Origin of the sequence: Vibrio sp. CJQ_6, assembly GCF_043106745.1 — a bacterium.
GTDB classification, from domain to species: Bacteria; Pseudomonadota; Gammaproteobacteria; order Enterobacterales; family Vibrionaceae; genus Vibrio; species Vibrio furnissii.
This window is the reverse complement of sequence record NZ_JBICMV010000036.1, coordinates 226994-284664: the sequence shown is the minus strand read 5'-3', so window position 1 is coordinate 284664 and position 57671 is coordinate 226994. Positions and strand designations below refer to the sequence as shown.

Below are 57671 nucleotides of genomic sequence, written 5' to 3'. Positions count from 1 at the left end.
CGACCCTGGTGGATAAACTACTCCAGCAATCAGGCACGTTAGAGTCGCGCGGTGATGTTGAAGAGCGAGTCATGGACTCGAACGACATTGAAAAAGAGCGCGGCATTACCATCCTAGCGAAAAACACTGCGATTAACTGGCATGACTACCGTATCAACATCGTAGACACCCCAGGACACGCGGACTTCGGTGGTGAAGTTGAACGTATCATGTCAATGGTTGACTGCGTATGTCTAATCGTTGATGCCGTTGACGGCCCAATGCCACAAACTCGTTTCGTGACTCAAAAAGCGTTTGCTCACGGTCTGAAACCAATCGTTGTGATCAACAAAATCGACCGCCCTGGCGCGCGTCCTGACTGGGTTATGGATCAGGTTTTTGACCTGTTCGACAACCTGGGTGCAACGGATGAACAGCTGGACTTCCAAGTGGTTTACGCATCAGCGCTGAACGGCTGGGCAACGCTGGAAGAAGGCGAAACGGGCGAGAACATGGAACCGCTGTTCCAAGCGATCGTGGATAACGTTGAACCACCTCAAGTTGACCTTGAAGGTCCGCTGCAAATGCAAATTTCTCAGCTGGACTACAGCTCATACGTTGGTGTTATCGGTGTTGGCCGCGTAACTCGCGGTACGGTAAAACCGAACCAGCAAGTGACTGTCGTGAGCGCTGATGGTAAAAAACGTAACGGCAAAGTGGGTACTGTTCTGGGTTACCTGGGTCTGCAACGTTCTGAAACTGAACAAGCAACTGCGGGTGACATCGTTGCGATCACGGGTCTTGGCGAACTGAAAATTTCAGACACCATCTGTGACGTGAACTGCATCGAAGCGCTGCCACCGCTGAGCGTTGACGAACCAACCGTTACCATGACTTTCCAGGTCAACACTTCTCCGTTCGCGGGTAAAGAAGGTAAGTTTGTAACCTCACGTAACATCCTTGAGCGTCTGGAAAAAGAACTGGTTCACAACGTTGCACTGCGTGTTGAGCAAACTGACGATCCAGATAAATTCCGCGTATCAGGCCGTGGTGAACTTCACCTGTCTATCCTGATCGAAAACATGCGCCGTGAAGGGTTCGAACTGGCAGTATCTCGTCCAGAAGTAATCCTGAAAGAAGAAAACGGCCAACTGATGGAACCGTTTGAAACCGTGACCATCGACGTGTTGGAAGAGCACCAAGGTGGCATCATGGAGAAAATCGGTTTGCGTAAAGGCGAACTGAAAGATATGTCTCCAGATGGCAAAGGTCGTGTACGTCTAGACTTCGTGATGCCATCACGTGGCCTGATCGGCTTCCAAACTGAGTTCATGACACTGACTTCAGGTTCTGGTCTGCTGTACCATACATTCGACCACTACGGTCCACACAAAGGCGGCAACATCGGCCAACGTGTGAACGGCGTACTGATTTCGAACGCAACTGGTAAAGCACTGACTTACGCACTGTTTAACCTGCAAGAACGTGGCCGTCTGTTCACTGAACACGCGGACGAAGTTTACGAAGGTCAAATCGTGGGTATTCACAACCGTTCGAACGACCTGACTGTCAACTGTCTGAAAGGCAAACAGCTGACCAACGTACGTGCTTCTGGTACGGACGAAGCTCAAGTTCTGACTCCAGCAATCAAATACACGCTAGAGCAAGCGCTTGAGTTTATCGATGACGATGAACTGGTTGAAGTAACACCACAAAGCATCCGTATTCGTAAACGTCACCTGACTGAAAACGATCGTAAACGCGCTGCTCGCGACGCAAAATAATCGTTGAATGAATCGTGTGAAGCCCTCAGCATCTGCTGGGGGCTTTTTTTCGCCCTGAGAAAAGGAGTGAGAGTGAAACCGATCATCATCACCGGCGGTCCGGGCGCCGGAAAAACCACCTTGATAGAGGCGTTCGCGCAAGCAGGTATGGCAACGTTTCCCGAGGTGTCGAGAGGCTTGATTGAGCAGGAGCGTGCCAAGCCTCAGGGCATTTTGCCTTGGCACGATCTGCCGGGATTTGCTCAGTTGTGTTTGGTGGCAATGCGCGAGCAAAAGCGCTGTGCGGAAAACGAACCTTTGGCGTTTTTGGACCGTGCGATTCCGGACATTTGTGGTTATCTGCATGAAGCGGGGATTGCGCCGAACGCTGAGCTGCAAGCCGAAAGCCAAGGGTATTTCCCTTTGGTCTTTGTCTGTCGGCCTCATGCGGCGATTTATGTGCAAGATGAGGTGCGACCGTATCCGTTTGCACAAGCGCTAGCCATTCATGAGCAGTTGCTCACTACATACACCCAATTGGGCTATCACTGTGTGGATGTCCCATTTGGCCCGGTGGCGGCGCGGGTTGAATTTGTGCTGCGTACGCTAGAGCGTGAGCACGCAGCACGATAAGGCATTACTGTTTCAACTGATTGAGGAATTGATTTGATTCTTCAATTGCCGCGTTCATTTGCGTGATCGCGGTGCGAATATCTTGTTCCAGCGTCGCAAATTCACCTTGCAGCGATCCTACCGCACTGGCATTGAGGTTATGCTTCAAGAAGAGCGTATTGTCTCGCAGCGTGTTGAGCACCGGCGTCATTTTTTGCTCGGCGCGCTTCATCGCTTTGAGCATCGTCTGATATGACGCTTTGGTGGTGTTGAGTTTTTGTTCGCTGGCGCGGCGCAGTTTGCTGCTGGTGTAGAGTTTCAGTTCGCCTTGCCATTCATCAAAGAGCGCCTCGGCAACGTCTTCAATCGCGGCAATGCGCTCACGAACGTCAGCGGCGGCGTCTTCACTGTGTTGATACTGGTCGTTGATACGCTCGTAAGCGCTTTCGAGTTCGCCGCCATCAAACTGCGTGAATGCCGACAAGGCGTCTAACGCGCTGGTCAGTTCTTGTTGTGCGTCTTTCTGGGCGTCCTGAGCGGCCTCGACGCGGTCAACCATGATGTCACGTTTGTGGACGCCGACTTTTTCCATCGCCGAGTAGTAGGCGCTTTGACAGCCCGTTAGAGTAAAGATCGATAAGAAGATGGCCAACAGGTAAGGCATCATGCGCTCCTTTCAATTAAAATGAAGGCGTTAGCATGGCTTAGTCGCATGGGAGAGACAAGTTGAAAATCCAAACTTTGGTAAAGCAGAGCGTATTATTTGGTCGTTACTTATTGAGTCGAATGGTGCACGACCGAGTGAACGTTAACGCCGGGTATCTGGCGTACATCACGCTGTTGTCGTTAGTGCCCATGCTGACCGTGTTGTTGTCGATCCTCTCGTCGTTCTCGATTTTTGAAAATGTCGGTGACGTGGTACAAGACTATGTGATTACCCACTTCGTCCCTGCGGCTGGCGATGCGGTGCGCCATGCTTTGAGCGAGTTTGTGACCAATACGGGCAAGATGACGGCGGTCGGCGGGATGTTCCTGTTTGTCGCCGCGTTAACATTGATCTCAAATATCGATAAAAACCTCAACTACATCTGGCGGGTACGCAAAAAACGTCGCATGGTGTTTTCGTTTTCGATGTATTGGATGATTCTGACGCTCGGCCCGATTTTGGTGGGGGCCAGCATTGCGCTGACGTCCTATATCACGTCGCTCAAGCTGCTCGACAGTGAAGCGCTCACGGGAGCCTTCAACTTCTTCCTACGTCGTCTGCCGCTGCTGTTGTCATTCTTTGCGTTTGCGGGTTTATACCTGCTGGTGCCGAATAAAAAAGTCCACTTTTTGCATGCCATTGCTGGCGCGTTTGTCGCGGCATTGTTATTTGAACTGAGTAAAAAGGCCTTTGCCGCCTACATCACTCAGTTCCCTTCTTATCAGTTGATATACGGGGCACTCGCCGCGATTCCTATTTTGTTTGTTTGGGTGTATTTGTGTTGGTTGATTGTGTTGATTGGGGCCGAAGTTACGGCGGCGCTCGGTGAGCGTGAAGACTGGAGTGAGTCCCCAGACGTGATACACTCATTGCCTCAAACTCAGCACAAACAAGAAGGAAACCAAAGTGATAGCCTTGATTCAACGGGTGAGTGAAGCGGCCGTTCGTGTCGACGGTGAGACCATCGGTGAAATCAACCGGGGTCTGTTGGTGCTGTTGGGGGTAGAACGCGACGACGATGAAGCCAAAGCCAAACGCTTGGTGGAGCGTGTCACCACCTATCGTGTGTTTGAAGACGACGCCGGTAAAATGAATCTCAGCGTCAAAGACGTTGGGGGCAGTGTGCTGGTGGTCTCGCAGTTTACCTTGCCAGCCGACACCAAAAAGGGCACGCGCGCTGGGTTTTCACGCGGTGCACACCCGCAAGAGGCCGAGCGCCTTTACGATTATTTTTCTGATGTGTGTGCCGAGGTGTTGCCGACAGAACGTGGACGTTTTGCGGCCGACATGAAAGTATCACTCGTCAACGATGGCCCAGTAACCTTCTGGTTGCAGGTATAAATTTCGGCTCCTCGTGAGCCTTCGGGAACGGACGCTATGTTTAAACTTATTACGCCGAAAACGGATAATCAGCTCAATAAGTATTACCACTTTCGTTGGCAATTGCTGCGCGAGCCGTGGCGAATGCCGATTGGTTCGGAGCGCGACGAATACGACGCCATGAGCCATCACCGCATGATTGTCGACGGACGAGGACGCCCGATCGCCATCGGCCGGTTGTACATTACACCGGACAGCGAAGGCCAGATTCGCTTTATGGCGGTCAAATCCACACGGCGAGCCAAAGGGATGGGATCGCTGGTGCTGGTGGCTCTGGAGTCTCTGGCGCGCCAGGAAGGGGCCAAGCGTCTGGTGTGCAATGCTCGAGAAGATGCGATTAAGTTCTACGAGAAAAACGGATTTGAACGCCGTGGTGAGTTGACCGATGAACGCGGCCCTGTGCGCCACCAACAGATGGTGAAACCGCTCGACCCGATGGCCAATGTGCTACGTAAACCGGAGTGGTGTACTGAGCTTCAGGAGCGCTGGGCGGCGCACATTCCGATCAGCGAGAAAATGGGCATCAAAGTACTGCAGTACACGGGCTATCAATTTCAATGTGGCGCGCAGCTCAATCCCAACCTCAACCCGCACAATACGCTGTTTGCTGGCTCGGCCTTTACCTTGGCGACCTTAACCGGCTGGGGCATGGCGTGGCTGCTGATGCGTGAGCGCAATTTGGATGGAGACATTGTGCTGGTCGACAGTCGCATTCGTTATCGTCATCCGGTGGTGCACAACCCGGTGGCGTCGACGTCTCTGGATGGTATCAGCGGCGATTTGGATCGCCTCGAATCTGGGCGCAAAGCGCGTATTGTGGTCAATGTGAACATTGCCAGTGGTGACGTCGATGCCGTGACGTTTATTGGCACCTACATGCTGATTCCGAATTATCAAGCCATCTTGGAAAGTGCGCGCGACTAAGGGGTTGGCGCGCACATCATCTCAGGATTTGCCTCAGTGCGCTGTTGATTGCGCAGCAGATCAAAATGCTGCGTTGTGCAGCGCTGCTTCACCTTCAATTCCAGCACGCCCTGCTTGGGCTCGACCAGATCGATTGCGCCATGCACGTGCGCATTCAGCGTTGGGCCAGACAGCGGCGTCGCGTCCACGGACAAGCGCCCACGATCGGCGCTGAGTGTGAGCCCATCGAGGGCGAAAGGTTGCACCACCAAAGCATCTGCCGATTGGGTGACCATCACCCCATCGCGCAGGTTGAGGTTGAGTGTGCCACTGAGTGAATGCGCCAGCATCGGATAATCGCCCGCAAGGCCGTCGGCGGTGACATCCAGTTCAGCCAATGCGTCGACTTTCAGCGGGAGCGGCCACCATGTGTGCATCGGCGCCAGTGGGATACCATCCCCATGCAGATTCACGCGCCACGGCGCGCTCGGTGCGTTAAACGCCCAATCGGCAGTGGCATCCACATAACCGTTCTCAAGGGGCAGGAACGCGCGCTCAAGCTGCCAATGGCCCTCTTTGCTGCTCATGTCCACCACGCCTTGCATGCTGAGTAGGGAATCGATACTGGCGCTGTTGGCACTGATATGGAGTTGACCATTCCACAGCCCCCAGCGACCCGCGCGATTGAGCTCGGTATTGCGTCCTTCGACATTGACCCCAGAGAGCTGCCAGAATGGTTTGTGTGTCAGTTGGATCAATTGCAAGTTGTGGAGATCCCAACGATCGATGGTCAGATTGTTCAGCTCGGGAAGATCGCCCTCCAACCAAGCCCAATCGTGTGGCTGCTCAGCAAACCATTTGATGCCACTGGCGCTGAGTTGCTGCAGATGGATGCCTGAAGGTTGAAGGTCACCACGAAGCTGAATGCTGCCTTGCAGCAGTTCGGTGGCAAAGTCGCTGATGGTGATGCGGCCGGGACGCAGTGCCAGCTTCAGCGTCGGGTCTATCCATTGCAAACCGTGCCAGTCGACCGACTCGGCATTGAGCGACACATACCCGTCCTCTTGTTGCCACAGTGAGTGATCTAACGTCAGGTTTTCCAGCGACAGCGCAACGTTGGTTAGCCGAGTACCAGCCAGTTGTAGATTGCTGTTGAGCACATCCAGGCTGTTGATGTGATGAAGATAAGGCTTGGCCAGTTGCCACCACGGCGCGCTCAGCGTCGACAGATCGTCTTTTAGGTCGAGCTTGCTCAAGGTGACGTTAACCAACGACCAGCCCGCCGGATACTGCTCTGCCTGACCCGAAAACTCGCCGCCGCGCCACTGAAATGAGGCGCCAAAGATGGTGCTGTCTTGCGCTTGGTAGTTGGCATCAATCAACACGTTATTGAGCGCTTCGCCTTGCCAGTAAAATTGCTCAGCAGAGAGTTGTAGTTCGCCATAAGGCAGCCATTGTTGGGCGTGGGTCCAGACGGGATTTTTGACTTGCATGTTGACGCCACGAGCGATCAAGCCGTGGTCGGCGAAATCAATGTTGTGTAGCGCCAGTTGATGGAGTTGCAGCTGAGCGATAAAGTCGTTGCTTGGCAGGCCGTCGGCAAAATTGGCGCCATCAAGCAGCACGCTGTCGATCACCCATTTGTCGTCTTGGAACAGTTGTGGACTGAGCCAAACATCCACCTGTTGAAAACTCAGTGGGGTTGCGTTGGTTTCTAGTGTCACATTGTGCAGGCGAAAATGGAGTGGATATTCGTAATAGAGGGCGCTAAACGTCAGTTTTTCAGGCCACAGATGGTCGGTCAGCCACTGCGCAGACGGGGTGAGATAACGGGTGTGCATGATGCCAAATGCGACCAGCATGAGTGCCAGCAGCAGCGCAATCAAACCAACTCCCAGAGCAAGCAGCTTTTTCATAATTCCCTGATGCGATGATCGTCCTGAAAGCTCACAGCTTGGAGTAAATTGGCGTCGGCTTCAACTAAAAAAGCCCCTCAAAAGAGGGGCTTGCTACTGAGTTATCAGTTTTAGTCTAGCTGTGGACCTGCCGCAACCAACGCTTTACCTTCCGCGTTGTCGGTGTACTTATCAAAGTTATTGATAAAGCGAGACGCTAAATCTTTGGCTTTGCTTTCCCATTGTAGTGGGTCAGTGTATGTGTCACGTGGGTCCAAGATGGCTGAATCAACGCCTGGCAGCGCGACTGGCACTTCGAGGTTGAAGATCGGAATGTGTTTGGTTTCCGCTTGTTCAATCGAGCCATCCAGAATCGCATCAATGATGCCACGGGTATCTTTGATCGAGATACGTTTGCCAGTGCCGTTCCAGCCCGTGTTCACGAGGTACGCTTCCGCACCTGCAGCTTCCATGCGTTTCACCAGCACTTCAGCGTATTTGGTTGGGTGAAGCGTGAGGAATGCTGCACCGAAACACGCGGAGAAGGTTGGCGTTGGCTCGGTAATACCACGCTCAGTACCCGCCAGTTTGGCCGTAAAGCCTGACAGGAAGTGGTACTTGGTTTGTTCTGGCGTCAGTTTAGACACCGGAGGCAGCACGCCGAATGCATCAGCAGACAGGAAAATCACTTTGTTTGCGTGACCGCCTTTGGAGACCGGTTTCACGATGTTGTCGATGTGGTAAATCGGGTACGACACACGGGTGTTTTCGGTTTTTGAACCGTCATCGAAATCGATCGAGCCATCCGCACGAACCGTCACGTTTTCCAGCAGCGCATCACGACGAATCGCGTTGTAGATGTCTGGTTCCGCTTCTTTTGAGAGCTTGATGGTTTTCGCGTAACAACCGCCTTCGAAGTTGAACACGCCATCGTCATCCCAGCCGTGCTCGTCGTCGCCAATCAGTGCGCGTTTTGGATCGGTCGACAGGGTTGTTTTACCAGTACCAGACAGACCAAAGAAGATCGCAACGTCGCCATCTTTGCTCATGTTGGCACTACAGTGCATGGATGCGATGCCTTGCAGCGGCAGGAAGTAGTTCATCATCGCGAACATACCTTTTTTCATCTCGCCGCCGTACCACGTCCCGCCAATCAGTTGCATTTTTTCGGTCAGGTTGAAGACCGTGAAGTTTTCTGAGTTCAGGCCGTGTTCTTGCCATTTGTCGTTGGTGCATTTGGCGCCATTCATGACCACGAAATCAGGCTTAAAGGTTGCCAGTTCTTCGTCTGATGGACGGATAAACATGTTTTTCACGAAGTGCGCTTGCCATGCCACTTCAGTAATAAAGCGCACGCACAGACGGGTATCGGCGTTCGCGCCGCAGTATCCGTCCACCACAAACAGACGCTTGCCAGACAATTGCTTGCCGACCAGCGCTTTCAAATCGTTCCAAACCGCTTGGTTAATGGGTTTGTTGTCGTTTTTCGCCTGTTCAGAGGTCCACCACATGTTCTCTTCGGTGGTGGCGTCTTTGACGATGAATTTATCTTTTGGTGAGCGGCCAGTGAAGATGCCGGTGTCCACGGCAACTGCACCCAGTTCAGTGACGACGCCTTTTTCGTAGCCTTCCAGATCTGAGCGAGTTTCTTCTTCGAATAACAATTCGTAACTTGGGTTGCGCACCACTTCAGTTACATCGGTTATTCCGTATTGGGTAAGATCTAATTGTGCAGCCTTCGTATGTTCCATAACGGTCATAGGTGCTCCTTATGAGGATTTTGTAGGGATTTTTAAAAGTTTGTAATTGTTATCTGCTCACCATGCTAGCAACGGGAGGGGGAAAAAACAGGGAGATAGTTCAAAAATTACCCACGCATTCCCTGTGGTTTTAGGTGACCCGTCACATATTGTGGCTTGGGTATTTTATCGTGCGCGCAAACCATTGCGCCAGATCAAAAGGATTATTATTCCAAAGAAATTAAGTACGGCGTACGGTGAGTGTAACTATTGATTTTATTGGGTTTTGATCACAAAAAAAGCCAGCATAATGCTGGCTGTAGCGGTAAATCTTCGTGCTTGTTAAGCCCGATGAATTAATGCAGGGTTTTGTTCTCGCCCGCTTGATGTGCGAACAATTCAGCCACTTGCGCCGAATCGAACGAGTAGGTGGTGCCGCAGTAGTCACAATGCAGTGCCACAAATCCCTCTTCAGCAAGGATTTCGTTGATGTCGTCGCGAGCCAGGGTGATGATCGCCGCTGCGCTGCGTTCTCGTGAGCAGCCACATTGGAATGCCACCGGTTGCGGTTCGAACACGTTCACTTTTTCTTGGTTGTACAGGCGGTACAGCAGCTCATTGGCTTCCAACGTAAACAGTTCTTCATCTTTCACGGTATTGGTCAGCTGTTCAAGGTGCTCGAAATCTTCCGGCGTGCCTGTGCCATCAGGCATCACTTGCAGCAGCATACCTGCGGCGTGCGGTTTGCCTTCGTGTTCACCCACGCGAATCCATAGGCGCGTTTTGAGCTGCTCTGAACGCAGGAAGTAGCCTTCCAGCACGTCAGCCAAGTTATCCCCTTCCAGGCCCACCACGCCTTGGTAGCGTTCGCCCTGCTTCGGTTCAATGGTGATCACCAGGTAGCCTTTGCCCATCATGTCATGCAGATTGGCGTTGTCGGCGATATCGCCGTCCCAACGTGCCACACCGCGGACTTGTTGATTGTTGTCGCCGTTAATGACGGCCAGGGAAACCGGGCCGTCCCCTTGCAGTTGCAGGGTAATTGAGCCTTCGAATTTTAGCGTCGCGGTCAACAGTGACGTCGCGACCAATAGCTCACCTAACAGCGTCTGAATCGGCGCGGGGTATTCCTTGCTGGTAATGATGTGCTGGTACGTTTCATCCAGTTGTACCAACTCGCCACGTACTGAAAGGTCTTCAAATAGGTAGCGGTTTAATGTGTTGTTTGACACTGAACGTGTAGTCATAAGGAATAGTCCGGCTCGTTATTGATGTTTAAATTTTAGAAGATCGCGACGCTGTTTTTTATCTGGGCGGCGATCTGGGGCTGGGTTGATGGCGTTGAGTTTACGTGCCAGCGCCATGCGCTCGCGTTTTTCGACGCTTTCAGCCGTTTCTGAATACAGGGTCTGAGCTTCCGGTGCGCCACGTCTCTGCTGCGACACGTGTTCGATGACCACGGTTTTCTCTTCGTTGCCTTGGCGCAGGGTAATGATCGCACCGATTTCGACCAGCTTACTTGGCTTTGTTCGCTGGCCATTATAGTGAACTTTGCCACCATCGACCATATTCCGCGCCAGCGAGCGAGTTTTATAGAATCTTGCGGCCCATAACCATTTATCGAGTCGAACCGCTTCAGAATGGGAACTCATGCTGGCAAATTACCTCTAATGTGATGATTTAGCGTTTTGCTTACCGCTTACAATGGTGATTGATCGCCGATAATTCAACTCATCACAAACGTTAACTTTATGTGTAAGAACACCGTAAAGCTTGTGATATATTGCTATATTTTGTATAAGGCCCTGAATTAAAAAGGCTCCTACTGAGAAAAAACACGACGTTAGCGGAAGAATTAGGAATAAAGGACACAAAGTGGAGCGTATCAATTTTCAGCAGTTGACATCCGGCGATTGGATGCAACACCTCGCACGTTGGCAAAAACCAATGAGTGTGTGGGTGGCTTTGATTTGTATCGCGTGGTCTGCCTGGATTGTCGGTCAGATGGTGTGGATGCTGCCGGCAGAGCAAACGGCGGTTGGCGGTTGGGTTGCCAGCACCACGACGCAAACGCAGACACAAAGCGGCATGGACATCAGCGGATTGCAACAAGGCGATCTGTTTGGGCAGTACAACGAGCAAGCGCCGGCAGTGGTGAAAACGGTCAAAGTGGATGCACCGAAAACGCGCTTGAACTTAGAGCTGGTGGGCGTAGTTGCGAGTTCTGAACCGCGTTTGAGCTTGGCGGTGATCGCAAACCGGGGCTCGCAAGCGACGTATGGTCTCAACGAAGTGATTGAAGGCACGCGGGTCAAACTCAAAGCCGTGCTGCCGGATCGCGTCATCATCGATAACTCTGGCCGGGATGAAACCCTGATGCTGGAAGGGATCGACTACTCAAAAATGAGCGCTCAGCCTGCGCCAGCCCCTTCACGTACCGCTCAGTCAGCCTCTGTGGATGACAAACTGGATGCCATTCGCGCCGCCGTGGCGAAAAATCCGCGCGAAATTTTCCAATATGTCACGCTCTCCCAGTTGAAGCAGGATGACAAAATTCTGGGCTATCGTGTCAGCCCGGGCAAAGATTCAGCGTTGTTTGAATCGGTTGGCTTACAAAACGGCGACATCGCCACACAATTAAATGGTTTGGATCTGACCGATCCAGACGTGATGAGTAAAGTCTTTGAGTCGATCAGCGATCTGACCGAGATCAATCTCACCGTAGAACGAGATGGACAGCAACATGACATCTATATTCAGTTTTAACCGCAAAATGTCAGCAAAGTTTGAGGGAGTATTCTGTGAAGCATTGGCTTAAAAAAAGTGCATGGCTGTTGGCCGGAAGTTTATTGGCGACGCCGTTAGCACTGGCGAATGAATTCAGCGCCAGCTTTAAAGGCACGGATATTCAGGAATTCATCAACATTGTTGGCCGCAACCTCGAGAAAACCATTATTGTTGACCCTTCTGTTCGAGGCAAAGTGGATGTGCGCAGCTACGACACGCTGAACGAAAAGCAGTACTACAGCTTTTTCCTCAATGTGCTGGAAGTGTACGGCTTTGCGGTGGTTGAGATGGACAACGGCGTGCTGAAAGTCATCAAAGCCAAAGACGCCAAAACCTCAGCCATTCCAGTGTTGGGCGATCATGACCGTGCCAACGGCGACAATGTGATCACCCAAGTGGTGGCGGTGAAAAATGTTTCTGTGCGCGAACTGTCGCCGCTGCTGCGCCAACTGATTGATAACGCGGGCGCGGGCAACGTGGTGCATTACGACCCGGCAAACATCATTTTGATCACGGGCCGTGCGGCGGTGGTCAACCGTTTGGCAGATATCATTCGTCGCGTCGACCAAGCGGGCAATAAAGACATCGAAGTGGTGGAGCTGAAAAATGCCTCCGCTTCGGAAATGGTGCGTATCGTGGAAGCTTTGAACAAAGCTAATGATGCCAAGAATACCCCTGAATTCCTGCAGCCGAAGTTTGTCGCCGATGAGCGCACCAATTCGATTCTGATTTCTGGTGACCCGAAAGTGCGTGAACGCCTCAAACGCTTGATCAGACAGCTTGACGTGGAGATGGCGACCAAAGGCAATAACCGTGTGGTGTACCTCAAATACGCCAAAGCCGAAGATTTGGTCGACGTGCTCAAAGGGGTGTCGGACAACTTGCAAGCGGACAAGCAAACGGGTCAGAAAAGCTCGAGCGGTGCAGCGCAGCGCAACGAGGTGATGATTGCCGCGCACGCCGATACCAACTCGCTGGTGATCACCGCGCCACAAGACATCATGAACGCGATTTTGGATGTGGTTGCGCAGTTGGATATTCGCCGTGCGCAGGTGTTGATTGAAGCGTTGATTGTTGAAATGTCGGAAGCTGACGGGATCAACCTTGGCGTGCAATGGGGCTCGCTAGAGAGTGGCTCCGTGATTCAGTACAGCAACAGCGGCGCATCGATTGGCAGCGTGATGGTGGGACTGGAAGAAGCCAAAGACCAGACCACGACCGAATACTACTACGACTCGAGCGGTAACCGACGCCCATACACCAGCACCGAATCGGGCGACTATTCAAGCTTGGCCTCCGCCCTGTCGGGCATCAACGGCGCGGCCGTAAGCGTTTTGATGGGCGACTGGACGGCGCTGATCAGCGCGGTATCCAGCAACTCCAATACCAATATTCTCTCCTCACCGAGCATTACCGTGATGGATAACGGCGAAGCGTCGTTCATCGTCGGTGAAGAAGTGCCGGTGATTACCGGTTCGACCTCTAGCTCCAACAACGACAACCCGTTCCAAACGGTGGATCGCAAAGAGGTGGGTATCAAACTCAAAGTGGTCCCGCAAATCAACGAAGGGGATTCGGTGCAACTGGCGATTGAGCAAGAAGTGTCGAACGTGTTGGGGGCCAATGGTGCCGTCGACGTGCGCTTTGCCAAACGTCAGCTCAACACCTCGGTGATGGTGCAAGACGGTCAGATGCTGGTACTTGGGGGCTTGATTGATGAACGCACGGCAGAGAGTGAATCGAAAGTGCCGCTGCTGGGGGACATTCCGATCATCGGGCATCTGTTCTCATCAACCAGTACGCAGGTTGAGAAGAAAAACCTGATGGTGTTCATCAAGCCGACCATCATTCGCAATGGCGTGACCGCCGATGGGATTACGCAGCGTAAGTACAACTACATTCGCGCGGAGCAGTTATTCAAAGCCGATAAAGGCCTGAAATTGATGGAAGACAGCAACATTCCGGTGTTGCCGAAATACGGTCAAGATCGTCTTCATCCACCAGAAATTCAAGCCTTTCTCGATCAAATGGAAGAGAAGTAATGACGGACGTAGTGGCAGCGCAGGCGGTTCGCAATTTAGTCCGCCGATTGCCGTTCAGTTTTGCCAATCGCTATAAACTGGTGCTCGAGTGGCAGGATGCAGAGGCCGCGCCAACGGTGTATTACGTGGCGCCGATGTCGGTGACCTCCTTGGCGGAAGTGCGCCGCGTGGTCAAAGGAAGCCTGAATCTGATTGAACTGCAGCCGAATGAGTTTGAAAGCAAGCTCACCCAAGTGTATCAGCGTGACTCCTCGGAAGCGCGTCAACTGATGGAAGACATCGGCGCTGACAGCGACGATTTCTTCTCGATTGTAGAAGAGTTGCCACAAAATGAGGACTTGCTCGAATCGGAAGACGACGCGCCCATCATCAAATTGATCAACGCCATGCTCGGCGAAGCGATCAAAGAAGGCGCGTCTGACATTCATATTGAGACGTTTGAGAAAGTGCTGTCGATTCGTTTTCGCGTTGATGGCGTGTTGCGTGAAGTGCTGTCGCCAAGTCGGAAGCTGTCCCCGCTGTTGGTGTCGCGGGTTAAAGTGATGGCTAAGCTCGACATTGCAGAAAAACGCGTGCCGCAGGATGGCCGCATTTCGCTGCGTATCGGAGGACGTTCGGTGGATGTGCGGGTGTCGACCATGCCATCGTCGCATGGGGAGCGCGTGGTGATGCGTCTGCTCGATAAAAACGCCACGCGATTGGATCTGCACAGCTTGGGCATGACGGCGCACAACCACGATAACTTCCGCCATTTGATTGAGCGTCCGCACGGCATTTTGCTGGTCACCGGACCGACTGGTTCGGGGAAATCGACCACGCTGTATGCGGGCCTGCAAGAACTCAATAGCAACGAACGCAATATTCTGACCGTTGAAGATCCGATCGAATTTGATATCGATGGTATCGGTCAAACGCAAGTGAACCCCAAAGTCGACATGACCTTTGCCCGTGGCCTGCGCGCGATTTTGCGTCAGGATCCAGATGTGGTGATGGTGGGTGAGATTCGTGACTTAGAAACCGCGCAGATTGCGGTTCAGGCCTCGTTGACCGGTCACTTGGTGATGTCGACGCTGCACACCAACACGGCGATTGGTGCGGTGACGCGCCTGCGTGATATGGGCATTGAACCCTTTTTGATCTCCTCGTCGCTGCTGGGCGTGCTGGCGCAGCGTTTGGTGCGGACCTTGTGTCCGGACTGCAAAGAACCTTACGAAGCCGACAAAGAGCAACGCAAGCTGTTTGATGTGAAGAAAAAGGACCCACTGACGCTGTACAAGGCGCATGGTTGTGAGAAATGTAACTTTAAAGGCTATCGCGGCCGAACCGGGATTCATGAGTTGGTGCTGGTGACAGAAGAAGTACAAGCATTGATCCACGCCGAAGCCGGTGAGCAGGCGATGGAAAAAGCGGTGCGTGAAACCACGCCAAGCATTCGCGATGACGGGCTGGAAAAAGTGCGCCAAGGCTTGACGTCGCTTGAAGAAGTGATGCGTGTGACCAAGGAGTCCTGATGGCAGCGTTTGAATATAAGGCGCTGGATGCCCGTGGCAAACAGAAAAAAGGTGTGCTGGAAAGCGATAACGCGCGGCAGGCACGTCTGCGTCTTAAAGAACAAGGCTTGGTACCGATTGAAGTGGTGGAAACCAAAGTCAAAGCGGCCAAAGACCAAAGCCGCAGCTTGGGGTTATCACGTCGTGGTATCAGCACGCCGGACTTGGCGCTCCTGACGCGCCAATTGTCGACGCTGGTACAATCGGGCATGCCACTGGAAGAGTGTTTGCGCGCGGTGTCCGAGCAATCGGAAAAGCCGCGCATTCGAAACATGCTGGCGGCCGTGCGCTCCAAAGTCACGGAAGGGTACACCCTGTCAGACAGTATGGCAGATTACCCGCAGGTGTTTGATGAACTCTTTCGTTCCATGGTGGCGGCAGGTGAAAAGTCAGGTCACCTCGATGCGGTGTTGGAGCGGTTGGCGGATTACGCGGAAAACCGCCAGAAAATGCGCTCTAAATTGTTGCAAGCGATGCTCTATCCGATCGTACTGGTGGTGTTTGCCGTTGCGATTGTCGCGTTTTTGCTCGCGGCAGTGGTGCCTAAAATCGTCGGTCAGTTTGTACAAATGGGGCAGGAATTGCCGAAATCGACGCAGTTTTTGCTGTCATCCAGCGATTTCATTCAACACTGGGGCATTCAATTGCTGCTCGCGCTGCTGGTGATCATCTACGTGTGCCGCTGGTTACTGCGTAAACCGGATGTGCGTCTGAACTGGGATCGCCGCGTGATTCATATGCCGATGATTGGCAAAATCGCGCGCGGCCTCAATACCTCACGTTTTGCGCGCACCTTATCGATCTGTACCTCCAGTGCCATTCCGATCCTCGATGGTATGCGAGTCGCTGTCGATGTCATGACCAACCAATATGTGAAACAACAAGTGTTGGCGGCGGCAGAAAATGTGCGTGAAGGCTCCAGCCTGCGTAAAGCGCTCGACCAAACCAAGCTGTTTCCACCGATGATGCTACACATGATCGCCAGTGGCGAGCAGAGTGGCGAGTTGGAAAGCATGCTCACGCGCGCAGCCGATAACCAAGACACCAGTTTTGAATCGACCGTGAATATTGCGCTGGGTATTTTTACACCCGCCTTGATCGCGTTGATGGCCGGGCTGGTGCTGTTTATCGTGATGGCGACCCTGATGCCCATCCTCGAAATGAATAACTTAATGAGTCGTTAATTCGGCTCAATTTCGCCTTGTTTAACATGGAGTCTCTATGAACAAAAAAGTAAACAAACAGTCTGGTTTTACCCTGCTGGAAGTGATGGTCGTGGTGGTCATTCTGGGTATTCTGGCCAGTTTTGTTGTGCCTAACTTGCTGGGTAACAAAGAAAAAGCCGATCAACAAAAAGCGATTACCGATATCGTCGCGCTGGAAAATGCGCTCGATATGTACAAATTAGACAACAATGTTTACCCAACCACCGACCAAGGCTTGGATGCGCTGGTCAGCAAACCGTCTAGCCCTGAGCCGCGCAACTACCGCACTGGGGGCTACATTAAGCGTCTGCCTAAAGACCCTTGGGGCAATGACTACCAATACCTGAGCCCAGGCGATAAAGGCACCATTGATGTGTTTACCTTGGGGGCAGATGGTCAAGAAGGCGGCGAAGGCACCAGTACCGACATCGGCAACTGGAACCTGCAGGACTTCCAATAAGGTGGATTGGGCGGTGAGACCGCCCATGATTTGAGATGAGTTGCGGCGAAGTCATGAAGTACAAACGCGGGTTTACCCTGCTGGAAATTCTGTTGGTGCTGGTGTTGTTGTCGATGAGTGCGGTGGCGGTGATTGCCACCTTACCGGATCGACCCAATGACGAGGCCAACCGCTTTGCCGAAAGCCTATATCAGCGTTTGCAACTGATCAACGAAGAAGCGATTTTGAGCGGGATGGATTACGGGTTGCGTGTGGATGAAAAAACGCGCCGCGCTACATTTCTTCGCCTCAATGAAACTGGCTGGCAACGGCTGAATAAGCCGGGGTTTAGCGCGCAGTTACAGGCCGAAGAAGGGCTGGTGCTGCAATTTCGGGCCGGCGGCGATGTGTGGCAAGACAAGGATCGATTGTTCAAGCCGGGCAGCTTGTTTGATGACGAGATGTTTGCCGAGCAAGATGACGCCAAGAAAACGCGTCCGCCGCAAGTGTTTATTTTATCCAGTGGCGAGCTGACGCCATTTACGCTCGACGTCTACGTTAAATCGGAGACGCCGGAGCATGGCTGGCAAGTCAACGTGCAAGAGAACGGGGCGATCCAACTGCTCGCTCCGGGAGAACGTCATGCGCAGCGCTAAACATGGGTTTACCTTGTTGGAAGTGCTGGTGGCACTGGCAATTTTTGCCACCGCGGCCATCAGTGTGATGCGCGCGGTGAGCCAGCACATCAACACCATCAGCTATTTGGAAGAGAAAACCTTTGCCGCACTGGTGGTGGATAACCAGATGGCCAGCGTGATGCTCAATCCGCAGGGACTCAGCGCGCGGCAAGGGACGCAGACAATGGCGGGTCGCACGTGGTATTGGAAAGTGACGCCGGTGAAAACCGGTAACGATATTCTGGCGGCGTTTGATGTCAGTGTCGCGATAGAGAAAAAAGCCGCTCCGGTGGTGACGGTGAGAAGTTATGTGGCGAAATAACGCTGGGCGTCAGCGCCGCACACGCGGTTTCACCCTGATCGAAGTGCTGGTGGCGATGGCCATTTTTGCCAGCTTAAGCTTGGCGGCTTATCAGGTGCTCAATCAAGTACAACGCAGCAACAGTTTGTCGGCTGAACGGGAAGCGCGCCTGAGTGAACTGCAACGCGCCATCGTGATCATGGATGCTGATTTTCGCCAAATGGCGCTGCGTCGTTTTCGCACCAATGGCGAAGAGCCGGGCGACACGATGCTGCTGTGGCGCGATTACTTGCTTGATTCTGATAGCAAAGGCGTGCTGTTTGTGCGTTTGGGCTGGCACAACCCGCAGCAACAGTTCCCGCGTGGCGAAGTGGCGAAGGTTGGCTATCGTTTAAAAGATGACGTGCTAGAGCGCGTGTGGTGGCGCTATGCTGATACGCCGGTGGCTCAAGCGCCAGTGGTGATGCCACTGCTGACGCAAGTCACATCGTGGTCGATGAAGTTCTATTTTCAAGGCCAGTGGCTGGACGAGTGGACGTCGAAACAGTCGCTGCCACAGGCCGTATCGGTGACGCTGACCTTGAAAGATTACGGTGAGGTTGAACGTATTTATTTGACCTCAGGCGGCACGCTGGGAGACAGCAATGATTCGTAACCAGCGACAGCGCGGTGTGGCGTTGATCATTGTTTTGCTGCTGCTGGCGATCATGGTGTCGATTGCGGCCACGATGTCGCAGCGCATGTTTACTCAGTTTCAGCGCGCTAGCCATCAACTCAATTACCAACAAGCGTATTGGTACAGTTTGGGGGTGGAAGCCTTAGCGAAAGCGGCGATTGAGCAGAGTTACAAAGACAACGATGTGATCAGCTTGAATCAGCCTTGGTCACAGAAAGATCGCAGCTATCCGCTCGATTATGGTCAGGTGACCGGCAGCATCATCGACCGACAGGCGTGTTTTAATCTCAATGTGTTTGCCAATGTGCCAGCGACCAGCACAGGCACCACGCAAGCTTACGTATACCGCGTTTGGCGAGCGTTGCTCGATGATCTCGACATCGACAATTACCAAGCGGAAAGCATTGCTGGGGCGACGTGGGATTACATCGACAGCAATGACAGTGTGAACTCGGTCGGTGGGGTTGAAGACAGTTACTACGAGTCGATGTCGCCGGCCTATTTGGCGGCCAATACGCTGCTCGCTGACAGCAGCGAACTGCGCGCCGTCAATCAGGTGAGTGGCGAGGTGATGCAAAAACTCGCGCCTTACGTGTGCGCACTGCCGATGGATGACTGGCGACTCAATATTAATACGTTGGCACCGGAGCAAGCCAAGTTGCTGGCGGCAATGTTTACGCCCGCACTCAGTGAAGCCAACGCCAAAACGGTGCTGGAAAATCGCCCGTTTGATGGTTGGAGCAGCGTGAATAATTTTATGGCAGAAGCTCAGATCGCCGAGCTGGATAGCACCTTACGCGATGATGCGCGTGGCTATTTGTCGGTCGACAGCCAATATTTTGAACTGGACGCACAGGTGAAAGTGGATGAATCCCGCGTGCGCGTTCGGAGTCTGTTTTTTAGTAGCAATAAAGAAACTGCAACGGTGATACGCCGTCGCTTTGGAGGAATCAGTGAGCGAGTTTCTGACCGTTCGGCTGAGTAGTCAACAAAATGCCGCCATTCCTTGGCTGGTGTGGTCGCCGCAACAGCAGGCGGTGATCGCCAGTGGTGAAGTGGCCGGAATCGAGCAGCTGGATGAGCTGGCGCCGTATGCTGCGCAGCGGTCAACGCTGGTGCTGCTGGCCGCCAGTGATGTGGTGCTGACGCAGGTCGAGATTCCTTCTGGTGCCAGTCGCCAGTTGGAGAGCATGCTGCCATATTTGGTGGAAGATGAAATTGCGCAAGATGTCGAAGAGCTGCATTTTAGCGTGTTGAGCAAAAGCGGCGGTGTGGCGCACGTGGCCGGCGTGGATCGCCAATGGTTGCAATCGTGCTTGGATACGCTCAAAGCATTGCAGTTCGACGTCAAACGCGTGCTGCCCGATGTCCTGGCTGTACCGCAAGCCGATGGCCTCGCGGCATTGCAATTGGGCGACGAATGGTTGGTGCGCAAAGGGGACTTGGCGGGCTTAAGCGTCGAAACGCAGTGGCTGCCGCTATTTAGCCAATCCGATTGGGTACGAGAGGGTGAGGCTTGGTTACCGCTCACAGCTTACACGCCGCTGCCTGAACTGGCATTGGCTGAAGGGCAGGTGTGGCACACCGAAGCGGCAGATCTGGTGATGCAACAGCTGACCCAAGAGGCGTTGCGCAGCAAAATCACGCTACTGACCGGTGAATTTGCGCCGAAATCCTCGTGGTCCAAACATTGGGGCGTGTGGCGTAAGGCGGCAATCGCAGCCGGTTTGTTGCTGGTGGTCGCGATGGGATACCGCTTTGTGGAAGCTTATCAATACGAAACTCAGGCGCAGCGGTATCGCGCGGAGAGTGAACGCATTTTTCGAACCATTTTTCCTGATAAGCAGCGCATTCCGACCGTCAGTTATCTCAAACGTCAGATGAGTGATGAATTGGCGGTGTTGTCGGGTGGCGGCAGTGGAGAGCATGTCCTGGGCTGGCTGAGCAAGTTGCCCGACACTCTGCGTAGCGTGCGCGCACTGCAAGTGCAGAGCCTGCGATTTGATGGCAACCGCGGCGAAGTGCGTTTGGAAGCGAGCAGCAAAGATTTTCAAACCTTTGAGCAAGCGCGCGTCAAACTTGAAGCGCACTTTACGGTTGAGCAGGGCCAGTTAAGCAAAAATGGTGATTTGGTGGTGGGGTCGTATGTCCTCAAACGCAAATAAGGGCAGAACATGAAGAATTTACTCGGCCCACTTCAAGCGTCGCTGCAGACTTGGTGGAGTGGCATCAGCCAACGCGAACAGCGTTTGGTGCTGATGTGTGGCGGCCTGCTATTCCTAGGGGTTTTATACTGGGGCATTCTCCAGCCGCTACAACAGCGCAGTGACGCGGCCAAAGCACGCATCGTGTCTGAGCAGCAGTTACTGCAATGGGTTCAATCCACGGCGGATGACATCGTGGCGTTGCGGGGTCAAGGCGGTGTGGCGCGCACGTCGCAAACACTCAATCAGGTGATCACTAACTCCACGCGTCAGTTCAACATTGAGTTGATTCGAGTTCAGCCTCGCGGTGACATGATGCAAGTGTGGGTTCAGCCGCTGCCGTTTTCTCAATTGGTGGCGTGGATTGCGTACCTCAAAGAGAAACAGGGTGTGGATGTTGAATATATGGATCTCGACCGTGGCAAAGTGTCCGGTGTGGTTGAGGTTAAACGGCTGCAATTAAAACGGGGCACGTCATGAAACAAGGATTAAGCTTTGTCGCCCTATTTGTGGTGGTCTTTGTGGTGAGTGCCATTGTGCATTTGCCAGCCGCGGTGGTGATCAAAGCGGTTCCCCTGCCTGCAGGGCTGGAACTGCAAGGTGTGCAGGGCCGTTGGTGGCAGGGCAGCGCGACTCAGGTGCGTTGGCAACGCAATCAGCTTGGTGCGTTGAGCTGGCAGTTGCAGTGGTCGTCATTGCTGAGCGCGAAAGCGAAGGTGGCGGTGCGTTTTGGTCGCGGAAGCGATTTGGATGTGCGCGGCAAAGGCGTGATCGGTTACGGCATGTCTGGGCCGTTTGCCGAGGATGTGGTGCTCTCGGCCCCGGCGACAACCCTCATGCAGACGCTTGCGCTGCCGCTGCCAATCAGCGCGCAGGGCCAAGTGGAACTGACCGTGCGTGATTACCAATACGCGGCGCCGTGGTGCGGTGCGGCCAACGGCACATTGGTATGGGCGCAAAGCATGATGGGGTCACCGTTGGGGGATCTCAGCATGGGGCCGGTGATGGCCGATGTCACGTGTGACAATAACGTGGTGACAGTGAAAGGGGGCCAGCAGAGCGCGCAGGTCAGTAGCGAATTCAGCGCAGAGTTGAATGCCAAACGCCGATTTAATGCGCAAGCTTGGTTTAAGCCGGGGGCCGAGTTCCCCGCCGCGATGGCGGAGCAGTTGAAGTACCTGCCGCGTCCCGATGGTCAAGGCCGCTTTCAATTTTCCCGCCAAGGGCAGTTATAACCGTGCAAACAATATAACCGTACAAACAAAAGGGCGAGTTCATCTCGCCCTTTTTGCTCGTTAATCTTTCACCTTGAGAATCTGATCCCACGGTAAGTTGGCATCGCCCAGTACAATAAAGTTCGGATTTTCCAGCGTATCCCGCTCATTGTAGGACAACGGTTCTAACTGCGTGCTGAGAATGCGCCCGCCCGCTTCTTCGACGATGCACTGTGTCGCTGCGGTGTCCCATTCTCCCGTTGGCCCTAGGCGCAAGTAGCAGTCCACGGCGCCTTCGGCGACCAGACACGCTTTGAGCGCTGCCGAGCCTAGTGGCACCAACTCATAGTTCCATTGGCTGCTTAAACGACTGGTGATGCGGTTGATGTCCTGACGGCGGCTGATGGCAATTGCAATCGACTGCCCCGGCAGCTCATGCGTGTGGGTTTCAATACGCAGGCTTTCCGACATGTCCGGAATCTTCCACGCCCCTTTGCCGCTATACGCGTAGTACGTGACGCCAGAGACCGGGCCGTACACCACGCCCATCACCGGACGGTTATTCTCAACCAACGCGATAATGGTGGCGAAATCGCCGCTACGGGCAATGAATTCTTGTGTGCCATCGAGCGGGTCCACCAACCAGTAGCGTTGCCACGTTTCACGCGTGGTGAGGCTGATATTGGCGGCTTCTTCAGATAGCACCGGAATGTCCGGTGTCAGTTCACTCAGGCGTTCGACCACCAGTTTGTGCGCCGCCAAATCGGCGCTGGTGACGGGGGTTTCGTCGCTTTTGGTGAACGCTTCGTAAGATTTTTTCTCGTAAATTTCGAGGATCAATTGCCCAGCGGAACGCGCGATGCTAATCACATCGGGCAATAAGTGAGACAGATCTTTGGCGGTAGGCATACTCTTTCCTTTAGCGCTGCGGGTCAGGATTGCAAGTGGCGCAGCGCGAGCAATAGTGCAGTGATGCTGCGAGCTTCGCTAAAATCTAAGTGAGTCAGCAACTCTTCGGCTTGAGCGAGGGGCCAGCGCACGAGTTCCAGCGGCTCTGGCTCATCGCCTTCCAATTGTTCTGAGTATAGATCCTGAGCGATGAAGAGGGTCATGCGGCTGGAAAAATACGATGGCGCCAACACCACATCTTTCAGCGGCGTCAGCGAGTGCGCGCCAAACCCGATCTCTTCTTTGAGTTCGCGCACAGCAGCTTCTTGCGCCGATTCGCCCGGGTCAATCAGCCCTTTGGGAAACCCCAGTTCATAGTTTTCAGTGCCTGCGGCGTATTCGCGCACCAGCAGGAGATCGCCGTTCTCGGTGATGGGCACCATCATCACGGCGTTGCGGCCACTGGGCTTCATGCGTTCGTAGGTACGTTGCTCACCATTCGAAAAACGGAGGTCGAGCGCCTCGATGGCAAATAGTCTCGATTTGGCAACCGTATTACGGGCCAAAATCTCCGGTAATGATTTAGATGGCATACGTTAACTCCTTCGCATTCAAATGTTTTCCTACTATATGAGAAAAACGGATGAGTGAACATATTACTCTTTATCTGCAACCCTGCGTACAGGCGCAGAAAATAAAAAAAGCTGATGCACGCATCAGCTTTTTTCGGTTGGGGACTCAGTAGTATGAGTGCTCGCCTCGATCGTGTTCGGTGGAATCGCGCACCGCGGTCAGCTCACCTTCGAACTGCGCCAGCAGTTCTTTTTCAATGCCTTCTTTGAGCGTGACGTCGACCATCGAACAGCCGTTACAACCGCCGCCGAACTGAACCAGTGCTACGCCGTCGTCTGAGATTTCTAGCAGTTGGACGTGACCACCGTGGCCTGCAAGCTGTGGGTTCACTTGAGTTTGAATCGCGTATTCCACGCGCTCCATCAGTGGCGCATCGTCAGCCACTTTACGCATTTTGGCGTTCGGGGCTTTCAGCGTCAGTTGTGAGCCCATTTTATCTGTCACGAAGTCGATCACGGCTTCTTCCAAAAATGGCAGGCTCAGCTCATCCACATACGCAGAAAAATCGCTGTATGTGATTTCTGTATCGGTAGCTTCCACAGCCTCAGGCGGGCAGTACGACACGCCACATTCCGCATTTTGAGTGCCCGGGTTAACCACGAACACACGAATGTTAGTACCGTCTGGTTGCTGAGCAAGCAGCTTAGCAAAGTGAGACTGGGCAGATTCTGTAATAGTAATAGGATTTGACACGACGAATACCTGAGTAAAATTGTAGGCTATTTAGTCACCATTCTACTCCTGTCGAGCCGAGGATCCAGCCCTTTTTTGTGCACAGGGTGTTGTGCTCGGGCTAGTCGCTTGGTTCAGGAGTGCGGCAGATACAGTAAATATCGAGGCTTTTGACGCCCACTTCAAGTAGTAAATTGCATAATTGCCGTACGGTGCTGCCAGTGGTGACGACATCGTCGACAATCGCTACGTGTTGCTGGCACGGCTCGTGGTTTAACACAAAGGCACGGTTGAGGTTGCGTCGCCGCTGCGCTTTGTCCAAGCCGTGTTGTGGCACCGTGGCGTGCGGGCGAGAAAACAGCTGCGGGTCATACTCGCTGCCCAAATGCTGGGCGAGCTGACGTGCCAACACATCACTTTGATTGAAGCCGCGCCGCAGTTGGCGACGCCAATGCAACGGTACGCACGTGATCAGCGGCGCAGGCGTGGTGATTCTGGGCGCGAGTAATGCAGCCAGGGGCCGCGCTTGCCAAAACTGGCGCTGATACTTGAGCTGATGCACGCTGTGGCTGAGAGGAAAGCGGTAATCGCCCACACAGACCAGCTGATGCCACGGCGGCGGCGTGCTCAGGCACTGGCCGCACTGCGCGGTGGCACTTTCACAAGGCAGGCCGCAGCGAGCGCAGCGCGGTGTGGGGGCATACCACGCCAGACATGCCGCACACAGCCTGGGTTTGGTCGGCGCGTGTAGCGCTAAGCCGCACAGTTGGCAGGCGGGCGCCAGCCAGGAAAACATGGTTTTTTGAAAGCGATTGGTTAACATAGCAGACCAAATTGACAAGGCGTGTCGCTATCATCGCGACAGGCCAAGGCACAGTGTGCATGGAATAAGTAGGAGAGCATGTGACGATGGCAGCGGCGTTGTATTGGCAGGTCACCGGCAGTGGCCCGGATCTGGTGTTGGTGCACGGTTGGGGCATGAACGGAGCGGTATGGCAACAAACGGCAGACGCGCTGGCCGCGCATTTTCGCGTGCATGTGGTCGATTTGCCGGGCTATGGACACAGCGCCGAGCAACACGCCGACTCGCTCGACGCCATTGCGCAGCGCTTGTTGGAGCATGCGCCCAAGCAAGCGATTTGGGTCGGTTGGTCGCTCGGCGGGTTAGTGGCCACACACATGGCGCTACATCATCGCGAGTACGTGGCCAAATTGGTCACGGTGGCCTCGTCTCCGAAATTTGCCGCCGAACGCCCTTGGCGCGGTATTCAACCTCAAGTGCTGAGTGCGTTTACTGATCAGCTGGTGGACGATTTCCAAGCCACGATCGAACGCTTTATGGCGCTGCAAGCGATGGGCAGTCCCTCGGCACGTCAAGATGTGAAAACCCTCAAGCATGCGGTGTTATCGCGCCCGAGCCCGAATCCGCAGTCTCTGCTGGCGGGGTTGCACATGCTGGCCGAAGTCGACCTGCGTGATCAACTGCCGCATTTGTCGATGCCGCTGCTGCGTTTGTATGGCCGTTTGGATGGGTTGGTGCCAGTCAAAGTAGCGCACGATATAGCCCACGTGGTGCCGCACAGTCAGCAGTACATTTTTACCGAATCATCCCATGCGCCGTTTATGACCGAACTCGAAGCGTTTTGTCAGCAACTGGTGGCGTTTAGCAGAGAAATGTAAATTTTGGCGCAAAAGCGACGATGGCATTGAAATAACGCTAAACGTTTGCGGTGATTGGTCGATAAATAAGCTAACCCAGACGCGTGAACGCGCCGACCGGGCCGGGCGATACTGAGGAGGTTTCGGCTATGATCGTGTCACCGACAAATGTCAGCGTGCCACTTATCGCCCCATCAGTTAACGTGCCGACAGAGCAGGCTGCGCGTGACAACCGAGTCCGTGAACCTGTGATGCCGACGGTAGAGCTGACCAAACCCAATGCTGAGCGTAAGGTCAAAGGCGATGACAAACGGCGCAAGCAGTCGTCTTGGGATCCGTCTGAACACCCCGGCTATGAGCTGGATCAGGAGGCCGAGACCACGGTACGCCCGTATGACGAGCCGAAAAGTGAGTTGGAGCGATTATTCGACCTGCTGGCTTTGTCGACTTACAGCAACGCGCAGGGCAAAGGTTATGCAATGCGGTTTCGGTTGCCGAAACGCGTGATTGATGCTGCGATAACTGAAGGCAAAATGGCCAAGCGGCGCACCGTGATCAAATTCCATTACGGCCATGCCGTGGCGCCCAATACGCCCTCAGAAGTGATTGCGGTCTTGTAGTCATCGCTTGCGATGAGACACGCACAAAAAAATCCCCAGCAGCGTACGCCGTTGGGGATTTTCTTTTTCAGCGCAATGGCGCTTATTTCTTCGCTTTGGCAAAGGCCGCCGCAAAGGCGCCACTCATGGCACCCCCGGCGTTGGCGGGTTCATCACGACGACGCGGTGCACGCTCTTGACGCGGCTGGCTGCTGCGTGCTGGGCGGCTTTCCTGACCCGGTTCATCGTTCAAACGCATAGACAGAGCGATGCGTTTGCGCTGCACGTCGACTTCCATCACTTTGACTTTCACGATGTCGCCCGCTTTGACCACGTCGCGAGGATCGGAAACAAAACGATCGGTCAGCGCAGAGATGTGCACCAAACCGTCCTGATGCACGCCGATGTCGACAAACGCGCCAAAGTTGGCGACGTTCGACACCACACCTTCCAGCACCATGCCGATTTCGAGATCCGACACTTCATTCACGCCTTCGGCGAAGGTCGCGGTTTTGAACTCAGGACGCGGGTCACGGCCCGGCTTGTCGAGCTCTTTGATGATGTCGCTCACGGTCGGCACCCCAAAGTGTTCGTCGGTGTAATCGACCGCGCGCAGGTTGCGCAGAAACTCGCTGTTCCCAATCAGCGCTTGGATCGCTTTTTGGTTTTTCTCGGCGATGTTTTTCACCACAGGGTACGCTTCCGGGTGCACCGCAGAGGCATCGAGCGGGTTTTTACCACCCATGATGCGCAGGAAGCCGGCACACTGTTCAAACGCTTTGGGCCCCAAACGTGCGACTTTTTTCAGCGCGCTGCGTGAATCAAAGCGACCGTTCTCATCGCGGTAGTCGACGATGTTTTGTGCCAGCGTGCTCGACAGACCTGCGACACGCGTGAGCAGCGCCGGAGAGGCGGTGTTGACATCCACACCCACGGCGTTCACACAGTCTTCCACCACGGCATCGAGTCGTTTGGCGAGCATTGATTGGCTCACGTCATGTTGATATTGGCCCACACCGATGGATTTCGGATCGATTTTCACCAGCTCGGCCAATGGGTCTTGCAGGCGGCGGGCGATGGATACTGCGCCGCGCAGCGACACATCCAGATGAGGGAATTCGTTGGCTGCCAACTCAGACGCCGAGTACACCGAGGCGCCCGCTTCACTCACGATGACTTTTTGCACGTTGAGGTTGCCACGCTTGATGAGGTCGGCGGTAAATGCGTCGGTTTCACGCGAGGCGGTGCCGTTTCCGATCGCAATCAGATCGACATGGTGTTGCTTCACCAGCGCCGTCACGCTCGCCATCGCGCGGTCATATTGATTGTGCGGTTGGTGCGGGTAGATGGTGTCGGTTGCCAGCACTTTACCCGTGGCATCCACCACGGCGACTTTACAGCCGGTGCGCAGGCCGGGGTCGAGGCCAAGGGTGGCACGCGGGCCTGCCGGCGCCGCCATCAGCAAATCTTTCAGGTTGGTGGCGAACACGTCGATGGCGTCGATTTCAGCCCGCTCTTTCATCGCGCCCATCAGTTCAGTTTCCATGTGCATCGACACTTTGATGCGCCATGACCAACTGATCACCTGTTTGCGCCAGGCATCGGCTGCCGCTTGGCTGAGGTGAATGCCGTAATGCTCGGCAATCAGGGTTTCACAGTAGGACTGACGTGCGGTCTCTTCCAATTCAGGATCGGCGTTGAGCGTTAGGGTCAGGAAGCCTTCATTGCGGCCGCGCAGCATCGCCAACGCGCGGTGCGACGGCACTTTGCTGATGGGTTCGTGGTGGTCGAAATAATCTTTGAATTTCTCGCCGTCCCGTTCTTTTCCTTCTACGACGCGCGAGACGATTTCAGCGTTGCGTGTCAGGTGCTGACGGATTTTTTCCAGCAGGTTCGCATCTTCAGCGATGCGTTCCATCACGATGGCGCGTGCGCCGTCGAGTGCGGCTTTGGTGTCGTCGATGCCTTTGTCGGCGGCGATGTAACGTGCGGCTTCGCGCTCTGGATCCGTTTCCGGCTGCGTCCACAGTTGATCGGCCAGCGGCTCTAGGCCCGCTTCAATCGCGATTTGACCTTTGGTGCGACGTTTGGGTTTGTACGGCAGATATAGATCTTCCAGACGGGTTTTGCTGTCGGCGTCTTGAATCGCTTGTTCCAGCTCAGGAGTCAGTTTGCCCTGATCCTGAATCGATTTCAGAATGGTTTGGCGGCGGTCGTCCATTTCGCGCAAATACGCGAGGCGGCTGTCCAGCGTCCGCAATTGAGTGTCGTCCAGACCGCCGGTGACCTCTTTACGGTAACGGGCAATGAATGGCACGGTGTTGCCGTCGTCAATCAGTTTGACGGCGGCGATGACTTGCTCTGAGCGAACGTTCAGCTCTTTGGCAATCGATTGACAGATAGCTAAGCTCATGGTTGATATCACTTTTTACAACAGAATCTCTGAAGTGGGGGCTCCAGAGTCTATTTTAAACGTCTATCAGCCTTGTCAGAGAAGATTGAATTTCGTCGGTCTGAGTTTGGCGACGCCAACAGTGGTAGTAGGCCGCGTAACTCATCCACGTATAGCCCAGCAGTTCGAGACCTTCCTGCAAGGCGCTTTTGAATACAAAATTATACTCTTGGCCCATGATGTGTTCCCACAGCAGGCGTCCGCTTCCGAACACACGGCTAAAGACCAGCACCATCAGCAATCCGCCGATCATATACACATACTCTCTTTGCTTTGTAAAGGCAGCCATGGGCACCCACACGGAGTCACTGCAATAGAGCACGGTATAGCCGATACTGGCCATTGCGACCAGCAGCGCCGGGATCAGCCAGAAGCCGTGGTAAACTACATCAAATAGTTGGTCGAGTTCGCGGATCAGCACACAGCTGAAGAAGCCGGCCGCCAGCAGATAAAAACCGCGGGCTTGTGGTGTGCGCTTGGCGGCAAGCGCGAACATCAGGGCCGCAAAGGCAATCAGCGCTTCTTGGGAAATTTCAGTGACCGAGATTTCACCGATGTCATTGTGCAGCAGGGTGAGATCAACATACAGCGCAAGCGGTGCAAGCAGCAGCATAGCAATCAAGACCAGCAGCTCTTTGCCGCTGGAGAGAATTTGGAGTTTTGCATCGTGAGTGGACATAATATTGAGACTCGCTAGTGATTCACAATCTTACTATGTTATTAAAACAGTGTTTTTTATGGCACTAAAACAACCTAAAATGATGTGATTTTAGGGTTAACTTGATGATTGATAGAGTATTTAGGTGTAAATGAAGACCAAACTGATCACCCGTGAAGGGTATGAGAAACTCAAAAAAGAGCACGACTATTTGTGGCATGAACGCCGTCCGGAAGTGACTAAAATTGTCACCTGGGCTGCCAGCCTTGGCGATCGTTCTGAGAATGCTGACTACACCTTTAACAAGCGCCTGCTGCGTCAAATCGACCGCCGAGTGCGTTTTCTGCGCAAGCTGCTCCCAGAGCTGAAAATCGTCGATTATTCGCCGCAGCAGGAAGGCAAAGTGTTCTTTGGCGCTTGGGTTGAGATTGAAAACAGCGCGGGCGACGTGAAGCGATTTCGCATCGTCGGCCCCGAAGAAATCTACGGCGATGACGTGAAAGAGTATATCTCTATCGACTCGCCGATGGCGCGGGCGCTGCTGAAAAAAGAGGTCGATGACGAATTTGTGGTTCGCACACCTAGCGGCGAAAAAGAGTGGTTCATCAACCGCATCGAATACGAAAAAAATGCGTAAATGCGCATGCGATCGCTCAGTTGGTGCGCTTTTGTGAAAAGTTGGCGTAGTTTCAGTTACGGCCTTGTTTTATCATAGCCCGCCGACAGCGAAGTCGTGACAGGGCGGCTCCGGCCGCACCGATTAGGATAACTATGCAGCGAAAAACCAGACCGACATTACAAGACATTGCCGACCAAGTGGGCATCACCAAGATGACCGTTTCGCGCTACTTGCGTGACCCCAATTCAGTGGCCCAAAAGACCCAGGAAAAAATCGCGGCAGTGATTGAAGAGCTCGGCTACATTCAGAACCGCGTGCCGGCGATTCTGTCCAAATCATCCAGCCGCGCGATTGGCATCATTCTGCCCTCGCTCTCGAACCAAGTGTTTGCTCACTTGGTGCAGGGCATTGAAGCGGTGACCAAAGCGGCTGGTTACGACACGCTGATCGCGCACACCGGCTACAGTGCCAAAGAAGAAGAAGAGAAGATCGCGGCGCTGCTGTCGTATCGTGTGGATGGGCTGATTCTCACCGAAACCAATCATACGGATCGCACCTTGCAGATGCTCAACTCCGCAGGCATTCCGGTGGTGGAAACCATGGAAATCCCCGAGCGCCCGATCGACATGGCGGTTGGGCTTGATCACGAGCAAACCTCGTACGAGGTGGTGCAGGCCATGATTGCACGCGGCAAAACACACATCGTGTACTTAGGCGCGCGTCTCGATACGCGAACCCGTTTGCGGATGAAAGGTTATGAGCGCGCGATGTACGATGCGGGGCTCACCCCGCTGCAAGTCTCCACGGGTGAGCATTCGAGCTTTACGCTTGGGGGTGCGCTGCTAGAAAAAGCCCTGCGAGACGAGCCGCAACTGGATGCCATTTTTTGTACCAACGATGACGTGGCGATTGGTGCCATGATGTACTGCGCGCACAAAGGCATTGCGGTGCCCGAGCAAATTGGCGTGGTGGGTTACAACGCGCTAGATATCGGTCAGGCGATCATTCCGAAATTGACCAGTGTGGAAACGCCGCGTTATGACATAGGGAAGAAGAGTGCAGAGCTGCTGCTGGCTGCACTCGCCGGTGACGTGGTCGAGCAGAAAGTGTTTGATCTCGGCTATCGCCTCACCGAAGGCGACAGCCTGTAATCCTGACTTTACTGCGCGTCGAACAAAAACGTCGCGCCTTGATCCGCCGCCGTCACCAGATGGCGCGCTTGAGCAAACAACTCTCGGCCCCAACTGTGTTGCGTGGCTTCGCTATCGGGCAAGGTCGCGGTGCGGCCCGTCAAATCCGTTAAGCAGGTCAGTTGACCGTGGGTGGCATCGAGACGAAGACGATCGCCATCTTGTAGCAGGCCAATCGCACCGCCGCGCAAGGCTTCTGGAGAGACGTGAATCGCCGCGGGAATCTTCCCCGATGCGCCTGATAAACGGCCGTCGGTGACCAGCGCCACGTGATAGCCCGCTTTTTGTACGTTGCCCAGAATGGGCATCAGTTTGTGCAGCTCTGGCATACCGTTGGCCGCCGGGCCGCTATAACGCACCACCACCACACAATCCTGATTGAGTTCGCCGCGATGATAAGCCGCTTCGACATCGTGCTGCGACTCGAACACTTTCGCCGGCGCTTCAATCACGTGATGCTGCGCTTTGACCGCCGAAATCTTGATCACGCTTTGTCCCAAGTTACCTTGCAGCACCTTAATGCCGCCACTGGTTTGAAACACCTCGCCTTGCGGCGCAATCACGCTCGGGTTGAGCGTGTCGTGGCATGTATGCCACTGCAGTTGGCCATCTTGCAGTTGGGGACGTTGCAGTTGCTGTTCAAAACTGCCGATGGCAGGGGTCACATTCTGATGCAGCAGGCCGCGCTCATTGAGGCGCGTCATCAGCATTGGGACGCCGCCGGCGGCTTCAAACGCGTTGATGTCGGCGGTGCCGTTCGGATAAACGTTGACCAGCAGCGGGACGACATCGGACAAGTCGCTGATGTCTTGCCACGTTAAAATCAGCCCCGCAGCGCGCGCCACCGCCACCATGTGAATGGTGTGGTTGGTGCTGCCCCCGGAAGCCAGCAAGGCGACCACGCCATTGACCAAGCTCTCTTCGGTCACCACGTCGCTGAGTGGACGATACCCCGGCGTGCCCGGTGCTTGTGCGGCAATCGCTTGAGCGGCGTAATCGGTCAAGGCATGACGCAGCGCGCAGTGCGGTGGCACGAATGCTGAGCCCGGTAGCATCAAGCCCATGGCTTCAAACACCAATTGGTTGGTGTTGGCCGTGCCATAAAAGGTGCAGGTGCCCGGTGAGTGATATGAACTGCATTCCATGTCCAGCAGTGCGTCGCGTCCCACTTGACCGGCGGTGTATTTCTGGCGCACATCGACTTTTTCTTCGTTGCTGATCCCGGTGGCCATGGGGCCGGCGGGAATAAACGCGGTCGGCAAATGCGCATAGGCGAGGGCGCCCATCAGCTGCCCGGGGGCGATTTTGTCGCAGATGCCCAGCAGCAGCGTGCCATCAAACATATTGTGACTCAGCGACAGCGCCGTGGTTTGCGCAATCAAATCGCGTGAAAACAGCGACATGTCCATGCCCGGTTGACCTTGGGTCACGCCATCGCACATTGCGGGGACGCCGCCGGCCACTTGCGCGGTGTGACCGAGTGGTGCCAACGTGGCTTTGATTTGGTCTGGGTAGGTTTTGTACACCTGATGCGCGCTGAGCATGTCGTTGTATGCGGTGATGATCGCCAGATTGGAGCGTGTGAGATCCAAAATATGCGACTTTTCGTGACTACACGAGGCCGCGATGGCGTGCGCCAAGTTACCGCACGACAAGCTGGCTTTGCCCTTCCCGGCGGCAAGTTGCGCGGCGGTTTTGGCGAGAAACTGTTGGCGCAGCGGTGCGCTGCGTTGACGAATGCGCTCGGTGACCTGCGCGATGAGTGTTTGAGTCATGCCACGGCCTCCAACTGATTCAGGGCGGCGACGGCGCGTGTCACCACCTCGTCAATGCTGCAATCGATGGGGATGATGAGCACATCGCGCTCGTCGGCGTTTGGGCGTTCTAGCGTGGCGAATTGGCTGTCGAGCATGTCGGTTTTCATGAAATGGCCCTGACGCGCTCGCATGCGTTCTAGAATCAGCGACTTATCGCCATCGAGAAACACAAACGTCACGTGCTGGTTGCCGTCACGAATTTGGTCGCGATAGCACTTTTTCAGCGCCGAGCAGACAATCACACCGCGCTCGCTTTTGTTTTCCAAACTGAAAGCGGCGTCGCGAATGCGTTCCAGCCAAGGCGCGCGGTCCGCGTCGTTGAGTGGTTCGCCGCGGCTCATTTTCTGAATGTTGGCGCGTGGATGTAGGTCATCACCATCGATAAATTTTGCGTTGAGACGTTGGGCGATATTGGCACCAATGGTGCTTTTGCCAGAGCCACTTACACCCATAACGATAATGCTGCTACCCGTCATACAGACTCCTTAATCACGAGATCTGAGCGAGATCTCAATTTCGAAAATTGCTCTAAGAATTGACTTTATCTTATCGGTGTTATCGGTAACATGTTACCCGTAACTTAAAGATTTGTGACCCAATACACAAACATCCAATCCTTGATAAAGGTGAACAAAATGGAATCAATAGCACATAGCCCAGACCCTACCTATCTGTTGCTGATCGCTGCCTGTGCCATCGCAGCGCTGCTTGTTTTAATCATGAAATTGAAGGTGCATGCCTTTGCCTCACTGACGTTGGTGAGCTTTGGTACTGCACTCGCCACGGGCATGCCCAGTGAGCAAGTTGTTCCGACCATGATGTCGGGATTTGGCGGCACGCTGGCCTCGGTGGCGCTGCTGGTTGGCCTTGGGGCCATGATTGGTAAAATTCTTGAAGTGACCGGCGGGGCGAAAGTGCTGGCGGATACTTTGATTGGCCGCTTTGGTGAACACCGCGCGCCGTTGGCACTCGGGGTGGCGTCCTTGATGTTCGGTTTCCCGATCTTCTTTGATGCCGGCTTAATTGTGATGATGCCGATCCTGTTTAGTGTCGCGAAACGCTTTGGCGGTTCACCGCTCAAATACGCGTTGCCAGCGGCGGGTGCGTTTGCGGTGATGCACGCGTTTGTACCACCACATCCGGGCCCGGTGGCTGCGTCGGATCTGCTTGGTGCGGACTTGGGTCTGCTGCTGATTGTCGGTATTTTGGTCGCGATTCCTACGTGGTATTTCGGTGCGTACTTGTTCGGTTTGTATGCTGGGAATAAATTCAACATTCCGCTCTCTAAAGCGTTTTTGAACACTGAAGTGATGTTCAAAGACAAAACCGATTTGCCGAAGTTCTCGACCGTCCTGCTGATCCTACTGCTGCCTGTGCTGCTGATTTTCATGGATACCGGCCTCAACACATTGACGGTGGCAGGCATCATTGATGGCCAGCAACCCATCATTGAATTCTTGCGAATGCTGGGTAAAACCCCGATTGCGTTGCTGATCACCTTGTTGGTGTGTCTGAGCGTGTTTGCCGGCAAATACGGCATGGGCAAATTGGAAAAATTGTGTACCGACGCGTTGGCCCCGATTTGCGCCGTGATTCTGGTGACGGGTGCGGGTGGGATGTTTGGTGGCGTGTTGCGCTCAAGCGGCATCGGCCAAGCGCTAGCGGATGTGTTGGCTGACACCGGTATGCCTGTGATTTTGGCCGCGTTCGTGATTTCAACCTGTTTGCGCGTGGCGCAAGGCTCGGCAACCGTGGCGCTGACAACAACTGCCGCACTGATGGCGCCGATTGTGTCACAGACCGTCGGTCTGACTGAACTGGACCTGTGCTTTATCGTGATTGCGATTGCCGGTGGTGCGACGGTGTTGTCACACTTCAACGATTCGGGTTTCTGGTTGGTGTCTCGCCTGCTGGAAATGGATGAGAAGACCACACTGAAAACTTGGACAGTGATGGAAACGCTGCTGGGCACAATTGCTTTTGCGATTGTCGCACTGCTTAGCTTTATTTTATAAGGTGGACTGAGAATGACGCTTGAACAACGACTGCAACACATCAAAATTGTCCCGGTCATTGCGATCAATGATGCGGCGCACGCGGTGCCGCTGGCGAAAGTGCTGGTGGAAAACGGCTTGCCGTGTGCTGAAGTCACGTTTCGTACCGACGCAGCGCAGGAATCGATTCGCTTGATGCGCGACGCCTACCCAGAGCTGTTGATTGGTGCGGGCACCGTACTGACCACGCAGCAAGTGGATCAAGCGATCAGTGCGGGGGCTGATTTCATCGTCAGCCCAGGGTTGAACCCCACCACGGTGAAATACTGTCAGCAACGGGGCATTGCGATTGTTCCGGGCGTGAACAACCCAAGCTTGGTGGAGCAAGCCATGGAACTGGGTCTTCGCACGGTGAAGTTTTTCCCGGCGGAGCCGTCGGGTGGTGTGGCGATGCTCAAAGCGCTGTGCGCCGTGTACCCCGTGCAGTTTATGCCAACGGGCGGCGTAAATCCGCGCAATGTGGCTGAGTATTTGTCGATTCCGGCCGTGGTTGCCTGTGGCGGAACGTGGATGGTGCCCACCGACTTGATGGACCGCGGCGACTGGGATGCGATCGCGCGTTTAGTCCGTGACCTGTAAGCCAGTGTGCTCATGAATGAGAAAGTCAGCCCATGTGGCTGGCTTTTTGTTTTGTGCAGTATGAAACGAGTTGTTCCCCTGCGATGGACTATGATAAAAGCAAATTGGTGCATCGCGAGCGCGGCAAGTCGCATCACGCAAGCTGCCATGCGGCGTAAGCGGAAATAAACATTAACAATTCTTTGAATCTTACTGCGCATAACAGTGTTACATTTTACTCGCCCCCGTCTTTTCGGGGGCAGTCACTTAATTAGTGGGATCAGGACACATGCAAGAAAACTACAAAATTTTAGTCGTCGACGATGACGCGCGTTTGCGTGCATTGCTGGAGCGTTATTTATCTGAACAAGGCTTTCAGGTGCGCAGCGTCGCAAACAGTGAGCAGATGGACCGCCTGTTAACCCGTGAAACGTTTCACCTGATGGTACTGGATTTGATGCTACCGGGTGAAGATGGTCTGTCGATTTGTCGTCGTCTACGCAATGCCAACAACGCCATTCCGATTCTGATGTTGACCGCTAAAGGCGATGAAATTGATCGTATCGTCGGCCTAGAAGTGGGCGCCGATGACTACCTGCCAAAACCGTTTAACCCACGTGAACTGCTGGCACGCATTAAAGCGGTGCTGCGTCGTCAGGTGATTGAAGCCCCGGGTGCGCCAAGCGCAGACGATACCGTGGTCGAGTTTGGTGAATTCCGCTTAAACCTTGGCACGCGTGAAATGTTCCGCGGCGAAGAGGCGATGCCGCTGACGTCGGGTGAATTTGCTGTGCTCAAAGCCCTAGTGACCAACGCGCGTGAGCCGTTGTCGCGTGACAAACTGATGAACATGGCACGTGGCCGCGAATATTCCGCGATGGAACGTTCGATTGACGTGCAAATTTCCCGCCTGCGCCGCATGCTGGAAGTGGATCCAAGCAAACCGCGTTACATCCAGACCGTGTGGGGTCTGGGATACGTGTTTGTTCCCGATGGCAAAGCCGCCAGCTAATCTGACGCCCCTTGCAGCACCAGTGTCGCCCTGATATTGGTGCTGAATTTTCCCTTGCCCCAAAAGGTGTCGCATGCGTATTCGCAGCTCATTTACTCAAACCATTCTGTTGTTTTTCACCCTGCTGATCGCCAGCCAAGCGTACTCCTATTACGCGTTGTTTAATTACGCGCTGATGCCGAGTTTGCAGCAGTTCAACAAAATCCTCAGCCATGAAATCAGCCTGATGCTCGATGATTCCCTGACCCCAGCGGATGACAGCTTGGCGATGGATGTCCCGATGCGTCGCCGCGTGTTGGAGCAGCTTGGCGTGAGTATTTTTAACGAAAACAGCCCACTGGCGGATGGCTTTAACCATTCGGTCAGCATAGATTTGATGAGTGAGGAGATGTCGCAAGAACTCGGTTCGCCGACGGAAGTGCGCATGGGCGTTGGGCCAGACAGTTACGTGCTGTGGATGAAGATCGATCTGCTGCCGGGGCAAGTGCTGCGCATTCCGCTGTCGGAGTTGCAGGAAGAGGACTTTGCGCCGCTGTTTCGCAATAGCATTGTGATGGCGGTGTTGATTCTGGTTGGCGGTTGGCTGTTTATTCGTTTACAGAACCGGCCGTTGATCGCGCTGGAAAAAGCGGCCAAAGCGGTGGGGCGTGGGGAAATTCCGCCGCCACTGCCAGAAAAAGGGGCCAGTGAAATTCGCTCGGTCACTCGGGCGTTTAATCAGATGTCTAAGGGCATTCAAGCGCTGGAGGCCGACCGCGCGCTGTTGATGGCGGGCATCAGTCATGATTTGCGCACGCCGCTGACCCGCATTCGCCTCGCGACCGAAATGATGTCCCCGGAAGAGAGCTACCTTGCCGAAGGTATTATCAGCGACACCGAAGAGTGCAACGAGATCATCAGCCAGTTCATGGACTACCTCAAACCGGTCAATAAACAGAGCTTTGAACAAGTCGACCTCAATGAAATTGCCAACGATGTGGCGACTTCGGAAGGCGGCTACGAAGTGCAAGTCGACGTGAGTTTGCACCCTGAATTTGTGCCAGCCTTTGGTAATCCGATCGCCATCAAGCGGGCGGTGAGCAACTTGGTTGTGAACGCGCTGCGTTACGGCAATGGCTGGGTCAAAGTGAGTACCGGCCTGACTGTGGATAAAAAAATGGCGTGGGTGTGTGTGGAAGACAATGGCCCGGGCATCGAGCCGTCGCAGGTCAATAAGTTGTTTGAACCGTTTACTCGGGGCGATACCGCCCGCGGCAGTGAAGGCACGGGATTGGGGCTGGCCATTGTGAAGCGCATCATCAGCCAACATCACGGCTCGGTGGCGGTGAACAATCGCAGCGAGGGTGGTTTGAAAGCACAAATCAGTTTCCCGACACGCTGATACGGATACGTCGATACGAACGAAAATGATGCGTTCCTGACGTGCCAAAGTGCGGCCAGCTGACGCAGGTTGGCCATCATTAGCGTTGGGCCATCAAGTAAACATCACCCACAAAAAAGCTCGCCATCTGGCGAGCTTTTTTCGTCTCAATTGTGCATGCAGTGCATACACATGGCTTACGCTTCTTTCACGTCGTCTTGCGCGTCTTCGCGTGTGACATGCGTTTCTGGCAACAGCAGGTTGAGCAGAATCGCGGTGATCCCACCGGCTGCGACACCTGAAGAGAAAATGCTCTTAATGAAGTCGGGCATAAATTGCAGGATTTCTGGTTTTTGCGCGATGCCCAGGCCCATCGAGAACGACAGCGCCATGATCAGAATGGCGCGGCGGTCGAGGTCGACGCGAGAAATGATGCGCACACCCGCTGCAGCGATGGTACCGAACATCACGATGGTTGCGCCGCCCAGCACTGGTTCCGGAATCAGCTGAACAAAGCTCGCCACACCCGGGAACAGGCCCAGCAGGACCAACATGCCGGAAATGAAGTAACCGACATAACGGCTGGCGACACCGGTCAGCATGATCACGCCGTTGTTCTGGCTGAAGGTGGAGTTCGGGAAGCTGTTGAACACCGCTGCCAGCGCGGAGTTGATGCCGTCTGCCAGCACGCCGCCTTTAATGCGTTTCATGTAGACCGGGCCTTTCACTGGCTCACCTGACACTTCAGACGTCGCGGTGATATCGCCGATCGCTTCCAGTGCCGTGATAAGGAAAATCAGTACCAGCGGAATAAACAGTGACCAGTCAAAGCCGAGGCCGTATTGCATCGGAATCGGCAGGGCAATCATCTCAGTGGCGCCCAGTTGGCTGGTGTCGACCATGCCCATCAGGTACGCCATGATGTAACCGACCAGCATGGCAATCACAATGGATGCCACACGCACGTAAGGGTTGCGTGAACGGTTGAGTAGCACGATCAGCCCCAACACGGTGCCAGCCAGTGCCAGTTTATCCAGACTCCCGAAGGTGCCGTCGCCCAGTGCCGCATAGCCGCCACCCATCGACACCAAGCCCACTTGCACCAGCGTCAAGCCAATCAGCGTCACCACAATGCCAGAGACCAGCGGGGTGATGATGCGCTGGGCAAATTCCAGGACGCGCGAGAGCAGAATTTCGGCGAAAGACGCCACAAGGATGGTGCCAAAAATCGCCGCCATCATGGTGGCGATGTCTGCGCCACCCGCTTTCAGTGCCAAACCTGCGCCAATGATGGGGCCAAGGAAGTTAAAGCTGGTGCCTTGAATCGACAGCAAACCGGAGCCAATGGGGCCGATGGTGCGAATTTGAATGAATGAAGACAGACCGGAGGCAAACAGCGACATGCTGATGATGGTATTGGTCTGATCGGCCGGCACACCCAGTGACTGACAGATGATCAGGGATGGGGTGATCACGGCAACAAACATCGCCAGCAGGTGCTGCAAAGCGGCAAAAAACGTTTGTGGCAGTGGCGGACGGTCATTGAGCTGGTAAACCAGATCGGACTTACGCGTGTTTTGGGTTGTCATGGCAGTTTCCTAATGTGTCATGTCACTTCGTATGCGCTGAGTGGGCATTGGAAGCGGAACGCGGACGTTATCTGTGATTGCTGTTAATCAGGTCCGGCTCAGGATATGGGGATTCTTCCCAAGGTAAACGTTTGCGTTTACTCAAATTTGGCGGCGATTATAGAGGTTTTACTCAAGAAAGCAAACGTTTGCCAGGAGGTTGAGGCTCGTGATTGATCGGCGTCAATTGGCAAGGCTTGAGGACGCCGCTTGAGGAAAAGCGGCGAAGGCGATCTCGCGCGTTTTAGGCTTTGGCGTACACGTCGCGTTCACCCAACCAGCGATCGATGATTGCGACCGCATTGTCGGGGTATTGTTGGTGAATGTGGCGGGCGATGCGTTGCACTTCGGGGATCAGGCGCTGGTCTCGCACCAGATCGGCGATTTTGAAATCGGCCAAACCGGTCTGCTTGGTGCCCAGCAGTTCGCCGGGGCCGCGAATTTCTAAATCGCGCTGCGCAATCACGAAGCCATCATTGCTCTCGCGCAGGACGCCGAGGCGTTTTTGCGCTGTTTTTGACAGCGGCGCATGGTAGAGCAGGACACAATGGCTGGCCACCGAGCCGCGACCCACCCGGCCACGCAACTGGTGCAACTGCGCCAGTCCCAAACGTTCTGGGTTTTCGATGATCATCAGGCTGGCGTTGGGCACATCCACCCCGACTTCAATCACCGTGGTGGCGACCAATAAATGCAGCTGGTTGTCTTTAAATGCTTGCATCACGGCCTGCTTTTCGGCCGGTTTCATGCGCCCGTGCACCAAACCAATGTTGAGGTCTGGCAGTTTGCGTTGCAGCTCTTCGGCGGTGTCTGCCGCCGCTTGCGCTTCGAGCACTTCGGACTCATCAATCAGGGTGCAGACCCAATACGCTTGCTTGCCTTCAGTCAGGCACGCATGGCGCACGCGTTCAATGATGTCGGCGCGCTTGGTGTCGGGAATGGCCACGGTTTGAATCGGTGTGCGGCCTGGAGGTAATTCGTCGATGATGGAGGTTTCCAAATCGGCATAGGCGGTCATGGCCAAGGTGCGCGGAATCGGCGTGGCAGTCATGATCAGTTGATGTGGGTACGTGCCTTGTTTGGCGCCTTTTTCACGCAGTTCTAAACGTTGGTGAACCCCAAAGCGGTGCTGCTCATCAATGATCACCAGCGACAGGTGATCAAACACCACATGCTCTTGAAACAGTGCATGCGTCCCGACCACCATTTTGACTTCGCCACTGGCGATGCGCGCCAGTTCCGCTTCTTTGGCTTTGCCTTTGAGTTTCCCAGCTAACCAACCAACGGGAATGCCCATGCGCTCAAACCAGTTGGCAAAGTTGAGGGCGTGCTGCTCAGCCAAGAGTTCGGTCGGTGCCATCAGCGCAACCTGATAGCCGTGTTCGAGTGCGCGCACGGCCGCCAGTGCCGCCACCAAGGTTTTGCCTGAACCCACATCGCCTTGCACCAGTCGCATCATCGGGTGGGGCTTGGCGAGGTCGGCTTCGATTTCACGCACCACGCGTGCTTGCGCTTGGGTGGGCGAGAAAGGCAGTTGTGCCAGCAGTTGTTGTTTGAGCTGATGGGTCTCCGGCAGCGGCAGCGCGACGTCTTGCTGACCTTTGCTGCGCACCGCGAGCATCGACAAGTTTTGCGCCAGCAGCTCTTCCATGATCAGGCGAATCTGCGCTGGATGACGGCCTTCGTCAAACAGACTTAAGTCAATGTCTGCCGGTGGGCGGTGAATGGTGTGCAGCGCTTGGGCGAGGGTAATTTGGTGGTCATACAGCCCAGAGGGCAGTAACTCTTGTACTGCGGCTTTGTCGAGTAGCGCCAACGCTTGATCGGTGAGGTTACGCAGCGTGAGCTGGCGCAGGCCATCGGTGGTCGGGTAAACCGGGGTCAAGTTGGGTTCGACATCGGGGTTTTGCGCTGGCGCGAAAAACTTGTAATCCGGGTGGATGATTTCCAGCCCGCCATTACCACGTTTAATTTCGCCGTAAGCGTGTACTAACTTACCGTCGGCGAAGTTGTTCTTCATGCCTGCGGTGAAGTTGAAAAAACGCAGCGTGAGCGTGCCGTTGCCATCGCTGATTTTGACCGTCAGCATTTTACGGCGACCAAAGGTGGTATCGACCGCCATCACTTTGCCTTGCACCGCGGCCCACAGCCCCGGATGCAGTTTGATGATGGGGTAGACGCGCGTGCGATCTTCATAGCGCAGCGGCAAGTGAAACAGCAAATCTTGAACGCTGTTCAAGCCAATTTTTTCCAGCTTTTCGGCCACCTTGGCACCGACGCCGGACAGGGAGCTTAATGGAATTGCTGAAAGAAGTTGCGACATAAATTCAACCACATAACCAATGGACGGAGTCACGTGTGACCCCTCAAATCCCGACGTAAACTCGGCGTGACGATTCAAACATCAAATTGCTATTCAAACACTGAGCTGTCTATTTGTACAGGGGTAAATCGGCACGAAGGGCCAATTACGCGCTCTGCATCGCTTTCCACCATGCTTCGTCGGCCACGATCTGACCTGCGTCATCCAATGATGGGTAGGCAAGCTTTTTGCGTTTGGCGACTTTCGCCAGCACCGGATGGCCGCGTTCAAACAGAATGCGGTTGATGGTGTCTGCGGGCAGCGGACTTTCGTCTCGCTCATACATGCCCGCTTGCTGACGTTGGCGCTGCGCTTCATACAAGATCAACGCGCTGGCCACCGACACATTGAGCGATTGCACCATGCCGACCATGGGAATCACGATGTCTTGGTCGGCCAGTGCCAAGGCTTGCTTGGAGATGCCGACTTTTTCACTGCCCACGATGATCGCCGTGGGTTGGGTGTAGTCGATGTCACGAAAGTCGACCGCGTCGTCTGACAGGTTGGTCACCAGCACTTGCATGCCTTGCGCTTTCAGGGTTTTGATCGCGTCCAGCGTGCTGTTGTGTGTTTCCACTTCCACCCAGTTGCGCGCGCCCGCTGAGGTGTGCGTGAGGGTGCGCATTTGCTCGTTTGGCCACACGGCGTGAATCTTGTGCAGGCCGACGGCATCAGCGGTGCGAATCACGGCGGAGACATTGTTGGGTTTGTGCACTTCTTCCAGACACACGGTTAAGTCGGTTTGACGGGCTTTCAGGACTTCCTGAATTCGGGCGTAACGATCTAAATTCATGGTGAGGACTCTTGGGGGACCCACATGCTGGCAAATGGCGGCACGATTTGGGTCTCTCGTAAAATAAAAAAGCCCTTGATAGGTGGCTATCAAGGGCAGTGTACAGTGTGAGTTAGTACTTTCTGCGCCTGACTTTCAGCGCATTGGGCATCGCACGAATTTTACGCATGATGCCCGCCAGATGGACGCGATCTTTGGTGGTCAGCGAGACCGTCACGGTGTAGAGGCGACCATCTCGTTCTTCGGTCGACAAGCCATGAATGTTCGATCCGGTATTGGAGATCACGTTGGTCAGCTCAGCGAGTGCGCCTTGACGGTTTTGCATGTCCACACGCAGATCGGCAATGAACTCTTGCTCGTAATCTCGGCTCCATTCCACGGCCATGTACTTATCCGGTTCACGTTGATAACCGCGCACGTTCGGGCAGGTTTCGCGGTGGACCACCAAACCTCGGCCCGGTGACACATGGGCAATGATCGAATCGCCTGGAATTGGATGACAGCAGTTGGCGAACGTCAGCAGAATGCCTTCCGCGCCGCGAATCGGCAGTTTCTTCTTCGGTTTGCTGTCTTTGGTTTCCAGTTCCGTCAGTTCGTCAGCATCGCCGAGGAGACGACGTGCAATGACGATACTCATCAGTTCGCCCAGACCAATTGCGGCCAGCAGATCGTTTTCAGACGCGATCTTGAGATCACTGAGCACATGTTTGATGTTGTCTTCACTGATGTCACTCAGAGACAAGTCGCCCAGCGCATGGTTGAGCAGACGGCGGCCTAAGGTGATCGACTCTTCACGGCGCATGGTTTTCAGCACTTGACGAATCTTGGTGCGCGCACGTGAGGTGACCACATAGTTGAGCCATGCTGCGTTCGGGCGAGCGCCCGGCGCGCTGATGATTTCAACGGTTTGGCCGTTTTTCAGCGGTTTGCTCAGTGGGTACGGCGTGCGATCAACACGCGCGCCGACACAAGTGTTGCCCACATCGGTGTGCACCGCATACGCAAAGTCAACCGCGGTGGCGCCGACAGGCAGTTCCACAATGCGGCCTTTGGGCGTGAAGACGTAAATCTCATCTGGGAACAGATCGGATTTGACGTTTTCAATAAATTCGAACGAGTTACCGGCGCTTTGTTGTAGCTCAAGCAGGCTTTGCATCCAGCGCTGCGCTTTAATCTGCGCGGTGGTGCCAGCGCGATCGCCGTTGGCTTTGTAAGACCAGTGTGCCGCGACCCCTTTGTCTGCCATTTGATCCATGTCTTCGGTACGGATCTGTACTTCCACCGGCACGCCGTGCGGGCCGACCATGGAGGTGTGTATGGATTGGTAACCGTTGGCTTTGGGGACGGCGATGTAATCTTTCATACGCCCCGGACGCGGCTTGTACAGGCTGTGTACCTGACCGAGCACGCGATAACAGGTATCGGCAGTGTCGACCACCACGCGGAACGCGTAAATATCCATAATGGTGTGGAACCGCTGTTCTTTGGTTTTCATCTTGTTGTAGATGGAGAACAGGTTCTTTTCGCGGCCCACCACACGAGCAGGCAAGCCCACTTCTTGCAAACGGCCTTCGATTTCACTATGAATGCGCTGAATCATCTCTTTCCGGTTACCGCGCGCGGCTTTCACCACTTCTTTCAGAACGCGATAACGGTTGGGATACAGGGCTTCAAAGCCCAGCTCTTCAAGCTCGGTTTTGATGTTGTGAATGCCGAGGCGGTGTGCCAACGGGGCGTAGATTTCTAGTGTTTCACGGGCAATGCGACGTTTTTTATCTGGGCGAAGGGCGCCCAACGTGCGCATGTTGTGAGTCCGGTCTGACAGCTTGATCAGGATGACGCGAATGTCCTGCACCATGGCCAGGACCATTTTTCGAAAGTTCTCAGCCTGTGCTTCTTTGCGATCGCGGAATTTGAGTTTGTCGAGCTTCGAAACGCCGTCCACCAGTTCTGCCACGGCATGGCCAAACTGAGCTTCGAGGTCTTCTTTGGTGACGTCACAATCTTCGATAACATCATGCAGGAGGGCGGCTTGCAGCGTTTCTAAATCCAAACGCATTTCTGCCAGAATTCGAGCTACGGCAACAGGGTGGATAATGTAAGGTTCGCCGCTGGAGCGGGTTTGCCCTTCATGGGCATCTCGTGCCACCACATAAGATTGGCGCAGAGCCTCAATTTGAGGCTCTGTGAGATATTCCTGGGCAACATCTTTGAGGCTATCGAATAGATACAAATTTCAGGCCCGAGTGTTGATTAATTCCTGATGCAGAATTAACGGTTGTGCACGATGCTGCTCACCGCTGCCAATTCTGCTGCTTCTTGCTCTTGCTGCTCTTGGCGTTCACGTGCGTCTAGCACATCTTTCGTGATAAGACCTTCTTCGATTTCGCGTAGAGCGATAACCGTTGGCTTATCGTTCTCTTCAGGCACCAGTGAGTCTTTACCACCAGTTTGCATTTGACGAGCGCGGCGAGCCGCAATCAGAACTAGGTCGAAACGGTTGCCAACTTTTTCAACAGCGTCTTGAACAGTTACGCGTGCCATGAGAACTCCAAATAGTTAACTAAAATGTTGAATGACGAGAAAGTATACAGCCTAACGCGTTGAGATACTAGCGACAGGCTGGCCAATTTCATGGTGGCGGGCTTAGTCCGCCAGAAGTGCAGCCAGCATACTGCTATATTTAGCAGCTTGCTTATCCTGCTTCAATCTTTCTGCACGCATGATGGCTTTAAAATCCATCAGTGCGACATCGAAATCGTCGTTGATGATCACGTAGTCGTATTCGCTGTAGTGCGAAATTTCTGACTGCGCTTCACTCATCCGTTTTGCAATCACTGCTTCGCTATCCTGGCCGCGCGTGTTTAAACGACGTTCCAGCTCTTCTTTGGATGGCGGCAGAATAAAGATGCTTTTTGATGCTGGCATCTGTTCGCGGATTTGACGCGCACCTTGCCAGTCAATGTCCAAAAAGACATCAATACCTTTATTTAGTGTGTCCTCAATCCAAACACGGGATGTGCCGTAGTAGTTTCCGAACACTTCGGCGTACTCCAAAAACTCGCCTTTTCCAATCAAGTCTTCGAAGTGCTCCTTCTGAACGAAGTGATAGTGCACGCCGTCTTGTTCGCCCGGGCGCATGCCGCGCGTGGTGTGCGAAACGGACACTTTCATCGCGTACGTTGGATTGCGTTCCAACAGCGCCGCGATCAAGCTCGATTTGCCTGCGCCACTTGGTGCAGAGACGATGTATAGAGTACCTTTGCCCATCTGTTCGGTTCCACTTTGGGTTGGGATTGTGTGCTCACGCATGTGCGTGCAACACCCTAAAAGATAGCACTGGCCCGCATTTGTTCATTCAGAGGATGAATTTTAGGCCAGAAAAATGGAGGCGAAGATTAGCACGATCCTTTGGATCTTCTCAAGCAAAAGGTCACCGAATGAGATCGGTTTCGTGGTGGGCGTGATCGGAGCAAAACACAATCATTTGAGGATAAAAACGTTTGCTATTTTTTGCTCACTTGCAGGGCGAATTGATTACGGTATAATCGCCGCCCTTGACGCTGGCTGCGAGCCAGAACGACGTCAACATGAACATTGATGCGTGAAGCTGCGGCTTCCATTTGGGTTCCCTCGCCCCCAAAACAAACTAAAAAGGTACACAATGAGTAACTTTACCCCTGCGCAGCAGCGCAAAGCTTTATCCTATCTCGTTCTATTTCACCTGGTGATCATTGCCTCGAGCAACTATCTGGTGCAGATTCCATTTACCGTGTTTGGCTTCCACACCACGTGGGGCGCTTTCACGTTCCCGTTTATTTTTCTGGCAACCGACCTAACGGTACGTATCTTTGGGGCGCCGATGGCCCGCAAAATCATCTTTTTGGTGATGTTGCCGGCGCTTTTGGTGTCGTATGGGTTGTCGGTGGTGTTCTTTGAAGGTCAATTTCAGGGTGTGGCGCCGCTGAGTGAATTCAACCTGTTTGTCGCGCGTATTGCGGCTGCAAGCTTTATGGCATATCTGCTCGGCCAAATCATGGACGTGCATGTGTTTAACCGCCTGCGCCAATTGAAGCAGTGGTGGGTCGCGCCTACGGCATCTACGCTGTTTGGGAATGCGCTCGATACCATCGCGTTCTTTGCGATTGCTTTTTATCAAAGTCCCGATCCGTTTATGGCGCAGCACTGGACGGAAATCGCGCTGGTGGATTACAGCTTTAAATTGATCATCAGTTTGGGGCTATTCGTGCCAATGTACGGTGTGCTGCTTAACTACCTGATCCGCAAACTGACGGCGGTGAATCCGAATTTTTCGGTTGCCAAAGCGTAGACAAAACGTGGTGAATTGCCAAAGAAAAGCCCGGGACATGTGCCCGGGCTTTTTTGTGGAGAGAATCCCTACAATTCGCTCCTCTGGAGAGGATTAATGGTCGTGAGCAGCACCGGCACCTTTCGGATAACGGATAGACTCCACCATGTCTTGAACTTCATTCGGGACTTCGGCGGTGAACTTGTTCACGACGATTGAGACCACAAAGTTCAGACACATACCCAGTGTACCGATGCCTTCTGGGCTGATGCCGAAGAACCAGTTGTCTGGCGTGCTTGCCGCTGGGTTAATGAACTTGAAGTAGATGATGTACGCTGCGGTGAAGACAATACCTGCGACCATACCGGCAATCGCCCCTTCTTTGTTCATCTTCTTGTAGAAAATACCCAAGATGATGGCTGGGAAGAAGGAGGCGGCAGCCAAGCCGAAGGCGAACGCAACCACCTGCGCCACAAATCCGGGCGGGTTAATCCCCAAGTAACCAGCACCGATGATGGCCACGATGGCCGCCAAACGCGCCGCGAGCAGCTCTTGTTTGTCGGTCATATTGGGTCGGAAGCCTTTTTTCAACAAGTCATGTGAAATCGAGGTTGAGATCACCAGCAGCAGACCTGCTGCAGTTGACAGTGCTGCGGCTAAGCCACCCGCAGCCAGTAGGCCGACGACCCAGTTTGGCAATTTGGCCAGCTCTGGCGATGCCAGAACGATGATGTCACGGTTGATGCTCATCTCGTTGCGTTCGTCGCCCGAGTAGAACATGCGGCCATCGCCGTTCTTATCTTCCCAGCCGACTAGGCCAGTGCTTTCCCAGTTCTTATACCAGCTTGGTGCTTGATCTCCCGGCACGCCTTGCATGTCCGGACCGTTGATGGTGTCGATCATGTTGACGCGAGCAAACGCAGCCACACCCGGTGCGGTGGTGTACAGCAATGAGATGAACAGCAATGCCCAACCTGCCGAGATACGCGCATCACGGACTTTCGGCACGGTGAAGAAACGGATGATGACGTGGGGGAGACCCGCGGTCCCCACCATCAGCGCGGCGGTGATGAAGAACACATCCACCATGCTCTTGTTCCCTTGGGTATACGCGGTAAATCCGAGTTCTTGGGTTAAGCCATCCAGTTTATCCAGCAAGTACACATCGCTACCGGCAACGGTGGAACCCATGCCCAGTTGAGGCAGCGGATTACCCGTCATCATGATTGAGGTAAAGATGGCGGGCACAAGGAAGGCGAAAATGAGCACACAGAATTGAGCCACCTGCGTATAAGTGATGCCTTTCATGCCACCCAGTACGGCGTAGAAGAACACGATCGCCATACCAATGATGATGCCCATGTTGATGTCAACTTCGAGGAAACGAGAGAACACCACACCCACACCACGCATCTGTCCGGCCACGTAAGTGAACGAGACGAAAATCGCACAGAATACCGCAACCATACGGGCGGTTTTGGAGTAGTAACGCTCACCAATGAAGTCAGGCACGGTGAACTGGCCGAACTTACGCAAGTAAGGTGCTAAACACAGTGCCAACAGCACGTAGCCGCCCGTCCAACCCATCAGGTAAACCGCGCCATCGTAACCGATGAAAGAGATGATCCCGGCCATGGAGATAAAAGAAGCCGCTGACATCCAGTCGGCTGCCGTGGCCATGCCGTTTGCCACCGGGTGAACCCCACCGCCGGCGACATAAAACTCACTGGTGGATCCCGCACGTGCCCAAATCGCGATACCGATGTACAGCGCAAATGAGAGACCAACCAGAATAAACGTCCAAGTTTGAATATCCATTTCTAAACCCTCTTAGTCTTCATGTACGTTATATTTCTTGTCGAGCGCATTCATGCGCGCAACGTAAATAAAGATTAGGGCGACAAAGGTGTAGATAGAGCCTTGCTGGGCAAACCAAAAGCCGAGTTTAAAGCCGCCAATTTGAATGGTGTCCAGCGCATCGACAAACAGCACGCCGGCCCCGTATGACACAAGGAACCACACTGCGAGCAGTGCGCCCATAATTCCCAAGTTTTCCTTCCAGTAGGCTTGAGCATGTTCTGTTGATTCGAACGCCATGGCCTTCTCCTTCCGTTTCTATTCCTGATGAGATGTTGTGTTAACGCAATGTTACGATTTGTAATCTAGCAGTGTTTTGGCAAGGGATCTGTGCAACTTTAGTCGTGACGTTTTTTGTTTAAAACGCTTTAAAATCAAAGCGTGTCTGCGAGTTTGTGATGTGTGCTTTATGTTAAGGTGGTGTTAAATTAGCCAAAGGTCTAACACCAGAACGTCATAAAATTGTGTTCAGATAACGTTTTGATGCGAAATTGGTGTCATGAGCGTGAGGGCAAGATCGGCGCAAGTCTTATGCCATGAGAACTTGGTGGTATTTGTTTACACAAACTTTTCGTAAAAGTGGGGAGTTTTCGTGCACAATAGGCGAGCAGCGGGCGGTGGGGTTCCACCGTATAATAACAACAATTTAATCAAGGGAGCTAAAGAGTGGACGCGATCACCATCAACAGCTTTTTTCTGATTGGCGCATTACTTATCGCGCTTAGCGTACTCTTAAGCCCTGTATCCTCAAAATTGGGTATTCCAATTCTTTTGGTGTTTCTTGCCGTCGGTATGGTGGCTGGGGAAGATGGGCTCGGGGGCATTTTATTTGATAATTATCCGGTTGCGTATTTGGTGAGTAACCTCGCGCTGGCGGTGATATTGCTCGACGGCGGTATGCGCACTCGGGTGGCAAGTTTTCGAGTGGCATTTTGGCCCTCGGTATCGCTTGCGACCGTGGGGGTGGCGATTACCACCATGTTAACGGGATTGATGGCGGCATGGCTATTTGATCTCGATTTGATGCAAGGGATTTTGGTTGGCGCGATTGTTGGTTCGACCGATGCGGCAGCGGTATTCTCGCTGCTGAAAGGACGCAGCCTGAACGAACGTGTCGGCGCTACACTGGAAATTGAATCGGGGACCAACGACCCGATGGCGGTCTTTTTGACCGTGACAATGATTGCCGTGCTGGGTAGCCAAGGCACCGATCTGAGCGCAGGTTTTCTGGCGCTGAGTTTTGTGAAGCAGTTCGGTTTGGGGGCGTTGCTCGGCCTGTGTGGCGGTTGGCTACTGTGGAAACTGATTAACCGCAGCCAATTGCCAGAAGGGCTGTATTCGATTCTGACCATCAGCGGTGGTTTGATCATTTTTGCGTTGTCGAATGCGCTGGGCGGCAGTGGCATTTTGTCGATTTATTTGGTGGGGTTACTGATTGGTAACCGTCCAACGCGCAGCCGCCACTCGATTTTGAACGTGCTGGATGGCATGACGTGGTTGTCGCAAATCGGCATGTTCTTGGTGCTGGGGCTGCTGGTGACGCCGTCGAATCTGGTGTCGATCATGCTACCGGGTCTGGCATTGGCGTTTGGGATGATCTTGTTTGCGCGTCCTATTTCGGTTTGGATTGGCCTGTTGCCATTCAAGAGCTTTACCGCGCGTGAAAAATGGTTCATCTCTTGGGTGGGTCTGCGCGGCGCTGTGCCGATCATCCTGGCGGTATTCCCGATGATGGCCGGTCTGCCGGGCGCGCAGCTCTACTTTAACTTGGCGTTTTTCGTGGTCATGGTATCGCTGATTGTGCAGGGCGGAACGCTGACCAAAGCGATGTCACTGGCGAAAGTGGAATTGCCATCTAAACCGGAGCCGATGTCTCGCACGGGCGTGGAAATTTTCCCGACCAGCGAGTGGGAACTGTTCATCTATAAGCTGAAACAGGAAAAATGGTGTATTGGCGAGCCACTGCGTAATCTCTTCATGCCTGAGGGCACGCGGATTGCGGCGCTCTTCCGTCAGCAGCAGTTGCTTCACCCATCGGGCAGTACCAAGCTGGAAGAAGGCGATACGCTGTGTGTGTTGGCGCAGGAAAAAGATCTGGAAGCCTTGAGTCAGTTGTTTAGTGAAGCGCCTGAAAAAGCGTCATTGGCGCGATTCTTTGGTGACTTCTTCCTGGATATCGATGCGAAGTTGTCCGATGTGGCGATGATTTACGGTTTGGATCTCGGCGAACTCAATGATGAGAAAACACTGAAGGACTTGGTGACCGAACACCTTGGCACCACGCCGGTTCTTGGTGACCATTTTGAGTGGCACGGCCTGTATTGGGTTGTGGCGGATGTGGTGGACTGGCAGGTGGTGAAAGTGGGTCTGCGTCTGCCAGCCGAGAAAGATATTCAGGAAGTGAGCGAGTAAATTTACTCGCTGATCTCCTTCAACAGGATCACCGCCTGCGTGCGGTTTTTCACCCCAAGTTTTCGGAAGATCGCCGTCATGTGTGCTTTGATGGTGGCTTCCGAAACATTCAACTCATAAGCAATCTGCTTATTCAATAAACCGTCCGATAACATGCCCAGAACCTTGTATTGTTGGGGGGTGAGGGCGGCTATTTTTTCCGCCAGATCGTTGCACGCGCCTGCATTTGCGATCAGCCCTTCCGGAAAGTATGGTTCGCCGTTCAACACCTGATTAATCGCACTGATTAAGCTGCGCATGTCGCTCGATTTGGGAATGAAGCCAAACGCGCCGTGGCTTTTAACTTGTGACACCACCGACGGCTCTTCACTGGCCGACACGACCACAATCGGCAAATCCGGGTGTTCGGCGCGCAGGTGAATTAGCCCAGACATGCCATTGGCACCGGGCATTTTCAAATCCAGTAGTAATAGGTCCGGCTCCGATCCTTTGTCGAGCAATGCGAGCAGCGCTTCGAGCGAATCGGCTTCAAGAAGGTTCGCCCCACTGACTGCCATGTGCACCGATTGGAACAAGGCATTGCGAAATAGCGGATGATCATCGGCGATGATGATGGTGTAGGTCGAGTCCATGACGTTAAACACTTTGAACAAATAAGTTAATGAAATTATTGTCCGCTTTGAAAATATGGACAATGCTCACACACTAAAAGTCTGAACTGTATCCCTATTTTGGGTCAGATCGCTGCAACAAAAAAAAGCGCTGAGCGTCGTATGCTACGCTCAGCGCAAAGGTTATGGACAATGTGTGATGACTTAATTCGTGATTGGGGCTTCAAAAACGGCGACAGACCAAGCCGGAACGGACAGCTTGCCGTCGTCTACGCTGGCACCAAAGCCGATTGAATCACTGCCCGCCTGTTGTTGAATGCTATGCAGCTGATAGCCACTGGCATCCACGCCGGCGAAATTGCTAACCGCGGTCGGTGATGCGTTGAGAACCACGATCAGGCCACTGCGCTCAGCATCGATGGTTGAATCGAACACGTCGGTGCTGTTGTTGATGCTCATCACGATCAAGCCAGGAATTTGAGTGCTTCCGGTGTTGTGGAAGGCAACGCGTTTGATGATCTCGCTGCCTTTGCCTAACGTCAGCAAACCGGATGAGGCGCGCAATTGGGCCATCTCCATAAAGTAGCGGTTCATCGCTGCGATGTTGTCTGCGCCTGGATTCGCCGCTTCCCCTGCACCGGTGATCACTTGGGTGATGATGTCCCAGTTGTCGCCATCTTTATCAGAACGAGGCAAGCCCACATCCCAGTTGTTGCCTTGCATGCTAAAGTCGACGCGGTTGAACCAGTCGCCCGAGTCGTACGAGTCGCGCTGCATGGATTTCGAACGTAGCAGTTCGCTGCCCATGTGGATAAACGGCACCCCTTGCCCTAGCATGGCGGATGCGAGACTGACGGCTTGCATGCGGACACGCGTTTCGACGGGGGCGTCATAGGCGATTTTGTACTGGTTGTTGTCCCACAGCGTTTGGTTATCGTGTTTCGAGACGTAGTTTTGGATTTCCCACGCATCTTCCGCATAACCGGCGGGTTGACCGTTGTAGTCCAGTTCTTCACCCGTGATGGTGTTGCCTTGACTGTCGATAAAGGTAAACGCTTTGAGGTTACCGGCCATGCCAAGGCGAACCAAATCAGACAGATGCAGCGCGCTGGCCAGAGTGTCGCTCGACGCTAAGTCATTGGGCTGCACGTAAATGCCGTTGCCGAAGCCTTGATTTGAACGCAGAGCGTCTTGACTATCGAATGGGCCGCCGCCACGCACCGCATCACGCAAGCGATCCGAGAAGGATCCAATCCCGGTGCCGCCTAAGTTGGATTGGCTGGCTTGGGTAAACATACGATCGCCGACCACTTCACCAAAATCCCAACCCTCACCATAGAAGTAGACTTGAGGATCAATCGCTTGTGCGACTTGCAGTGTGTGCTGAATCTGTGCCAAGGGGTGATGGCCCATCAAATCCCAACGGAAGGCATCGATTTTGTAGTCGCGGACCCACGTGGCGATGGAGTCGTCAATCAACTTGGCAAACATGCGGTTTTCTGGCGCGGTGTTGGAACAACAGGTGGAGTTCTCAACGCTGCCGGAATATTCATTCAAGCGTTGGTAATACCAAGGCACGATGCGGTCGAGTACCGATTTTGAAGAGGTGCCCGACTCATTGGTGTGGTTGTACACCACGTCCATGACCACATTGAGGCCGACGTCTTGCTTGATCGCCATGACCATCTGACGGAATTCAAGAATCCGCGCTAGGCCATCCGGATCGCTGGCATAAGAGCCTTCCGGCACCGTGTAATGGAATGGGTCGTAGCCCCAGTTGAAGCTGTCCACATCACGCACAAACGCGTTCAGGCGTTGCACGGCCTGCGTCTGTTTGTCGTCGCTTTGCAGCGCGCTAAACACATCGGCAATGGTTTGGCTGCTACTACAGTAGGCGCCAAAGGCGCTGTCGGCACTGACCGTCGGCTGCAGTTCACACAGCTTGCTGAATGGCTGGTCGATATCGGCCACTTGATCGGGGTCTTCATTGATGGTGGCAATGTCAAACACCGGCAGCAGGTGCAGGTGCGTGACGCCAGAATCCGCCAGCGCTTTCAGATGGCTGACCGCCACGGAATCGCTTTGTGTAAAGGCGGCAAACTTGCCACGGTATTGCGCGGCCATGCTGCTGTCTGATGAGGAGAAATCGCGCACGTGCGCTTCGTACAAGACGAATTGAGAGGGGTTGTCTTGTGTATGCGGTGCACTTAAGGTGCCCCAACCGGTTGGCGTCACCTCGCTGCTGTCGAGGTTCACGACCTGACTGTATTCCGAGTTGCGGGCCAAGCTGTGAGAGTATGGGTCGGTGACTTCATACTCTTCCACCTGATCGGTCGCAGGGTGGTACACCTTCACGCGGTAGCGGTAAAAATCGCCATGCGCCAGCGCCGTCTCGGCGGCATACCAACTACCGGACGTGTTGTCCCAGTTCATCGTAATGGTTTCTTTGAGCTGTTTGTCGGCATCATAGGCAACCAAATCGACCGATTGCGCGGTCGGGGCCCAGAGACGGAAGCTGGTGGTGTTCCCACTGACGATCGCACCATATTGCAACTGACTGGCGGTATCGGCGTAGAGGGCATCCAAAGCGCTGGCAGGTTGCACTTCGGTCGCCAGAATCACGCCGCTGCTGTCACTTGCGACCAACCACAGCTGGCCTTTGAGCATGGTTTTTAAATCGTGTTGCGCGGTGGAAAAATCAAATTGAAACGCCTTGAAGGCATCGACTAGGTGCGGTTTGCTGCTCTTCCAATCATCACTGCCCGCTTGGCTGGTGGTGATGAGGTCATCAAAACCGGTCACGGTTTTACTGCTGCTGTCAAACGCCAGATCGCCGGTTTCGGAGTAGTACAGCGACAGCGATGTGGCATCGAGGCTAGCCACCAGCAGCGTGCTGGCATCGGCAAAAATGGCGCTGGCGCCGCTCAGGGTGACTTGCGTTTGCGGTAACCGGGTTAAAGGTTCGTAATAAACTTTGTCGATGCCTTTAAACACAAATCCAATCGGGCCAATGACGCTTTGCTTGGCAAAATCAAAACTCAAGTCGGCGGTTTTATAGTCGCCGTTGTCGTTAGGAAGGATGTAGATGCAGGTGTTGTCATCATTGGTTGGCAGATCCCAATACGCGCCGTACGCGGCGCTAAAGCCGGTGGGGGCCATCCCCGGCCACGTGGTATTGCTGTCATCAAAACTGGTGCAGGCTTCTTTATTCCACACGTGCAGATAAAATGTGTCGAGATCACCGTCGGTGCTATTGAAGTAAATACGTGTGGTGTTGGCCGCCAAGTCACTGGTTGGAATCAATTCCGGATACACCGCTGCAACCCCTTGCTGGGTGTAGGCGCTGTCGTTTTCTCCCAGTTGGGTCAGATCGATTTTGCCATCGTATTCTCCCAGCACTTTGTTGCCGTCGACACGCGGGATGAAGTTAATACACTGCGTGCTGTCTTGGTTGTAGCTGAGCGTCCAGTAGGCACCAAATTCAGGATCAACACCGTCTGCGGGGAGCCCTTGGTTCCAATCCGAGGCGGCACTGGTATCCCCAGCAAAGGCGTTACAGTTGCTGTCGTTCCAGATGTATAAGGTCGCATTGTCGTAGGCCGTACTGTCGGCGCTCAATGTTGTCACGGTGTCGTTGGCTTTGTAGTAGACCGTGACCGTTTGCGTGCCGGTGTCGACGTCATCATCGTCAGACGATGAATTACAGCCGACCAACACACCCGCGGCGATGATTGGCAACATCGCCTGCCAAAGTACCGAATGAGGCAGAGTAGGTTTGTTCACGTTTGTAGACTCCTGATTGTTATGATCGCCTGGCCATGCTTAGCCCGGCTCTTTTTGCAATCGATATGCTAAAAGCCGGCTGGGGCTACAAAGTGTGAGTCAGTGCCGCAAAGATAATTTGGTGACAGAAAAAATCTCGGCTTGGAGTCCGCGTCACCAAATGTGGTATGAGTTGTAGTGAGCGTTGGCACATATTGAAGGGGGAGGCGCGGGGTGGAGCGGGGGCGGAGGTGTCGCACGGCGCACACAATGTTGTTAGGCAGTGGTTGCATTGCACGATCGCTGGTCGTGTGTGCCTGTGGGAGCGTGAAAATTAGGCAGATATTTCAGTCACTTCCTTCATTGACTAAAATATCTGCCATGCCAAAACGGTGACCCGTTATAGCTGATGGTTTTTGAGATGTTGTAAAAATTGCTCGGCGGGCTGAAAGCCAGTGATGCGCGCGTTTGAAACGCGTTCGCCCTGCGCATTCCAGAACTCGATAGTCGGCAAGCCGAGCACTTGCATTTGTTTCAGTAATTCAATGTCTTGCGGTTGATTTCGTGTTACATCGGCTTGAAGTAAGACAAAGTTTTTCAATTTCTGCTCTACATCCGGATGGTGGAAGGTGTACTTATCAAACTCCTTACACGCCACACACCAGTCGGCGTAGAAATCGAGCATCACTGGTTTGCCCGCCGCTTTGGCGTTGGCTAATTCACGGTTGAGGTCGTCAACATTCGCAATTCGGGTGAACGCAATCGCTGGCTGTGCCTGCGTGGCTGCGTGTTCTGGCAGCAGCCAATGGTTCAGGAGCGGCTGGGCAGAGGCCAGCAGGCCGAGCATGGCGATGATGCCCAGCAGGCTCTGCTTCCAGCCCGCAAACGGCAGGCTGTTTTTAACATGGTACAACCAACCAAATGCGGCGATGCCAAGCAGAGACCACAGCGCGGTGGCCCAGAATTCAGGCAGCAGGCGCTCCAAAAGGAAAATCGGCGCGGCGAGCAGAATAAAGCCAAACAGCGTTTTGACGCGTTCCATCCACATGCCTGCGCGGGGCAGCAGACGGTTACCAAACACCGCCACCAGAATCAGCGGAATGCCCATGCCGAGAGCCAGTGCGTAGAGCGCCACGCCACCGGTGAGCAAATCGCCACTTTGCGCCACATACAGCAATGCGCCGGACAGCGGCGCTGTGGTGCAAGGGGAACACACCAAACCGGAAATCGCCCCCATGGCAAACACGCCCGCGAGGCTGCCGCCTTGTTGTTGGTTACTGAGGTTGTTCAGCCAAGTCTGGACGCGGCTGGGCAGTTGTAAGGTGTAAAGGCCGAACATGGAGGCGGCGAGCAGCACAAACAGCGCGCTGAGGCCGATCAGCACGTACGGATGCTGTAAGGCGGCCTGAAATTGCAATCCGGCTGAAGCGACCACCAACCCGAGGAGGGTGTAGGTCAGCGCCATGCCTTGTACATACACAACACTGAGCAGCAGTGCGCGGCGGTGCGACAACTGGCCGCCACCGAGCACAATGCTGGTTAGGATCGGATACATGGGCAGCACGCATGGGGTAAACGCCAGCCCGATGCCGAGCAGCAAAAACAGCAGTGGCGTCCACCAAGCATCGGCCAGTTGTGATGCCAGAGAATCCTGTTGAGACGCTGGTGCGTTGCCTGTGGTGACGGCTGCGCTG

Annotated in this window: 51 protein-coding genes (2 of these 51 running past the window's edge); 27 read left to right on the top strand and 24 right to left on the bottom strand. The window is 54.1% G+C overall.

From position 1 onward, the window contains the following. Positions 1-1763, top strand: the 3' portion of a protein-coding gene (gene typA, locus ACF8PK_RS21645; RefSeq protein WP_004728437.1) for a translational GTPase TypA. It extends 67 nt beyond the left edge of the window; the window shows 1763 of its 1830 coding nt (coding positions 68-1830); the start codon falls outside the window, past its left edge; its stop codon occupies positions 1761-1763. A 72-nt stretch (positions 1764-1835) separates the two neighbouring features. Continuing rightward, a complete protein-coding gene (locus tag ACF8PK_RS21640) occupies positions 1836-2375 on the top strand; it encodes an AAA family ATPase (RefSeq protein ID WP_392443509.1) in 540 nt (179 codons plus the stop codon). 4 nt (positions 2376-2379) lie between these two features. Here the strand turns inward: ACF8PK_RS21640 and ACF8PK_RS21635 are convergent, their stop codons facing one another. Continuing rightward, positions 2380-3018 (bottom strand): DUF2959 domain-containing protein, encoded by a 639-nt coding sequence (locus ACF8PK_RS21635; RefSeq protein WP_004728439.1) that lies wholly within the window; start codon positions 3016-3018, stop codon positions 2380-2382. Between the two features lie 62 nt (positions 3019-3080). Between ACF8PK_RS21635 and ACF8PK_RS21630 the strand changes: the two genes are divergently transcribed. The 3 genes from ACF8PK_RS21630 to ACF8PK_RS21620 are packed head-to-tail and all read left to right on the top strand — an operon-like array spanning position 3081 to position 5364. Next, positions 3081-3995 (top strand): virulence factor BrkB family protein, encoded by a 915-nt coding sequence (locus ACF8PK_RS21630; RefSeq protein ID WP_014204276.1) that lies wholly within the window; start codon positions 3081-3083, stop codon positions 3993-3995. Further along, a complete protein-coding gene (gene dtd, locus ACF8PK_RS21625; protein ID WP_014204277.1) occupies positions 3967-4401 on the top strand; it encodes a D-aminoacyl-tRNA deacylase in 435 nt (144 codons plus the stop codon). Before ACF8PK_RS21630 ends, dtd begins: the two co-directional genes overlap by 29 nt. 36 nt (positions 4402-4437) lie before the next feature. After that, positions 4438-5364: a bifunctional GNAT family N-acetyltransferase/hotdog fold thioesterase gene (locus tag ACF8PK_RS21620; RefSeq protein ID WP_004728442.1), complete on the top strand. Its 927-nt coding sequence runs from the start codon at positions 4438-4440 to the stop codon at positions 5362-5364. Here the strand turns inward: ACF8PK_RS21620 and ACF8PK_RS21615 are convergent. From ACF8PK_RS21615 to hslR, 4 genes are all read right to left on the bottom strand, one after another. Next, positions 5361-7259 carry an AsmA family protein gene (locus ACF8PK_RS21615; protein ID WP_392443507.1) on the bottom strand — a complete coding sequence of 633 codons (1899 nt, stop codon included), beginning with the start codon at positions 7257-7259 and terminating at the stop codon, positions 5361-5363. The genes ACF8PK_RS21620 and ACF8PK_RS21615 overlap by 4 nt on opposite strands. A gap of 110 nt (positions 7260-7369) precedes the next feature. Further along, positions 7370-8998 carry a phosphoenolpyruvate carboxykinase (ATP) gene (gene pckA / locus ACF8PK_RS21610; RefSeq protein ID WP_004728444.1) on the bottom strand — a complete coding sequence of 543 codons (1629 nt, stop codon included), beginning with the start codon at positions 8996-8998 and terminating at the stop codon, positions 7370-7372. A 335-nt stretch (positions 8999-9333) separates the two neighbouring features. After that, the gene (gene hslO, locus ACF8PK_RS21605; RefSeq protein ID WP_004728445.1) at positions 9334-10209 is read right to left on the bottom strand and encodes an Hsp33 family molecular chaperone HslO; all 876 of its coding nucleotides are present in this window, start codon (positions 10207-10209) and stop codon (positions 9334-9336) included. Between the two features lie 33 nt (positions 10210-10242). Beyond that, a complete protein-coding gene (gene hslR, locus ACF8PK_RS21600; protein WP_038152589.1) occupies positions 10243-10629 on the bottom strand; it encodes a ribosome-associated heat shock protein Hsp15 in 387 nt (128 codons plus the stop codon). Between the two features lie 265 nt (positions 10630-10894). Between hslR and gspC the strand changes: the two genes are divergently transcribed. From gspC to ACF8PK_RS21540, 12 genes are read left to right on the top strand one after another with little or no spacing between them, the layout of a single operon-like run. After that, positions 10895-11743, top strand: coding sequence for a type II secretion system protein GspC (gene gspC, locus ACF8PK_RS21595; protein WP_392443532.1), 849 nt, complete (start codon positions 10895-10897; stop codon positions 11741-11743). 35 nt (positions 11744-11778) lie between these two features. Then, positions 11779-13806 (top strand): type II secretion system secretin GspD, encoded by a 2028-nt coding sequence (gene gspD, locus ACF8PK_RS21590; protein WP_004728448.1) that lies wholly within the window; start codon positions 11779-11781, stop codon positions 13804-13806. After that, entirely contained in the window at positions 13806-15317 is a 1512-nt protein-coding gene (gspE, locus tag ACF8PK_RS21585; protein WP_004728449.1) for a type II secretion system ATPase GspE, read from the top strand. The genes gspD and gspE overlap by 1 nt, the downstream gene beginning before the upstream one ends. Next, positions 15317-16540 (top strand): type II secretion system inner membrane protein GspF, encoded by a 1224-nt coding sequence (gene gspF, locus ACF8PK_RS21580; RefSeq protein WP_004728450.1) that lies wholly within the window; start codon positions 15317-15319, stop codon positions 16538-16540. The genes gspE and gspF overlap by 1 nt, the downstream gene beginning before the upstream one ends. 37 nt (positions 16541-16577) lie before the next feature. Beyond that, positions 16578-17021, top strand: a complete 444-nt coding sequence (gspG, locus tag ACF8PK_RS21575) for a type II secretion system major pseudopilin GspG (protein WP_004728451.1) — start codon at positions 16578-16580, stop codon at positions 17019-17021. Positions 17022-17074: 53 nt separating this feature from the next. After that, positions 17075-17656 (top strand): type II secretion system minor pseudopilin GspH, encoded by a 582-nt coding sequence (gene gspH / locus ACF8PK_RS21570; protein WP_004728452.1) that lies wholly within the window; start codon positions 17075-17077, stop codon positions 17654-17656. Further along, positions 17643-17999 (top strand): type II secretion system minor pseudopilin GspI, encoded by a 357-nt coding sequence (gene gspI / locus ACF8PK_RS21565; RefSeq protein WP_392443502.1) that lies wholly within the window; start codon positions 17643-17645, stop codon positions 17997-17999. The genes gspH and gspI overlap by 14 nt, the downstream gene beginning before the upstream one ends. Then, complete coding sequence (gene gspJ, locus ACF8PK_RS21560) at positions 17986-18633, top strand: type II secretion system minor pseudopilin GspJ (protein ID WP_004728454.1); 648 nt, start codon at positions 17986-17988, stop codon at positions 18631-18633. The genes gspI and gspJ overlap by 14 nt, the downstream gene beginning before the upstream one ends. Beyond that, complete coding sequence (gene gspK / locus ACF8PK_RS21555) at positions 18623-19639, top strand: type II secretion system minor pseudopilin GspK (protein ID WP_392443500.1); 1017 nt, start codon at positions 18623-18625, stop codon at positions 19637-19639. Before gspJ ends, gspK begins: the two co-directional genes overlap by 11 nt. Beyond that, positions 19608-20819 (top strand): type II secretion system protein GspL, encoded by a 1212-nt coding sequence (gspL, locus tag ACF8PK_RS21550; RefSeq protein WP_392443498.1) that lies wholly within the window; start codon positions 19608-19610, stop codon positions 20817-20819. The genes gspK and gspL overlap by 32 nt, the downstream gene beginning before the upstream one ends. Before the next feature lie 9 nt (positions 20820-20828). After that, complete coding sequence (locus tag ACF8PK_RS21545) at positions 20829-21338, top strand: type II secretion system protein M (protein WP_158141343.1); 510 nt, start codon at positions 20829-20831, stop codon at positions 21336-21338. Next, complete coding sequence (locus ACF8PK_RS21540; protein ID WP_055465865.1) at positions 21335-22093, top strand: type II secretion system protein N; 759 nt, start codon at positions 21335-21337, stop codon at positions 22091-22093. The genes ACF8PK_RS21545 and ACF8PK_RS21540 overlap by 4 nt, the downstream gene beginning before the upstream one ends. A 60-nt stretch (positions 22094-22153) precedes the next feature. Here the strand turns inward: ACF8PK_RS21540 and cysQ are convergent, their stop codons facing one another. The 4 genes from cysQ to ACF8PK_RS21520 all read right to left on the bottom strand — a co-directional run bounded on the left by cysQ (position 22154) and on the right by ACF8PK_RS21520 (position 25088). Continuing rightward, positions 22154-22981, bottom strand: coding sequence for a 3'(2'),5'-bisphosphate nucleotidase CysQ (gene cysQ, locus ACF8PK_RS21535; protein WP_004728460.1), 828 nt, complete (start codon positions 22979-22981; stop codon positions 22154-22156). 23 nt (positions 22982-23004) lie between these two features. Then, on the bottom strand, positions 23005-23553 hold the full coding sequence (gene nudE / locus ACF8PK_RS21530) for an ADP compounds hydrolase NudE (protein ID WP_004728462.1): 549 nt from the start codon (positions 23551-23553) through the stop codon (positions 23005-23007). A gap of 145 nt (positions 23554-23698) precedes the next feature. Then, positions 23699-24286 carry a Fe-S biogenesis protein NfuA gene (nfuA, locus tag ACF8PK_RS21525; protein WP_038152592.1) on the bottom strand — a complete coding sequence of 196 codons (588 nt, stop codon included), beginning with the start codon at positions 24284-24286 and terminating at the stop codon, positions 23699-23701. Between the two features lie 100 nt (positions 24287-24386). After that, entirely contained in the window at positions 24387-25088 is a 702-nt protein-coding gene (locus ACF8PK_RS21520) for a phosphoribosyltransferase family protein (RefSeq protein ID WP_392443492.1), read from the bottom strand. 86 nt (positions 25089-25174) lie between these two features. On the opposite strand from ACF8PK_RS21520, the gene bioH reads away from it, so the two are divergent. Continuing rightward, positions 25175-25945 (top strand): pimeloyl-ACP methyl ester esterase BioH, encoded by a 771-nt coding sequence (gene bioH, locus ACF8PK_RS21515; RefSeq protein ID WP_392443530.1) that lies wholly within the window; start codon positions 25175-25177, stop codon positions 25943-25945. 128 nt (positions 25946-26073) lie between these two features. Further along, positions 26074-26544 carry a hypothetical protein gene (locus ACF8PK_RS21510; RefSeq protein ID WP_004728470.1) on the top strand — a complete coding sequence of 157 codons (471 nt, stop codon included), beginning with the start codon at positions 26074-26076 and terminating at the stop codon, positions 26542-26544. Between the two features lie 82 nt (positions 26545-26626). Here ACF8PK_RS21510 and ACF8PK_RS21505 read toward each other — a convergent pair whose 3' ends face one another. Both ACF8PK_RS21505 and ACF8PK_RS21500 read right to left on the bottom strand, forming a co-directional pair. Next, the gene (locus tag ACF8PK_RS21505) at positions 26627-28936 is read right to left on the bottom strand and encodes a Tex family protein (protein ID WP_392443489.1); all 2310 of its coding nucleotides are present in this window, start codon (positions 28934-28936) and stop codon (positions 26627-26629) included. A gap of 55 nt (positions 28937-28991) precedes the next feature. Next, positions 28992-29654, bottom strand: coding sequence for a hypothetical protein (locus ACF8PK_RS21500; protein ID WP_004728474.1), 663 nt, complete (start codon positions 29652-29654; stop codon positions 28992-28994). 130 nt (positions 29655-29784) lie between these two features. Here ACF8PK_RS21500 and greB point away from each other — a divergent pair, with 130 nt between their 5' ends. Both greB and ACF8PK_RS21490 read left to right on the top strand, forming a co-directional pair. Continuing rightward, positions 29785-30270, top strand: a complete 486-nt coding sequence (gene greB / locus ACF8PK_RS21495) for a transcription elongation factor GreB (protein WP_004728475.1) — start codon at positions 29785-29787, stop codon at positions 30268-30270. 134 nt (positions 30271-30404) lie between these two features. Further along, positions 30405-31403 carry a substrate-binding domain-containing protein gene (locus ACF8PK_RS21490; protein ID WP_055465860.1) on the top strand — a complete coding sequence of 333 codons (999 nt, stop codon included), beginning with the start codon at positions 30405-30407 and terminating at the stop codon, positions 31401-31403. 8 nt (positions 31404-31411) lie between these two features. On the opposite strand, the gene edd is transcribed toward ACF8PK_RS21490, so the two are convergent. Continuing rightward, positions 31412-33217: a phosphogluconate dehydratase gene (gene edd, locus ACF8PK_RS21485; protein WP_143680252.1), complete on the bottom strand. Its 1806-nt coding sequence runs from the start codon at positions 33215-33217 to the stop codon at positions 31412-31414. Next, a complete protein-coding gene (locus tag ACF8PK_RS21480; protein ID WP_014204290.1) occupies positions 33214-33735 on the bottom strand; it encodes a gluconokinase in 522 nt (173 codons plus the stop codon). Before ACF8PK_RS21480 ends, edd begins: the two co-directional genes overlap by 4 nt. Before the next feature lie 159 nt (positions 33736-33894). Between ACF8PK_RS21480 and ACF8PK_RS21475 the strand changes: the two genes are divergently transcribed. From ACF8PK_RS21475 to envZ, 4 genes are all read left to right on the top strand, one after another. Then, positions 33895-35274, top strand: coding sequence for a GntP family permease (locus ACF8PK_RS21475; protein ID WP_238773816.1), 1380 nt, complete (start codon positions 33895-33897; stop codon positions 35272-35274). Between the two features lie 12 nt (positions 35275-35286). After that, entirely contained in the window at positions 35287-35892 is a 606-nt protein-coding gene (locus ACF8PK_RS21470) for a bifunctional 4-hydroxy-2-oxoglutarate aldolase/2-dehydro-3-deoxy-phosphogluconate aldolase (protein WP_004728480.1), read from the top strand. 268 nt (positions 35893-36160) lie between these two features. After that, positions 36161-36883, top strand: coding sequence for a two-component system response regulator OmpR (gene ompR / locus ACF8PK_RS21465; protein ID WP_014204292.1), 723 nt, complete (start codon positions 36161-36163; stop codon positions 36881-36883). Between the two features lie 73 nt (positions 36884-36956). After that, complete coding sequence (envZ, locus tag ACF8PK_RS21460; RefSeq protein ID WP_004728482.1) at positions 36957-38264, top strand: two-component system sensor histidine kinase EnvZ; 1308 nt, start codon at positions 36957-36959, stop codon at positions 38262-38264. A 176-nt stretch (positions 38265-38440) separates the two neighbouring features. On the opposite strand, the gene ACF8PK_RS21455 is transcribed toward envZ, so the two are convergent. From ACF8PK_RS21455 to gmk, 6 genes are all read right to left on the bottom strand, one after another. Continuing rightward, a complete protein-coding gene (locus tag ACF8PK_RS21455) occupies positions 38441-39832 on the bottom strand; it encodes a uracil-xanthine permease family protein (protein WP_004728483.1) in 1392 nt (463 codons plus the stop codon). Between the two features lie 283 nt (positions 39833-40115). Then, positions 40116-42194, bottom strand: a complete 2079-nt coding sequence (gene recG / locus ACF8PK_RS21450; RefSeq protein WP_392443527.1) for an ATP-dependent DNA helicase RecG — start codon at positions 42192-42194, stop codon at positions 40116-40118. Positions 42195-42339: 145 nt separating this feature from the next. After that, positions 42340-43026 (bottom strand): tRNA (guanosine(18)-2'-O)-methyltransferase TrmH, encoded by a 687-nt coding sequence (gene trmH, locus ACF8PK_RS21445; protein ID WP_004728485.1) that lies wholly within the window; start codon positions 43024-43026, stop codon positions 42340-42342. 112 nt (positions 43027-43138) lie between these two features. Then, a complete protein-coding gene (gene spoT, locus ACF8PK_RS21440; RefSeq protein ID WP_004728486.1) occupies positions 43139-45259 on the bottom strand; it encodes a bifunctional GTP diphosphokinase/guanosine-3',5'-bis pyrophosphate 3'-pyrophosphohydrolase in 2121 nt (706 codons plus the stop codon). 38 nt (positions 45260-45297) lie between these two features. Continuing rightward, a complete protein-coding gene (gene rpoZ / locus ACF8PK_RS21435; protein WP_004728487.1) occupies positions 45298-45570 on the bottom strand; it encodes a DNA-directed RNA polymerase subunit omega in 273 nt (90 codons plus the stop codon). A 102-nt stretch (positions 45571-45672) separates the two neighbouring features. Next, positions 45673-46296 carry a guanylate kinase gene (gene gmk / locus ACF8PK_RS21430; protein WP_014204297.1) on the bottom strand — a complete coding sequence of 208 codons (624 nt, stop codon included), beginning with the start codon at positions 46294-46296 and terminating at the stop codon, positions 45673-45675. 394 nt (positions 46297-46690) lie between these two features. Between gmk and ACF8PK_RS21425 the strand changes: the two genes are divergently transcribed. Further along, on the top strand, positions 46691-47356 hold the full coding sequence (locus ACF8PK_RS21425) for a 7-cyano-7-deazaguanine/7-aminomethyl-7-deazaguanine transporter (RefSeq protein ID WP_004728490.1): 666 nt from the start codon (positions 46691-46693) through the stop codon (positions 47354-47356). 93 nt (positions 47357-47449) lie between these two features. Here the strand turns inward: ACF8PK_RS21425 and ACF8PK_RS21420 are convergent, their stop codons facing one another. Both ACF8PK_RS21420 and ACF8PK_RS21415 read right to left on the bottom strand, forming a co-directional pair. Next, the gene (locus ACF8PK_RS21420; protein WP_004728491.1) at positions 47450-49153 is read right to left on the bottom strand and encodes a sodium:solute symporter family protein; all 1704 of its coding nucleotides are present in this window, start codon (positions 49151-49153) and stop codon (positions 47450-47452) included. Positions 49154-49165: 12 nt separating this feature from the next. Then, entirely contained in the window at positions 49166-49432 is a 267-nt protein-coding gene (locus ACF8PK_RS21415; RefSeq protein WP_004728492.1) for a DUF4212 domain-containing protein, read from the bottom strand. A 426-nt stretch (positions 49433-49858) separates the two neighbouring features. On the opposite strand from ACF8PK_RS21415, the gene ACF8PK_RS21410 reads away from it, so the two are divergent. Continuing rightward, complete coding sequence (locus ACF8PK_RS21410; RefSeq protein WP_392443478.1) at positions 49859-51604, top strand: potassium/proton antiporter; 1746 nt, start codon at positions 49859-49861, stop codon at positions 51602-51604. Positions 51605-51606: 2 nt separating this feature from the next. On the opposite strand, the gene ACF8PK_RS21405 is transcribed toward ACF8PK_RS21410, so the two are convergent. The 3 genes from ACF8PK_RS21405 to ACF8PK_RS21395 all read right to left on the bottom strand — a co-directional run. Then, positions 51607-52236, bottom strand: a complete 630-nt coding sequence (locus ACF8PK_RS21405; RefSeq protein ID WP_004728494.1) for a response regulator transcription factor — start codon at positions 52234-52236, stop codon at positions 51607-51609. Positions 52237-52419: 183 nt separating this feature from the next. Next, a complete protein-coding gene (pulA, locus tag ACF8PK_RS21400) occupies positions 52420-55998 on the bottom strand; it encodes a pullulanase-type alpha-1,6-glucosidase (protein WP_392443475.1) in 3579 nt (1192 codons plus the stop codon). Between the two features lie 379 nt (positions 55999-56377). Next, positions 56378-57671, bottom strand: partial view of a protein-disulfide reductase DsbD gene (locus ACF8PK_RS21395; protein WP_392443473.1) — the 3' portion only. The gene runs 494 nt beyond the window's last position; 1294 of the gene's 1788 nt are visible here — the last part of the coding sequence; its start codon lies off the right edge, out of view; its stop codon occupies positions 56378-56380.

Coding starts and splice junctions, on each gene's coding strand:
- gspH (WP_004728452.1), top strand. CDS start 17,075: ATGAAGTACAAACGCGGGTTTACCCTGCTGGAAATTCTGTTGGTGCTG.
- bioH (WP_392443530.1), top strand. CDS start 25,175: ATGGCAGCGGCGTTGTATTGGCAGGTCACCGGCAGTGGCCCGGATCTG.
- edd (WP_143680252.1), bottom strand. CDS start 33,217: ATGACTCAAACACTCATCGCGCAGGTCACCGAGCGCATTCGTCAACGC.
- gspJ (WP_004728454.1), top strand. CDS start 17,986: ATGTGGCGAAATAACGCTGGGCGTCAGCGCCGCACACGCGGTTTCACC.
- ompR (WP_014204292.1), top strand. CDS start 36,161: ATGCAAGAAAACTACAAAATTTTAGTCGTCGACGATGACGCGCGTTTG.
- ACF8PK_RS21635 (WP_004728439.1), bottom strand. CDS start 3,018: ATGCCTTACCTGTTGGCCATCTTCTTATCGATCTTTACTCTAACGGGC.
- pckA (WP_004728444.1), bottom strand. CDS start 8,998: ATGACCGTTATGGAACATACGAAGGCTGCACAATTAGATCTTACCCAA.
- cysQ (WP_004728460.1), bottom strand. CDS start 22,981: ATGCCTACCGCCAAAGATCTGTCTCACTTATTGCCCGATGTGATTAGC.
- gmk (WP_014204297.1), bottom strand. CDS start 46,296: ATGGGCAAAGGTACTCTATACATCGTCTCTGCACCAAGTGGCGCAGGC.
- ACF8PK_RS21475 (WP_238773816.1), top strand. CDS start 33,895: ATGGAATCAATAGCACATAGCCCAGACCCTACCTATCTGTTGCTGATC.
- trmH (WP_004728485.1), bottom strand. CDS start 43,026: ATGAATTTAGATCGTTACGCCCGAATTCAGGAAGTCCTGAAAGCCCGT.
- gspK (WP_392443500.1), top strand. CDS start 18,623: ATGATTCGTAACCAGCGACAGCGCGGTGTGGCGTTGATCATTGTTTTG.
- greB (WP_004728475.1), top strand. CDS start 29,785: ATGAAGACCAAACTGATCACCCGTGAAGGGTATGAGAAACTCAAAAAA.
- hslR (WP_038152589.1), bottom strand. CDS start 10,629: ATGAGTTCCCATTCTGAAGCGGTTCGACTCGATAAATGGTTATGGGCC.
- ACF8PK_RS21405 (WP_004728494.1), bottom strand. CDS start 52,236: ATGGACTCGACCTACACCATCATCATCGCCGATGATCATCCGCTATTT.
- gspE (WP_004728449.1), top strand. CDS start 13,806: ATGACGGACGTAGTGGCAGCGCAGGCGGTTCGCAATTTAGTCCGCCGA.
- ACF8PK_RS21455 (WP_004728483.1), bottom strand. CDS start 39,832: ATGACAACCCAAAACACGCGTAAGTCCGATCTGGTTTACCAGCTCAAT.
- ACF8PK_RS21615 (WP_392443507.1), bottom strand. CDS start 7,259: ATGAAAAAGCTGCTTGCTCTGGGAGTTGGTTTGATTGCGCTGCTGCTG.
- gspC (WP_392443532.1), top strand. CDS start 10,895: ATGCAACACCTCGCACGTTGGCAAAAACCAATGAGTGTGTGGGTGGCT.
- ACF8PK_RS21425 (WP_004728490.1), top strand. CDS start 46,691: ATGAGTAACTTTACCCCTGCGCAGCAGCGCAAAGCTTTATCCTATCTC.
- gspF (WP_004728450.1), top strand. CDS start 15,317: ATGGCAGCGTTTGAATATAAGGCGCTGGATGCCCGTGGCAAACAGAAA.
- gspI (WP_392443502.1), top strand. CDS start 17,643: ATGCGCAGCGCTAAACATGGGTTTACCTTGTTGGAAGTGCTGGTGGCA.
- ACF8PK_RS21540 (WP_055465865.1), top strand. CDS start 21,335: ATGAAACAAGGATTAAGCTTTGTCGCCCTATTTGTGGTGGTCTTTGTG.
- ACF8PK_RS21415 (WP_004728492.1), bottom strand. CDS start 49,432: ATGGCGTTCGAATCAACAGAACATGCTCAAGCCTACTGGAAGGAAAAC.
- ACF8PK_RS21470 (WP_004728480.1), top strand. CDS start 35,287: ATGACGCTTGAACAACGACTGCAACACATCAAAATTGTCCCGGTCATT.
- envZ (WP_004728482.1), top strand. CDS start 36,957: ATGCGTATTCGCAGCTCATTTACTCAAACCATTCTGTTGTTTTTCACC.
- ACF8PK_RS21420 (WP_004728491.1), bottom strand. CDS start 49,153: ATGGATATTCAAACTTGGACGTTTATTCTGGTTGGTCTCTCATTTGCG.
- ACF8PK_RS21490 (WP_055465860.1), top strand. CDS start 30,405: ATGCAGCGAAAAACCAGACCGACATTACAAGACATTGCCGACCAAGTG.
- ACF8PK_RS21510 (WP_004728470.1), top strand. CDS start 26,074: ATGATCGTGTCACCGACAAATGTCAGCGTGCCACTTATCGCCCCATCA.
- ACF8PK_RS21505 (WP_392443489.1), bottom strand. CDS start 28,936: ATGAGCTTAGCTATCTGTCAATCGATTGCCAAAGAGCTGAACGTTCGC.
- rpoZ (WP_004728487.1), bottom strand. CDS start 45,570: ATGGCACGCGTAACTGTTCAAGACGCTGTTGAAAAAGTTGGCAACCGT.
- ACF8PK_RS21480 (WP_014204290.1), bottom strand. CDS start 33,735: ATGACGGGTAGCAGCATTATCGTTATGGGTGTAAGTGGCTCTGGCAAA.
- ACF8PK_RS21520 (WP_392443492.1), bottom strand. CDS start 25,088: ATGTTAACCAATCGCTTTCAAAAAACCATGTTTTCCTGGCTGGCGCCC.
- gspG (WP_004728451.1), top strand. CDS start 16,578: ATGAACAAAAAAGTAAACAAACAGTCTGGTTTTACCCTGCTGGAAGTG.
- ACF8PK_RS21620 (WP_004728442.1), top strand. CDS start 4,438: ATGTTTAAACTTATTACGCCGAAAACGGATAATCAGCTCAATAAGTAT.
- ACF8PK_RS21500 (WP_004728474.1), bottom strand. CDS start 29,654: ATGTCCACTCACGATGCAAAACTCCAAATTCTCTCCAGCGGCAAAGAG.
- nudE (WP_004728462.1), bottom strand. CDS start 23,553: ATGCCATCTAAATCATTACCGGAGATTTTGGCCCGTAATACGGTTGCC.
- ACF8PK_RS21545 (WP_158141343.1), top strand. CDS start 20,829: ATGAAGAATTTACTCGGCCCACTTCAAGCGTCGCTGCAGACTTGGTGG.
- recG (WP_392443527.1), bottom strand. CDS start 42,194: ATGTCGCAACTTCTTTCAGCAATTCCATTAAGCTCCCTGTCCGGCGTC.